Here is a 57,315-nt window from a genome sequence, read left to right as displayed (position 1 = left end):
TGACCGTCATGACTGCTGTGACTGTCATGGCTGTCCGGCTTGGCGTGGCGTCCACGGCGCTCTGCCTTACGCTGCGGATCCGGGGCATCCGTTACGCGCGGGATTTCCTGGGTCTCATCGTGGCTGAGGTCTCCCTGGGCGTTGCGCAGTTCCTGTTCCGGCACCTCCTGCTCGTGGCCGGTCGCATCGGTGACGGGCTTAGCTTCAGACTCACCGAAGAAGGTATTACCCTGGTCAGGGTCCACCACGTCACCGGCATGCTGTCCAAAGCTGAAGCCGATTTCTTGCTCAGTAGCGGTGGGCTCGGCCTGCCCCTTTTCCTGGGCGGCGAGGCGGCGCTCGCGGGCGGCCCGGGAGGCGTCGAGAAGCGTCATGCGCTTCGGCAGCTCCTCACCGCGCTCCTTGGCCAGTTCTACCGGGGTCTTCACCGGCTCGCGGTCGGCTTGGCGTGGGAAGCGGTCGTCCTCATTCGGGAAAACATCGAAGGCCTCGCGCGGCTCGATGCCCTCGAAGATGCCCTCGAGGTCCGGGCGGCGCAGGGTCTCCTTCTCCAGGAGCATCTCCGCCAGGGTGTCGAGGTAATCGCGGTGCTCAGACAAGATGTCATAAGCCTGCTGGTGCGCGCTGTTAAGGAGGTAGGCCATCTGCTCATCAATCTTGGCGGCAATGGCATCGGAGTACTCGATGCTCCCGCCGCCACCCATCTGGCTGAAGGGATCGCCCTGCTCCTTGCCGTACTTGACGGTGCCCAAATCCGGGGAGAAGCCGTACTCGGTAAGCATGGACCGCGCGATCTTGGTGGCATGCTCGATATCGGAGGACGCACCGGTGGTCGGTGCACCGAAGACCAGCTCCTCAGCGGCACGGCCGCCCATGGCAAAGACGAGGCGTGCGAAGAGTTCATCGCGGGTATACATGCCCTTGTCGTCTTCCTGCGCGGTCATGGCGTGGCCGCCGGTACGGCCGCGGGCCAGGATGGTGACCTTGTAGACGCGCTCAATGTCCTTGAGCGCCCACGCGGCCAGCGTGTGGCCGCCCTCGTGGTAGGCGGTGACCTTCTTTTCATGCTCGGAAATGATCTTGCCTTGGCGGCGCGGGCCGCCGACGACGCGGTCAGTGGCCTCTTCCAGTGCGTCATAGGTAATGACGTTGCCGCCGATGCGGGCGGTGAGCAGGGCGGCCTCGTTGAGCACGTTGGCCAGGTCGGCGCCGGACATGCCGGCGGTGCGCTTGGCCAGCTGTGCCACATCCACTTCCTTGGCCAGCGGCTTGTCCTTGGCATGCACGCGCAGAATCTGCTCGCGGCCGGCCAGGTCCGGGTTGGTGACCGGGATTTGACGGTCGAAGCGGCCCGGGCGTAGCAGCGCCGGGTCCAGGATGTCGGGACGGTTGGTCGCGGCGATGAGGATAACGCCCTCGCGGTCACCGAAGCCGTCCATCTCCACGAGGAGCTGGTTGAGGGTCTGCTCGCGCTCATCGTGGCCACCGCCGGTACCGGAGCCGCGCTGGCGGCCCACGGCATCAATCTCATCAACGAAGATGATGCACGGGCTATTTTCCTTGGCCTGCTTGAACAGGTCGCGCACGCGGGAGGCACCAACGCCGACGAACATCTCCACGAAGTCGGAGCCAGAAATGGAGTAGAAGGGCACACCGGCCTCGCCCGCGACCGCGCGGGCCAAAAGAGTCTTACCGGTACCCGGCGGGCCGTAGAGCAGCACGCCGCGCGGAATCTTCGCGCCGAGGGCATGGTAGCGCTCCGGATCATCGAGGAAGTCCTTGATTTCCTGCAGCTCATCCACTGCCTCGTCCGCACCGGCCACATCCGCGAAGGTGTTGGTCGGCATATCCTTGGTCAGCTCCTTGGCCTTGGAGCCGCCAATGCCAAACATGCCGCCAGCACCCTGCTGCATGCGCGACATCATCCAGAACAACAGCGCGAAGAGCAGCAGCATCGGCAGCAGGAAGCTAATCATCGAGCCGATGAAGGAATCCTGCGTGACCTTCGTCTGGTACTTCTCAGCACCAGAGTCCTTAACCGCGTTAAAGACCTGCTCGGAGGCGCGCGCCGGGTACTTGGCAATGACCTCCTCGATGCCCTCCTGCTCTTCCACCGTCACTGGCTTCTTGAGCTTGAGACGCAGTTGCTGCTCACGGTCGTCGATTTGCGCTTCCTCGACGTTCTTGGAGGTCAGCTGCTCCATGGCCACCGAGGTGTCCACCTGCTTGAAGCTGCGGGCATCGTTGGTAAAGAACGTGAATGCGTACAGCAGGATGAGGACCAGGCCCGCGATGGAGCCGTAGCGGATGATGTTCTTGTTTTTCATTAACTACCTTGCACAATTGCGGCTTGAAGCGCCGGACAAGAATAAAGATTAATCGTTGCTGTAGACCGCCGGATGCAGCGTGCCTACGTAGGGCAGGTCACGGTAGCGCTCGGCAAAGTCCAGGCCATAGCCCACAACAAACTCGTTAGGAATATCGAAGCCTACATCGAACAGGTCAAGCTCTGCCTTGACCACCTCTGGCTTGCGCAACAGGGTAACTACCTCGAGGGATCGTGGCTGGCGGCCCTGCAGGTTACGGATAAGCCACGACAGGGTCAGGCCGGAATCAATGATGTCCTCCACGATGACCACATCGCGGCCCTCAATGTCGCGGTCCAAGTCCTTAAGAATGCGCACCACACCCGAGGAGGAAGCGGAGTTTCCATACGAGGACACGGCCATGAACTCCAGCTGGGAAGGAATAGTCAGCTTGCGGGCAAAATCGGTGAGGAAGAACACCGCACCTTTAAGCACGCACACGAGGATGAGGTCGTCTTCTGCGTTGCGGTATTTCTCCGAGACGCGATCCGCCATCTCCTGGATGCGCTCCTGGAGGGCATCTTCGGCGACGAGGACGGCTTGGATGTCTGTGCCGTAAGGGTGGGCGGGGACGTCTGAATCATGATTGTCGTGCACGTGAGCGCTCCTTTGCTGACCGAGGCAATAGTGACAGTGTGCCACCAACCCTCAAGACTTCCAACCTTGTGCCCACCTTTTCGCCCCTCACCGCGACACCTCCTTGACCGTGCCACTGTGTGCACAGCTTATCCACGCCACGAATAGCTTCCCGCGTGACCTCCACTCCCTGCTCGCGCAGCCAGGCGGCTAGGGCGCGGCGGCGCTTCGGTTCCGGGAGCGCGGCTAGCTCGGCGCAGTCGGCGGTGGGTGGGGTGAGGAGGGAGGCGTCGTCAAGCGCGGCGTCGTGGGCTGCCTGGGCCAGGGCCGGGACGGGGTCACCGCCCACGATGTACGCCAGGCGCGGGAGGATGTCGCGACGCAGGGCCACGCGGCGGAAGGTGGTGTCAGCGTTGTGGGGGTCGTGCCAGGCGTCGACGCCCAGCTCCGCGCAGGCGGCTTCAGTCTGGGCGCGGCGCACGTTGAGCAGCGGGCGCACCACGCGGGTGCCCTCCACCTCGGCGTGCTCGAGCATGCCCGAGAGTTTCCCGCGCAGGGCGCCCAGCAGCAGCGTTTCGGCCTGGTCATCGGCAGTATGCGCCACGGCCACCTCACCCCAGGGCGCGAAGGCACGGTAACGCGCGGTGCGGGCTTCGGCCTCCACAGAGCCCTGCTTGCCGACGTCCACCCGAATCACCTCCGCCCCCGCTCCCCACGCCCGAGCCTGGTCGGCTGCCCGGCGCGCCTGATCGGCCGAGCCTTCCTGCAAACCGTGGTCGATGCACAGGGCGGTGACGTCATGTCCTTCGGCGACGAGTGCTGCGGTCAGTGCGAGGGAATCCACGCCGCCGGACAGACCCACGGCGATGGTTCGGGGTTCCTCGCCCACCACGGCGCGGGCGGCCACGCGGCAGGCCAGGAAGTTGGGGCTGTGCCGCGGCCAAAAGGGCTTCTTAGAAGTCATGGAGTGCGGCGGCCAGGGCGTCTTGGGCTTTACGGGCGGACATGACCTCGCCGTCATTGACCAGGAAAGCAAAGGCGTAGACCCGGCCGGACGTTCCCTGCGCGGTGCCGGCGAGGGCGGAGGTTTCGGTCAGGGTTCCGGTCTTGGCGCGGACGAAGCCGCGGGCAGGGGACTCCGGGTAGCGCTGGTAGAGGGTACCTTCGCCGCCGGCGAGCGGGAGGTAGCCCAGAAGCGGGCGGAGATCCTCGCTGGCGACGGCTGTGTCCAAGATGTGGGCAAGTGCCTCGGCGGGGATGCGGTTATCGCGGGATAAGCCAGAACCGTCCTTGAGGGTGACGCCGCTAACGTCGATGCCGTTGTCTGCCAAGACGTCGAGGGTTGCTTCCGCGGCACCTTCGAAGCTGGCCTCGGCATTGTGATGGACGGCGAGCTCGCGGGCGATGGCTTCTGCCATGACGTTGTCGGAGTCCTTCACTGCCTGCTGGGCGCGCAGGGCCAGCGGCTCGGACTCGCTGGTGGCGATGACCTCGGCGCCCTCGGGCGCGGGAGCCATGTCGGCCTTATCCGTGCCCAAGCGCTGTGCGAGGGCGCGGGCAACGTCGAGAGCAGGTTCGTGGGAGCGCGGGACATCGCCCGTCTTCTCCCCCAAGCGGCCGCCGTAAAGCATGGCTGGCTGAATGGGCGCGACGAAGCCGCCGTCAATGTTGTCATCATCCCAGCCGGGGGCTTGGTCGGGGCCTTGCCAGACTGACGTGTCGATGGAGACGCGCGTGACGGTGCCCACGTGCTCCTTAACTTGATCCGCCAGCTCATCGAGGCGCTCGTCGGTCAGCCAGACGTCGCCTGCGGCTTTGATGACTACCTCGCCGTCCTGCTCACCTTTGACCACCTCGGTGGTGAGGCGTTCCTCCTCATCGAGAGCAAACGTGGCTGCGGCGACGGTGAGAACCTTCGTGGCTGAGGCCGGCGTCAGCGGCTTGGCTGGCTCTCGCTCCCACAGCACCTCGTGCGTCGTGGTATCGATGACCTGCGCACCAAATGTTCCGAGCGCCTTGTCTTTGCCCAGTTCATCCAGCCGAGCCTTGAGCGCTGCGGCGTCGATATCGCCGGGCTCAACGGGTTGGACTAAGGCTGCGGGCGCGGCCTGCGTATACGGCTCGCCGTGGTCCAGATGATCGTAGGTGCGCTGGATCTTCACACCCAACGCGGCCGTCGCCGCGACGGCTCCCGCCGTGACGAGGGCCGCAGTACTCCACCAGACATGCTTCGCTTTCATCGCCCTTTAGAGTAGCGCGGTAGACTAAGCGGAGCACATGCCAACCTAGTAACAATGGAGGAATCAGCTGTGAGCGTTGAAGTAACCATCGAGATCCCGAAGGGCTCCCGCAACAAGTACGAGGTGGACCACGAGTCCGGCAAGGTTTACCTGGACCGCTACCTGTTCACCCCGATGGCTTACCCGGCTGACTACGGCTTCATCGACCACACCCTCGGCGAGGACGGCGACCCGCTCGACGCACTCGTCATCCTCCCGGAACCGGTCTTCCCGGGCGTTGTCGTGGAAGCTCGCATCCTCGGCGTATTCAAGATGACCGACGAGGCCGGCGGCGACGACAAGCTGCTCGCCGTCATCGATGACCCGCGCTGGGAGCGCTACCAGGACATCAACGATGTGGAGCAGCACATCAAGGATGAAATCGAGCACTTCTTCGTCCACTACAAGGACCTGGAGCCGAACAAGGAAGTTACCGGCTCCGGCTGGGGCGACAAGGCTGAGGCGGAGAAGATCCTCGAAGAGGCTAAGGCTCGCTTTAAGTAATTCGCGTTTCTGGGGACGTTTCGATCAAATAGGGCCCAAAATCCGGGGGTTTGAGAGGCCTTAGTTGATCGAAACGTCCTTTTTCTTTGTCGCCGCGACAACTCCTCGTTCGTGACGTACGATTCGATCAAATAGGGGGCCGAAAACAGCGGTTTCTGGGGGCTTAATTGTTAGAAACGTACTCATCGGGGGCACATGGAGATTTTCGAGGGACGCGGGGGCACTCGCCGCGCGGCTAAGGGGCAAGCCATCAAGATCTGTCACGGTCTGTATTTATCTGCGGTGCCAACGCCGCGCCAACTCGCTGAAGTCGTCTCGCGGCGTTGGCCAGACTCAGCCTTGGACGGCTACTCCGCCGCCCAGCAGTATCTTGGCCAAGAACTGACTTTTCCGCTTCAGTTCCTGCGCGCAGGAACGATGGCATCGAGCACGTATTTTCGTAGCCGGCGGGCGCGGCCCAAAGCCTTGGGCAGCATGAACGGGGTAAACGTATGCAGTCCGTTGCAGTGCATTGAGTCCATGGCACACGAAGACGCTGTGGCTTTCATCGAGGCTTTCTTCGCCGGGGCACATGGGCCTGCGCGCATCGAGACCGAGCAGTTGGATTTTCGCCGACTTTCCAAGCACACGCGTGAGGTGCTGGAGAAGGCCATCGTGGGAGCGGACAGTAAGCCGGAGCGCGACCTGACGCGCGGTCTTGAGCCGCACGTTAAGGTGCGCAACAACCTAAAGATTGGCCCCTACCGCTGGGACCTAGTGCTGGAGGAGCACAAGGTGGCCATCGAGGTGGACGGTTACGCCTATCACAAAGGCGAGAACCGGCAGCGCTTCGAAATCGACCGCCAGAAGCTTAACGACGCCGTCCAGCGCGGCTACCAGCCCCTTCACTTCACCGCCGCCACGATTGAGCACCATCTCGACGTGGCCGTCCAGCAGGTTCTCGCGGTAATAAAAGGGCGGGGCAGTTTCGTGGCCCCGCCGTGGACATGGCACCACTATTGGCGCTGGGAGCGCGAGCGATGCGGCTAGGAAACCGCAGCGTGCTTAGGAGCCACAGCGGGAAGCGAGCCAAGAGTCGAGCTCGGATTCCGGGGCATCGGGAGCGATGGGGTCTTCGGCGAATTCCTCACCGGTGCGGGCCTTATCCTTGGCGGTGGTGAGCATGAGGGAGCGGCCATCCGGGTAGTCAATGACCATGTTGGCGGAGGCGTAGCCGGCGGTCGGCTCGCCGAAGGTGCGCACGTTGTCGAGGCCACGGAAAGCCAGGAGGGTGGCTTCGGCGGAGGAGGCGGTGTTGTCGTCAGTAAGCACGGCGACGGGAATGTTCAGCTTGCCGCCGGACGTGGTGGTGGGGGTGCCGCCACCGGTGACGGAGTTGCCGTCGATGGTGACGTCGGTAGTGCCCATGCGGCTAACGAAGGAGAGCGCGGTGCCGTCCGGCAGCAGCGGGCTGAGCCCCGCGTACATGGGCCCCATGTCACCGCCGCCGTTGCCGCGCAGGTCCACCACGGCAGCGCACGCCTCCGGGTGGGCAGTCAGGCCTTGGGCCAACGTGTCCGCGTAGGCCTGGCCGTCATTATGGCGGCCAATCGACGGCACGGTGGCGCGTAGGACACCGTCGTCGTAGTTGACGACGGGGGCGGTCTTCTCAATCTCCTTCTCCGACTCCGTACTAAAGACCTTGGAATGCTTGCCGCCTGCGGCGTCAATGGCGGCATCGAGGAGATCCGGGTTCGTGGGGTCCTCCTTAAAGGCCTCACGGGCGCGCTGGAATTCTTCGCTTTCGCCGTAAATGCCGGTGAAAGCTGCGGTGTCCACCATCGCGGTATTGATGCGCTTCTCGCTGGCGTTGAAGAGGAATACGGGTTTGCCCGCAAACACCCCGCCATAGGAGGGGCCGAAGAAGTACACGGCCGCGACCACGGCGATGAGAGCAACGACGAACAGGCCACCGAAGATTTTCAGTACCGTTTTCATTCTTTTCGCCGTCCCGTGCGCAACACGTAACCGCGGAGAGGCTCCACAATCACGATGGCAAGGAGCGTAACCAGCCAGCCCACTGCCAAGAAGCCGAAGGCCATGAGCAGGCGGGCGAGTACATTGACGTCGCTTGACTCGACGCTGGAGAAGAACATCAGCGAGGCAATCCCGCCGCCAAAGAGGAAGCCGAAGAAACTCAATCCCACGACGGGCCCCATGACCGCAAGCGCGCCGGACCGGAACTGGAAGCCACGCGGCACGCCCATGAGATCCAGGGAGCGGATGAGCTCCTTGTCCTCAAAAATGCCGGAGACCTGCCCCAGGATGATGGACATGGTGGTCAGCGTGAAGCCAAAGATGAGGGTCAACACGACACCGGTGGAGATGTCTTTGAACACCACGTTCGTTCCGGGGTCTTCCTTGAGCGACAGAGCCAGGGCATCGGAGCCCAAGGGCGCGGTAACGAGGAATCCCGCCAAGTAACCGAAGAAGCCGATGGCAGCACTCCGCCTCCACGCGGGGCGCGCATTACCCGCCACGCGCTGGCAGGCCACGAAGTGCGCGGTACCCGGGAAGAGGGACAAGATGTGCGCGCCGAGCTGCAGGATGAAGGGAGCGATGAGGTTGATGCTCATCAGCATGCCGAACATAACCACGATGACCATAGCGGTGGGCGGGCCCGCCTTGCCGAAGAGGAAAGCCCCGCCGACCGCCACGATGACAAGGAAGACGATGGCGCGCCACCAGCGGTAAGCCGCGGGCATCTGACGCTTAGCCACGCCCAGCGGGCTCACCCGCACCCGGCGCATGCCGACGAGTGCTGCACCGATGGCCAGCAGAAAGAGCACGCCGGCCACGGCCAGATAACCCCACCAGGGCAGCAGAATCTCAGGCAAAGAAATGGAGCGCATCTGGAAGTCCAGCTGGGTGAAGACCGGCGCGATGAGCTGGCTGATCAGCCCGCCGAGCACGATGCCAATGATGGCTTGCAGGCCCGTCTCCACGATGGCCATGCGCTCCACCTGGCGGGAGCTCAATCCCAACAGGCGCAGGGTGGCCAGGCGCTGCTCCCTGCCTGAGGCGCCGAGGACAGCGGCTTGGGCTGTGAGGTTAAACAGCGCCGGAAGAATGAAGGCGCAGGCCAACAGGGCCAGAGCAAACCACGAATACAGGAAGAACTCAATCTCGTTGCCGAAGGGCTCCTTGAGAGCCGGGGCGGCGTCCTCGACGTGCTGGGCGCGTTCCCAGAACATCCAGGTGCCACCCGCAACCAGGAAGGCGATGGCGGAACCAATGGTCAGGCTCACAATCGCCAGCACCGAGACAATTCCAGTACCGGAGCGCGCGCGTATCGATTCGCGCTGCAGGTCAAAGACCAAGGTTGCGGTGTTCATCGAATCACCCCAAGGCGGCGGTCGTCGTGGATGATGCCATCGCGAATCTCCACGCGGCGCTGCATCCAGTCGGCCACCTTCGGGTCGTGCGTGACCATGACCAGGCTCGCACCCGACTGGCGCACGATGGTGGTGAGCATCTGCATGACCTCATGGCCGGTGGACTGATCCAGCGCACCGGTCGGCTCGTCGGCGAAGACAACGCCCGGGTTCGCCACCAGCGCACGCGCGATGGTCACGCGCTGGGCCTGGCCACCGGAGACCTGCGCCGGGCGGCGGTCCGCCAGGCCGCCCAGGCCCAGCTGGTCCAACAGCTCCAACGCGCGCTTGCGGGCGGCACTCCGCCCCATACCGTTAAGCATGGCGGGCAGTGCCACGTTATCCACGTTGCTCAGCTCCGGCAGGAGCTGACCATCTTGGAAGACGAAGCCGAAGTTGCGAAGGCGGAGGCGGGAGCGGGGGGCGTCGGAAAGCGCGGAGAGCTCCTCGTCCCCGTAGCGCACGCTGCCGTGCGTGGGGGTGAGCACTCCGGACATGCAGTGCAGCAGCGTGGACTTGCCGGAGCCAGATGGCCCCATGACGGCCACGAGCTCGCCCGGTTCAATGTCGAGGGAGATTCCAGCGAGCACCGGGCCGCCGCCGAAATCCTTGGTGATGTCTGTCAGGGAAAGTGTCTTTGCCATGTCTCTCATTCCACCGTGAAGGGCCCGCAGAAAGAACAGCCCTAGCGTTACTCTTTACGGTAGTGCCAGCGCTACCCCTGCCATCGGTGGCGCCCGTTATGCTGTGAACCGTGTTCCGAAGAAAGCCCCAGACCACCCACGAACAGCAGCAAGCGGAGAAGATTGCGCAGCTCACGGCCTCGCGCCGCGCCATCGCAGATGCCTATGAGGTGGAGCGCGCCCGCATCGAGCGCGACTTGCACGACGGCGCGCAGCAATACCTCGTGGCTGCGAGTATGAAGCTGGGCGAGGCGCTTCTCGACGCCCCCTCTGACCTCACCGAGCTCCTCACCGCCGCCAAGCAGGACGTGGACCGCGGCCTGAATTCCCTGCGTACGACGGTGCACGGCATCCATCCACAGGTCCTGCAGGATCACGGTCTCGTTGCCGCGCTTGCCGACGTCTCCTCTTCCCACGGCCCCCACGTCAGCGTCTTCGCCCCGCATCCGCTGCCGGAGCTCTCCGCCTCGGTGCTGGCGTGTGGCTATTTCTTCGGTGCGGAGGCGTTGACCAACGCGGCGAAGTACGCGCCGGGCGCCCCGGTTTCTGTTTTGGTGACCGCGGATGCCTCATTAAAGATTGCGGTGGTGGATGAGGGCCCAGGCGGCGCACAGGTGGTACCCGGCCACGGCCTGTCAGGGATGGCCGAGCGACTTGCTGCCTTTGGCGGGGAGATGACGCTATCCTCGCCCCCGGGCGGCCCGACCAGGGTGGCGTGCTCGATTCCTCTTCTTCTCGATCGCGGACAGTCAGGAGTTTAGAAAAATGAGTTTGAGAATCGTAGTGGCGGATGACTCCGCCATTCTGCGCGAGGGCCTCGCCGGCCTTTTGGAGCGCCGCGGCCATTCAATTGTGGGCCAGGCAGATTCCGCCCCGTCGCTCGAAGCGGTGGTCGACTCTCTGCGCGATGAGCTGCCGGACATCGTCATCACGGACGTACGCATGCCGCCAGGTATGGGCGACGACGGTTTGAAGGCCGCCGTGAACTTAAGAAACGCCTACCCGGGCCTGCCCGTTATGGTGCTCTCCCAGTACGTAGCCCCCGCATACGCGGTCGAGCTCTTCGACTCCCCCGATGCCGGCACCGGCTACCTTTTAAAGGACCGCGTCTCTGAGGTGCGCGACTTCCTCTCCAGCTTGGACGTGGTGGCCCAGGGCGGCACCGTCATCGACCCCACCGTGGCGCAGGCTCTCATGAGCTCCGGGCGCAGCGGCTTGGGCGAGCTCACCCCGCGTGAGCGCGAGGTGCTTGAATTGATGTCCCGCGGCAAGTCCAACAAGGACATCGCCGCCGAGCTCGTCCTTTCTTCCGCCGCGGTGGCCAAGCACGTCTCCAATATCTTCACCAAGCTGCGTTTGGATCCCAGCGAGGATAACCGCCGCGTCAAGGCAATTTTGGAGTACCTCTCCGCGCACCGCTAAAGCCCGCGCCACGTTCTCACGCCGCCCACCCTACGTTCGCGCCACCCTGCCTACGTTCACGGCAAATAAGGCCCAAATTTTCGCAATTTTTCGCCCTTATCTACCGTGAACGACATCAAACTGCCGCAAGACACCTCACACAAAGAACCGGTGCCACATCCACGGCGGGTCCAGATACCGCTTTGTCCCTTGCGCCACCCCGCGCACCTGCTCCACCACCTTGTCGAGATGATGCTCAATTGTGGTCGCGGTGAAGTGGAGCGGCGTGTAACCGCGATGTACGGCGTCATTCAACTTCTGACGGTCAAGCTCGAATTGGCGGCGGTTCTCCCCTCGGTGATAGGCGTAGCCGTCGACTTCGATGGCAATCTTGTACTCCTCTAAAAGGAGATCCCACCGATAGGGCCCAATTTTGGCGTTGTTGCGCACCCTAAAGTAGGGCTCCAAGGCACGGGTAAGTGCCCGCTCAGGCACGCTATCCGCACCGATCACCGCTTTCTCCAACACCCGCCGAGTGTGCTGCGAGAACCGCCGAAAATCCATGGAGAGCAACTTCAGCCGTCCTTCGGCGTCCCTGCCCGCAAGGAACTTTTCGAGGAACATCACCGCATGTCGTTCTTCCATGGCTTCCACCGCCTGCAGCGGATTGCAGACGTTGATCCCGTCATAGGGGAATACCCCCTTGGGGCGGGCGCGGCGACAGACATAAAAGCGGGTGTCTTCCAGGCCTTTTTCGCGTATGAGCTGCAGCGGAAACCCAGGTTTCCGCTCAAGAAGCACCATCGCCGCGGAATATCCGTCCAACGCACTGTCTGGCCAATGCCGGCTGAGCACTTGCGCTAGCTCGTATGCCGTTGGTTCACGTGGCAGATACAGCCCCCGCGTAATTTTGATCGCCTCACCTTTTGCCGCTGCCGCCGAGCCAGCACGGCCGACAATCTCCTCCATATAACCCCCTCCGATTGAAAGCCCCACCCCCATACTGCTCACAGTAAAGTGCCCCCACCAGCCCTGCAACCGCACCCACGTAAGCTGGGGCGCATGCAGAACGTACAACCTACCGAAGTACCCGACAACGCCCAGCTTATCGACGTCCGCGAGGACTTTGAGTGGAACACCGAACACGCTCAAGGCGCAACCCACATCCCCATGGGCGAGCTCGTGGAACGACTCGACGAGATTGACCCGGACCGCGATATCTACGTCATCTGCCATGCGGGCGGGCGCAGCATGCAGGTCTGCCAGTACCTCGAACATGCGAAGGGCTGGGACGTCATCAACGTCGACGGCGGCACGGACGCGTGGAAAGCACAGGACTGCCCGATGGTTTACCCGAATTAGCACTCCCTTTTAGCTTGGTACCATATGCGGTACCATAAACTCGTGGTTTCCAAAACCGACAAAGCTTTAGCAAAGATGCGGACCTCGAGAAACAATGTCCGATTCTCCGAGCTGCAGCTCGTATGCGACTTCTATTTCTAGGAGTAAATCATGAACCTCGCCGACAAATACACCTATCAAACCGCCTGGTCCGAAGAGGATGGAGAATTCGTTGCCACAGTCCTAGAGTTTCCTTCCCTGTCATGGCTGGATACCACTGCAGCCACCGCAGAAGCCGAGTTGCGCAGCGTCGTCGAGGAAGCTCTCGAAGACATGCAACGCAACAACGAACGCATCCCCGAACCATTTGGACAGCGCAGCTTCTCAGGAAAGTTCAATCTTCGCATACCTCAGTCACTTCACCGAGACCTGACCATCGAAGCGGAACGCGAAGGGGTGTCCCTTAACACTCTCATTGTGCAGAAGTTGGCTTCCACATAAAACTAGTGGGACGCGACCCATGATTTAGGAATGCTACGGTAGGCACGCTAGAATCATCGGCATGTCTTCATCAAATTCTGTATCGATTCCCACCGCGCTGCTGGAGTCCCCCTCCTTCCAGCTGGAGCGCCTCCGCCGCCGCACCCGCGAAGGCGTCGAGGCTGCACTGCAGACTCAGCAGACCACCCTGCGCGAGTACTGGGTTCTTACCTGCCTCGTAGAAGAGGCCGCGTCTTCCCAGTCCGCGCTGTCGGAAACCCTGGCTATCGATGCCTCCGATATGGTGCGCCTGCTCGATTCGCTAGAGTCTCGCAATTGGGTCAAGCGCGAGCGCGACGCCAAGGACCGCCGCCGCCAGATCATTGCCTCCACCAAAAAGGGCACGAAGGCCCACAAGGAGCTCGCTGTGCTCGTCGCCCAGGCGGAGGACGCTGCCTTGGACGAATCCACCAACAAGCAGCTCAAGCACCTGCGCAAACTGGCCACGGCCATCATTGCTGCAGATGCGTCCAACGACGCCGAAGGTGGTGATGCTTAAATGACAGACTCTGAAACTAGTCATGGTCGCCACGCACTCAAGACCGAAACCGCGAAGGTCCCCGAACAATATCTCCTGGGCTCCCTAGCCCCGCCTGAGCGCACCTTGTGGGACATCGTGCGCACCACTGCGGAGCAGTACCCGGATGCTGCAGCCCTCGACGATGGTGAGATCCTCACCTACGCCGAGCTGCTTGCCGACGTCTCCGCATGGGCCTCCGAGCTCCACGCTAACGGCGTGCGCCGCGGCGACCGCATCGGTATCCGTATGACCTCCGGCAAGCGCGAGCTCTACCTCGCCATCCTGGCCACCTTGGCCGCCGGTGCTGCTTATGTGCCCGTCGACGCCGACGACCCCGACGAGCGCGCCGAGATGGTCTTCGGCGAGGCCGACATCGACGGTGTCTTCACCGACGAGGGCTTCCGCATGCTGCGGGAGGTTGATGCCTCCCGCAGCGGCAATGAAGATGGTACGCCGTTCGAGGAGCCGCGCCCGGAGGACACCGCGTGGATCATCTTTACCTCCGGCTCGACGGGCAAGCCCAAGGGCGTGGCCGTCAGCCACCGCTCCGCGGCCGCCTTCGTTGATGCTGAGGCTGCCCTCTTCTTGGCCGATAGCCCGCATGGCCCGCTCGGCCCAGACGACCGCGTTCTGGCTGGTTTGTCTGTGGCCTTCGACGCCTCCTGTGAGGAAATGTGGCTGGCCTGGGGCCATGGCGCCTGCCTGGTCCCAGCACCGCGTTCCCTCGTGCGCTCCGGTATGGACTTGGGTCCTTGGCTCATTCGCCGCGACATCACGGTGGTGTCTACCGTGCCGACCTTGGCTGGCCTCTGGCCTGCCGAGGCCCTGGATAATATCCGCCTCCTCATCGTCGGCGGCGAAGCCTGCTCCCAGGAGCTCACAGACCGCCTGGCCACCGAAGACCGCGAGATGTGGAACACCTACGGCCCTACCGAGGCCACCGTCGTGGCCTGCGCACAACACATGCAGCCAGGCAAACCGGTATCGATTGGTTTGCCGCTGAATGGTTGGGACCTGGTGGTCGTCGATAAGCAGGGCGATCCCGTCGCCATCGGTGAGGTGGGCGAACTCGTCATTGGTGGTGTGGGCCTGGCTGCCTACCTGGACCCGGTGAAGGACGCGGAGAAGTACGCGCCGCTGGAATCCATGGGTTGGGAGCGCGCCTACCGCACTGGTGACCACGTGCGCCTGGAAGAGGACGGTCTGTACTTTGTGGGCCGCGTCGATGACCAGGTCAAGATTGGTGGCCGCCGCATCGAACTTGGTGAGGTCGAGGCCAACGTCGCCGCCTTGCCGAACGTATATAACTCTGCCGTGGCCGTGCAGAAGACTCCGGGCGGCGAGTCCGTACTCGTTGGCTATGTTTCCCTGGATGACCCGGACGCTGGTTTCGACCACGAGGCAGCCCATGCCCGCCTGGCAGAATCCATGCCGGCCGCGCTCGTCCCGCGCATTTGTGTCATGGATGAGTTGCCGATTCGTACCTCCGGCAAGGTGGACAAGAAGGCGCTGCCGTGGCCGCTGCCAGGAGTCGGCGTGGAGGCAGACGGCCTCAACCCAACCGAACAGTGGCTGGCGGAGCTGTGGGTGGACACCCTGGGCGTTTCTGTGGACGACGTCAACGCCGACTTCTTCTCCCTGGGTGGCACCTCTTTGGCCGCCGCCACGCTGGTGGGCCGCATCCGCGAGCGCTTCCCCACCGTGGCCGTGCGCGACCTCTACGACCACCCGCGTCTGGGTTCGCTCGCAGAGCAGCTGGCTGGTGCCGAGTCCGTCGAGGACGCCGGGCCTGCCCGCGAAGTCAAGCCCGTGGGCGCGGGCACGCGCATTGCGCAAACACTCATCCAGATCCCCGTCATGACGCTGGCTGCCACGACGTGGCTGGCCTGGCTGCTGTTGGGCTCCAACGTGGCGAACCTGCTCGGCGTGGAGTGGGCCATGACCACGCCATGGTGGCTGGTTGCCGTGCTCCTCGTCGTCTTCGTGACTCCGGTGGGCCGCATCCCCATCGGCGGCTTTGGTGCACGGCTTATCACCGCCGGTATTAAGCCCGGTGAGTACCCGCGTGGTGGCTCAACGCACCTGCGCATTTGGGCGGCGGAGCGATGGGCAAACGCCTCCGGCTCGCGTTCCATTGCGGGCGCGACCTGGGTCAACAACTATGCCCGCGCGCTTGGCGTCAAGATTGGTCGCGGCGTGGACCTGCACTCCCTGCCACCGGTCACGGGCTTGCTTACCTTGGGCAAGCATGCCGCCATCGAGCCGGAGGTAGACCTGTCTGGCTACTGGCTTGACGGCGATATCCTGCGCGTCGGTGCGATTGAGGTCAAGGAAGGCGCTCGTGTGGGCGCACGCTCGACGCTGCTTCCAGGCAGCGTCGTGGGCAAGGACGCACACGTGGAGGCTGGCTCCACTGTGACGGGACGCAAGAAGATCAAGGACGGCCAGCGCTGGTCCGGCTCGCCTGCCAAGAAGGTGGGGCGAACCAAGCACCGCTTCCCGTCCCATGCCCCGAAGCGCCGCCCGTGGTGGGTCGCCATCTATGGCGCCACCTCCATCCTGCTAGCCATTCAGCCCATTGTGGCGCTGGCCGTGGGCGCGGCGGTCGTCGTGAGCCTCATTGCACTTACCGACGGCTCCCCCTTCATCGGTTCCCTCTTCTTCGCACCGCTCGGCGCCCTCGCTGCGTTTGCCACCTACATGCTTCAAACCTGGCTCGGTGTGCGCGTGCTATCACTTGGCCTCAAGCCAGGTGTGGCACCAGTGCGTTCCTTCAAGGGCTGGCGTCTGTGGGCCATCGAGCGTCTCATGGATGAGGCTCGCACGCAGCTCTTCCCCATTTATGCTTCCCAGCTCACCCCGGCCTGGCTGCGCTCCCTGGGTGCCACGATTGGCAAGGATGTGGAGATTTCCACGGCTGTCATGGTCCCTAAGCTCACTGAGGTCAAGGACGGCGCGTTCTTGGCGGATGACACCATGATTGGTGGCTACGAGCTCGGCGGCGGCTGGATGCTCACGGGTGAAACCAAGGTGGGCAAGCGCTCCTTTGTGGGCAACTCTGGTATTACGGGTCCGGGCCGCAAGCTGTCGAAGAATTCGCTGGTTGCGGTGCTCTCCTCGACGCCGAAGAAGACCAAATCTGGTGCCAACTGGTGGGGCTCCCCGCCGGAGCGTATGCGCCGCGTCGAAGCCCACGTGGACGGTGTGGAGGGCGAATCCCTCACCTACAACCCAGGCTTCGGTGTTAAGGCCGCCCGTGGTGCGATTGAGACGATGCGCCTGCTTGCGCCGATGACCTCGGCCATGCTGCTGGCCGGCACGCTGTCTGCTCTCTACGCGCTTGCCGACACCTTCGGAATCGCCGCCGCCTGGGCAGCTAGCGGACTCGTCCTCATGGTGGCCGGTGCCATCGCGATGACGATTACCGTGGCCGTGAAGTGGATCTGCGTGGGCACGCAGACCCCGGGCGATCATCCGTTGTGGTCCGCCTTCGTGTGGCTCAACGAGCTGCAAGACACCTTCGTGGAGGCTGTCGCTGCTCCGTGGTTCTTTGTCCACACCTATGGTGCGGGCGAAATCAACCAGGGCTTGCGCGCCCTAGGCGTCAAGATTGGCCACGGCGCGTGGATTGATTCCTACTGGTTCCCGGAGACCGACCTGTGCTCCGTCGGCACCGGCGCCTCTGTGGGCCCTGGCACCGTGGTGCAGACGCACCTGTTCCAGGACCGCGTCATGAGCCTCGATACCGTGACCATCCGCGACGGCGCAACGTTGGGCTCCCACTCGGTGGCGTTGCCGGCGTCCGTCATTGGCTCCACTGCCACGGTGGGCCCTGGCTCCCTCGTTATGCGCGGCGACCAAGTTCCGCGCAACTCCGAGTGGCAGGGCAACCCGATTGAACCGTGGAAGAAATAAGGATTAGTTAACGAGCAAAGTCAACGACATCAATGATCTCGTTGGCTTTGAAATCCCAGGCCTCCACGCGGACGCGGTCAGAGAACACCTTGACCCGCAGTCCGCTGGAGGCCTCTTCCTTTTCTTTGACAATCTTTTCGTCATGATCGCCATCCGGCAGGTACTCATTGAGGATTGCGCCGGTGTTGACTACAGGGAATCCGGTGCGCCCGGCCTCGCCGGTGCCATCGTAGCGGCGCGTACCCCACCAGTTATTCTGTCGAAGGGAAGAATGGCTGTGGCTACTGAACCACACGATGTTGGTGTACTTGTTGACTACGTTGGACAGGGCTTCAAGGTCCTCAAAGTCATTCTGGTACCACGCCGAATGGGACATCGACACCGTCTCAGGCAACAGCGGGTGGCTAAAGACGAGCGCCGGAGTTCCCTTCTCATCCCAATAGTTCAAACGCTCATCGAGCCAATCCAACTGTTCCTGGCCCAGCCGCTGGAACGGTTCTTTTCCGCCACGGTCAACGTCGGAATAGTATTCCGTGTTGACAGAAATGAGTGGAACGCCATCGACCACAATCTCGTTCCACGGCTTGTCCTGGCCTGCATAGGTAAGGAAGCGCTTCAGATACGTTTCTGAGCCTTCCGGACCGTACATCTCGTGGTTGCCAATAGTCCACAGCTGTGTTCCCGCAGCATGCGGTGCGTCCTTCTGTGCTTGCAAGAAGGTGTCCCATTGCTCTTGGGAACCGTCATCCACTAGGTCACCATTGAGGACCAACGCACCGGCTTTGTCCTCCATAGCGTTAAGCAGCCCAATTGCTTCCTTATAATCTTCGGGGTCGCCTTGAACATCGGATAACACATCGATGATGGCCTGCGGCTTGCCGGTGACCTCAGGCAAGCGCTTGACGACGCCCACGTTATCCACCGCCCACCACCAATCATCGTTACCGTTGGCGTAGGTGAACGTGACCTGCATGGACCGCGCGCCCGCTGGGACCTCAATAGGTAGCGACTCATGCTTGGAGAAGACATCGTGGTCGAATGACGCGATTGTCTGCGGTGCGGCTCCATCGAAGGACACCTGCACCATAGCGTTCTGTCCCTCTTTTCCTTGGCGGTAGTGATGATCAAACTCGAGGTTGATGTCACCTTGGCCCGCCACAGGAATGCTCGGGGACGTCAACTGGGCGGTCATGGCATCGGTGTCATTGAGGCGCTGTTGCTTGCTGTCAATGATGACTAGATTGTCGTGGGCTTGGGTAAACCAATGGCGCATGTCCGTCCCAGCAGCCCACGTCCAGTCCCTCATCGTTGACGCAGTCCATCCCTTCCACCGAGCTTCGCCAGAGTTCACACCGTCGACAGAAGTCGTCCATCCCTCCGGCATGCGGTGCGTAAAGTGGGCGGGATTCTCCAGCTCATCGAAGCTCTCGTGCCAGATGACTCGGTTGTCCGCTGGCGTCAGTGGAGTCTCAGTCTCCTCCGAGTCCCCTGGAGCGACATCCTCCGGCTTCTTGGAGCTGCTCGAGGAATTCCAGTTAAAGAGTGAGGACGAAAAACTAGATGACGAGGACAGGGGGCTAAAGGATGACTGGGCAGACGCGACCGGCGCTACAGCGCACAGGCCTGCGACGGCGAGCGCAGCAGGTGCAAGAAGGTGATATTTCATAATGAAATGAATATCTTGCCTGAGCAACGGCAGGGTAACGCTGACATGAATTTTTTCACCTAATCTCACTGCACGTCATCCCTCTGCCGAGATGCGCAAAGAGGCGGCAGGGATTCCTGCCGCCTCTCTTTCATTCCTAACTCGCGCTACTGAGCGGTCAGTGCACAGTGACTAGTCACCAATCTGGTCGCGACCGCGCTTCACAATCTTGTCATCGACTTGACCCACCAGCTCGTGATCCTTGTTGGTGTACTCGAACTTGGAGAGCACATAACGCATAGCGTTGATGCGGGCACGCTTCTTGTCGTTCGACTTGATGGTGATCCACGGGGACTCATCAGTATCCGTGTAACGGAACTGCTCTTCCTTCGCGCGGGTGTAGTCATCCCACTTGTCTAGGGAGGCAAGGTCCATCGGGGACAGCTTCCACTGACGTACCGGGTCAATCTGACGGATAGCGAAACGAGTGCGCTGCTCCTTCCTGGTCACAGAGAACCACAGCTTGGTCAAGGAGATGCCGGAACCAAGAAGCATGTTTTCCAGCATGGGAACCTCACGGAGGAACTCTGCGTGCTGGGACTCAGTGCAGAAGCCCATGACGCGCTCAACGCCGGAGCGGTTGTACCAGGAGCGGTCGAAGAAGACGATTTCGCCGCCGGACGGGAAGTGCTGAATGTAGCGCTGGAAGTACCACGAGGTGGACTCACGCGGGGAGGGCTTCTCCAGTGCGACGGTGCGGGCACCACGCGGATTAAGGTGCTCGTTGAATCGCTTGATGGTGCCGCCCTTACCGGCAGCGTCGCGACCCTCAAAGATAATGATGTGGCGCTGACCAGTTTCCTTGGTCCAGTTCTGCCACTTCAGCAGCTCGATCTGCAGGGCACGCTTGATGGACTCGTACTCGTCGCGCGTCATGCGCTCCTCGTACGGGTAGTTCTCACGCCAGGTCTCAACAGGCGAGCCATCCGGCATGATCAGCGCAGGATCGTCTTCATCAGAGTCATCAACGACGTAGCCGTCGGTCTGTGCGAGGTCGATCTCGGGGAGTTCGTCGTCTTTAATGTCAGCCATGCTCATAATTCTATCTATGAACCAGACATCTGGCTGAGTAAACCTTTCCCGGCGACCCCATTTACCCCCACTCCCGAAACAACAGCGCCATCAGCTTCGCCTCGCCCGGCGTATCCCACCGCAACAAGTACGTTTCTGACAAATAGTGCCCCGGAAACTCGAATGTGCAGGGCCTTAAATGATCGATCCGTACTCAGCTGCCACCACCACGGTACGTTTTCGCACCGAAGCACTAAATTTTCGCGATACTAGGCCACTATTTACGAAAACGTACCGCGTCGTTCTAGTACCTGGGGCGGTCAAAACATGAGAAACCCCGCTGCCCAAAGTGGGTCAGCGGGGTTAACGCTTAGTTCTGCGTGAACAGCGTGCTGCTTAGAGCAGGCCGATCAGTTTCTTGGCGCCGGAGGCCATGTCGCCCAGGTTGTAGAGAACGGACAGGATGTCACCGAGGATGCCGGTGGAAGAAAACAGTTCCATTGTGAATCTCCTTGAAGTGGAAGTGAGTATGTATCAGTGCGCCCTAGAGCGCGAGAGGCTTACTTGGAAGCGGAGGACAGGGAGTTCAGGCCCATCTGCTTCTCGGTGGAGTCCAGAGTCGGTGCAAACTCGTAAGAGTCACCCTGCTGAACAGCGCCAGCGATGACGTCAAATGCGCCAGCGAAGCCCTTGAACAGGTTCTTGATGCCGGAAGCGAAGTCAGCGAAGTTGCCCAGCTGATCAGCAACGAAAGAAAGATCCATTATGGTCTCCTTTTGTGAAGTCCGGACTCAGAAGTGCCCGGAGGGGGTTTGCGGTTTTGCAGACACCCTCAGCGGGCGTCACAGGAAACTATTTTGGCATAGCTTCCCCACATTGCAAATGGATTGGATCGTTATTTTTCTCACGGAACTGACGCCCCACACTTATAGTCGCCAGCTACTACAAATTAACCCTTTGTTCACTTTACCTGCGCAGACCCTACCAGCTGGGAAAACGCAGCTCCCGAAAGCTCGGAGAAGTAAAAGTTTTCTCAGACACGTAACACGGAGCGCTCAGGGAGCGATTCATAGGTGCCAAAGGGTTCGAAAATGACCGGAAAATTTTTTAGGAGCCAAAGCTAATTTACCCCTAAACGGGGTTAGATTAGGGCACGATACGGTCTCAACGCAGAGAACGCTCCCCACGCAGAAGCGCGGGGAGCGTTCTTTTTGTTATTAACCGAGGCCGCAAAGCGCCTCGACTCGGGGAGCGATAGCTTAGAAGCCCATGCCGCCCATTGCGTCAGCGTCCGGCATGCCAGCGCCTGCACCAGCCGGCTCCGGCTTATCAGCCACAACCGCCTCGGTGGTCAGGAACAGTGCAGCGATGGACGCAGCGTTCTGCAGAGCAGAGCGGGTGACCTTGACCGGGTCATTGATGCCAGCGGCCATAAGGTCCACGTACTCGCCGGTAGCGGCGTTAAGGCCTTGGCCAGCCGGCAGGGACGCAACCTTGTCGGCGACAACGCCCGGCTCTAGGCCAGCGTTCTGAGCAATCTGCTTCAGCGGAGCAGACAGTGCCTCGCGGACAATCTTGACGCCGGTTGCCTCGTCACCGGTGAGGTCGGAGAGGGAATCCAGAACCTCGGCTGCCTGCAGCAGAGCCACGCCACCGCCGGCAACGATGCCCTCCTCCACAGCAGCCTTAGCGTTGCGCACGGCATCCTCGATACGGTGCTTGCGCTCCTTGAGCTCCACCTCGGTAGCGGCGCCAACCTTGAGAACTGCCACGCCGCCGGCCAGCTTGGCCAGGCGCTCCTGCAGCTTCTCACGGTCGTAGTCAGAGTCAGAGTTCTCGATCTCAGCGCGAATCTGCTTGATGCGGCCGTCGATCTGCTCCTGGGAACCAGCGCCCTGAACGATGGTGGTCTCATCCTTGGTCACAACGACCTTGCGGGCCTGACCCAGGTACTCAATCTCAGCAGTCTCGAGGGAGAGGCCGACCTCTTCAGAGATAACCTGTCCGCCGGTGAGGATAGCCATGTCCTGCAGAGTGGCCTTGCGACGGTCACCGAAGCCCGGGGCCTTCACGGCAACGGACTTGAAGGTGCCACGAATCTTGTTGACCACGAGGGTGGACAGAGCCTCACCCTCGACATCCTCGGCGATGATGAGCAGCGGCTTGCCGGTCTGCATGACCTTCTCCAGCAGCGGGACGAGGTCCTTGATGTTGGAGATCTTGGAAGAGACCAGCAGGATGTACGGATCCTCGAGGACTGCCTCCTGGCGCTCCATATCGGTAGCGAAGTAGCCGGAGATGTAGCCCTTGTCGAAGCGCATACCTTCAGTGACCTCAAGGTCAACACCGAAGGTGTTGGACTCCTCAACGGTGATAACGGAATCCTTGTTCACGGAACCGTTGCCCACGGTGTACATGGCCTCAGCGATCTTCTCGCCGATAGCCGGGTCTGCAGCGGAGATGCCAGCGGTGGTAGCGATCTCTTCCTGGGTCTCTACTTCCTTGGCGGAAGCCAGCAGGGAGTCCACAACCTTCTTGGTAGCGGTCTCGATACCGCGCTTGATGCCCATCGGGTTGGAGCCAGCGGCCACGTTGCGCAGGCCCTCGCGGACGAGTGCTTGGGCCAGAACGGTAGCGGTGGTGGTACCGTCACCGGCCACGTCATCAGTCTTCTTGGCTACTTCCTTGACCAGCTCAGCGCCGATCTTCTCGTAGGGGTCCTCGAGCTCGATCTCGCGCGCGATGGAGACACCGTCGTTAGTAATGGTCGGGGCGCCCCAGGACTTCTCCAGGACGACGTTGCGGCCCTTCGGGCCGAGGGTGACCTTGACGGCGTCGGCAAGCGTGTTGAGACCACGCTCGAGGCCGCGACGTGCCTCTTCATCGAAGGCAATGATCTTTGCCATGTGTTTGTGCTCCTTAAGCTTTGTTGAGGACGACACTCACGTCTGATCTATGACGGACGCCCGCGACGGCACGGCTGGCGAGTGTTCTCCAGCCCCAACCACATAGATGACTCGGTTTATTTCTGGCACTTGCGAAGTGGAAGTGCTAGCGACCATTCTGGCACTCTCCCCCATCGACTGCAAGGTTCAACACGAACGCTATAAGCGAACGGGCGGTGCTGTCGCACCGCCCATAACGTTCCGTATCCCCCGTTAGATTAAGAAGCCTTCTTTGCCGTCCACTTATATGCCGCCGTAATAGCACCAATAAAGAGGATGACGCCGATGATCTTGGAGGCCGTGCCGCCGGAGAAGATCTCTAATGGGGACTCGCCGGCCGACGCCGCAATGAGACCCGCGTTGACCACGCCGAACAGGGACTCACCGACGATGAGGCCGGTAGCCAGGAGGGTACCCATGCGCTTGGCAAAGTCCGGGCTGGCCTGGCGCGCTGCCCAGCGGTTGTAGAAGAAGCCCAGGAAAGCACCAATCGGCACCACAATGGTGATGGCGGCCGGCAGGTACATGCCCATACCCACGGCCAGCGGGGATAGCGAGTACTTGTCGGTGAAGTGGCGCAGACACTCATCAATCACGATGACGACCGCACCAATAGCGGCGCCCAACCCGATGAGATTCCACGGCAAGGAGTTATCGAAGATACCGGAAGCCACCGAGGACATGAGCGCTGCCTGCGGTGCAGCCAAGGCATCTTCGCCAGCACCTTCCATGCCTTGGAAACCGAAGCCGGTAAGCATAATCTGCAGAATCGGCGGAATCACCAAAGAACCAAAGAGAACACCGATAATGAGCGCTACCTGCTGCTTCCACGGGGTAGCGCCGACGAGCTGACCGGTCTTGAGGTCCTGGAGGTTGTCATTCGAAATGGTGGCGATACCGAAGACAATGGCCGCCGTGAACAACGTATAGGCCACGAGCGACAGCGGCTGGGCATCCGTTCCGCGGGTCACGGCCGCAATGATGAGGGCGGCGACGATGACCGCAATGATGCCGATGGAGGAAATCGGCGAGTTCGACGCACCGATAAGGCCTGCCATGTAGCCACAGACAGAAGCGATGATGAGGCCCACGAGCAAGGTGAAGAGAACCGAGACCGTAATGAGGACACCCATGTGGTCATGAATATCGGTACCGCGAACGAAGTTCCACAGCAGCAGGCCAATCGGAACCATGAGGATAAGAATGGTGCCAACGACATACGGAGCCGGAATATCCTGCTCCTCCACGGCCACCTGCTGGCCTTCCTTGCGGTTGCGGGAGGAAGCGAAAGACTCAGCCATGCCCTTGGCAATTGGCCCAGCAATCTTAATGAGCGTCCAGATAGCGGCAATGGCCATGGTGCCCACACCAACGAAGCGAATCTTGCCGGAGAAGACCGTGCTGACGGTCTCCATGAGGGCAGCCGGGTCCCCTAGTGCCTCACCACCGGTGAAGATGGGTAGCAGGAAGATATAGGAGATCACCACGCCAACGAGCATGGCGATACCCACGGCAAGGCCCACGAGGTGGCCCACACCAATGAGTGCGAGGGACAGGGAGGAGCCAAACATCGTGGCACCGGAACCCAGCTTGAAGTAAGCAGTCACCTCAGACGCTGCGGCCTTCATTGCGGCAAGGAGCGCCATAACAGCGGAGAGGATGCCACCGAAGACGATGACGTGCAGGCCTTTGGTGTTTTCCTCGTGGGCGGCCTCACCTTCGGCACCGGTACTATCGCCCACCTTGAGGACCTCAGCCGCGGCCACGCCTTCCGGATACGGCAGGTCGGAACCAGTCACCAGCGCGCGGCGCAGCGGAATGGAATACATGACACCGAGGACACCGCCGATGGCACAGACCGCGGCGGTATCGACGAAGGAAAAGCCCTGCCAGTAGCCCACCATGACCAGACCAGGCAGGACGAAGATGATGGCAGAAAGCGTACCGGCCGCCGAGGCGATGGTCTGCACAATGTTGTTCTCTTTGACATTGTGCCCGGCAAAGCGGCGTAGAACCGCCATGGAAATGACGGCGGCAGGAATAGACGTGGCGAACGTCAGACCCACTTTGAGACCGAGGTACACGTTGGCGGCGGTAAAAATCAGAGTGATGAGTCCACCGATAACGATGCCGCGAAGTGTCAGCTCGCGGAGCGTGGACTGGGAACCTTCGGCGGTGGTCGTCGCCATGTCAGGTCCTTTCTAAGGAATAGTTACTAGAACCTGGAATATATTACTCCCTACTTGTCGATAGACCGATTCCGGGATGCGAGTAGGTTGTAGAGCATGACCACTATTTCTGATTTTGTGACCACTGACCGCGACACCATCTTCCGTCAGCTCAGCGAGCTCGTCTCCTTTAATTCCGTCCACAATGAACCAGGCCTGGAGGACCAGACCGCGAAGGCGGCGGAGTGGGTTCACGCCGCGCTTGCCGACGTCGACTTCACCCCCGAAGCCATCACCACTGCTGATGGTTCCACGGCAATCGTCGCCAAGCGCAAGGGCAAGGACGGCGCAAAGACCGTTTTGCTGTACTCGCACTATGACGTCGTGCCTGCCGGCAACCCGGAAGCCTGGGACTCCGATCCTTTCACCCTGACTGAGCACGATGGTCGCTGGTACGGCCGTGGTGCTGCCGACTGCAAGGGCAACGTTGCCATGCATCTGGCAGCCCTGCGCGCTCTGGATGCTGTCGGCGGGACGGACCTCAACCTCACCGTCCTCATCGAGGGCTCAGAGGAGCGCGGCGGCGAGGGCCTGTCTGCACTCATCGAGGAACGCCCGGAGCTTTTTGCTGCCGACGCTATCCTCATCGCTGATGCCGGCAACGCCAAGGTCGGCGTGCCGACGCTGACGACCTCCCTGCGCGGCGGTTCCCAGATCAACGTCAAGGTTTCCACCCTCCACTCGGCTGTGCACTCCGGCCAGTTCGGCGGCGCGGCTCCCGACGCCGTCAAGGCGCTTATGCGCACGCTGGATTCCCTCACGGATGAGTATGGCCGCACGACTATCGACGGCGTCGATTGTGAAGGCACCTGGCCGCTGGCCGAGGGCCAGGACACCGCCTACAGCGAGGAGAACTTCCGCGCTGATGCCCAGATGCTCGACGGTACCGAGGTCATGGGCGCGAAAGACCCAGCCGGCGCCACCGCCATCGCGGACATGATTTGGGCCCGCCCAGCAGTGACCATCACCGGCTTTACCTCAACCCCGGTGGCCGAGGCCGTCAACGCCGTGCCGGCCACCGCAGAGGCCAACATCAACCTGCGCACCCCCGCCACCATGGATCCCCGCGCCACCGCGGAAGCCGTGGCCGAGCACCTGAAGAAACACGTGCCCTGGGGCGCGCACATTGAGGTCACCATTCTCGAGGCCAACCTGGGCTTTGAAACCGACCCGGCCAAGCCCGCCGTCGCGCTGCTCGGCGAGTGCCTCGGCGAGGCCTACGGGGCGGAGACCATCACCCAGGGCATGGGTGGCTCCATCCCGCTAACCGTGGAACTGCAGGACAAGCACCCGAACGCGGAGATTGCTCTCTTTGGCGTCGAGGAGCCGCAGTGCACCATCCACTCCGCCAACGAATCGGTCGACCCGACTGAGATTGAGAAGATTGCCATCGCCGAAGCACTGTTCCTGCAGCGCTTCGCCTAAGGCGCGGTAAGGGGGCCTCTGCCTGCAGGGTGCCCCTATATAACTGTGTGAAAAGAAAAGTGTGAAAATTTAAGCCCCAATCTGTAGGATGAGCACTAGTCAATGCCTGCCATTGCGGTGGGTTTAGCCCCGTCCCAAACCTGGAAAGGACGCCCCCGCAACAACCGTGCTCACTCTCTTCAGCGCCCTGGTTCTCACCACCATCGCCGCTCCTTTTCTCATCTTCTACCTCGGCCGGCGAGCCTTCGGTCTTCTCGCGATTGTGCCCGCCGTCGGGTTCTTTTGGGTGCTACATCAACTCACCGAAGGTACGTTGCGAGACGGCCATCAGCTCGCCTTCGACGCTGAGTGGATGCCCGCCGCGCACCTCGATATCAGCTTCCGCATGGACGCGCTCTCCGCACTGTTCAGCCTTATCGTCCTTGGCGTGGGCGCCTTAGTACTCATCTATTGTTGGGGGTATTTCGACCATTCGCGTCGCCGGCTAGCGCTCTTCGGTGGGCAAATGGTGGGCTTCGCCACGGCCATGTATGGCCTGGTGATTTCCGATAACTTCCTGTTGCTCTACGTCTTCTGGGAAATCACCTCCCTGCTCTCCTTCCTCCTGGTGAGCTACTACGGCGAGCGCGCCTCCTCGCGCCGTGCCGCGCAGCAGGCCCTCATGGTCACCGCCCTCGGCGGCCTCACCATGCTCGTGGGCATTATTCTGCTGGGCCGGCAGACTGGCGCATGGTCCTTCACCGCCATTGCATCCACCGAACAGCTGGCAAACACGCCGTACCTCACCGTGGCCATCGTGCTTATTCTGTGCGGCGCGCTGTCGAAATCCGCTATCGCCCCGGCCCATTTCTGGCTGCCGGGCGCTATGGCCGCCCCGACTCCGGTCTCGGCCTACCTGCACTCCGCTGCCATGGTTAAGGCCGGTATCTACCTTGTGGCACGCTTGGCTCCCTGGGTGCACGACATTTCCACGTGGCACCTCGTGGTGCTGCCCTTGGGTGCTTTCACCATGCTGCTCGGCGGCTGGATGGCGCTCAAGCAGCGCGATCTCAAGCTCATCTTGGCCTACGGTACGGTCTCCCAGCTGGGGTTTATCACCACCATCATTGCCATCGGCTCCCGCGAAGCCATGCAGGCAGGCCTTGCGCTGACCTTTGCGCACTCTCTGTTTAAGGCCGCGCTCTTCATGATTGTTGGTGCGATCGACCATGCGTCGGGAACGAGGGACATCGACAAGCTTGCAGGGCTGGGCAAGAAGAAACCATTCCTGTACATCCTCGCCATCATCCCCGCTATGTCCATGGCGGGTGTCCCACCCCTGTTGGGCTTCGTGTCCAAGGAGGCCACGCTCGAAGCGATTATGGGTGAGGACCTGCTCGTCGGCATGCCACGCAATATGCTCCTCGTGGCCGTCGTCGCGGGTTCCGCACTAACCATGGCCTATGCGCTGCGCTTCCTCTGGGGCGCCTTCGCCGCCAAGGGGCAGGAGGAGCCTTCTGAGGCCGTTGCCGCCATGCACCCGGTGGGTCCTTTCCTGTGGATCCCGCCGGCCGCGCTGACGCTGCTCACCATCTTCTTTGGCCTTTCGCCCACGCCGCTTTCCCACGGCATCACGCAGCACCTCAACAACACCTATGGCGCGGACGAAGCCTCCCACCTCGCACTGTGGCATGGCTGGACCATCCCGTTGCTGCTGTCGGCAGTCATCATTGTCGCCGGTGTGGTGCTGCACTGGCAGCGCCGAGCGCTCGCCAAGGCACAGTTCACCTACCCGGCGCTGGGCTCGGCGGACAAGGCCTACGACACCGTCATCAACTCCCTGCGCCAGCTCTCGCTGCGTACCACTGCCTCGACGCAGCGCGGTTCGCTGCAGTTCAACCTGACGGTCATCTTTGCCACGCTCATGGTGCTGCCCATCATTATGTTGATCCGCGGTGACCTCACCAACGTCCACATGATCGTGGCGGAAAACCCCTGGCAGGCTATCGCCGCGGCCATCATTATCATCGCCGCGGTGGGCGCAACGGTGCTGGATAACCGCCTCTCTGGCGTCATTGTTGTCGGCGTGACCGGCTACGCGCTGTCCTTCATTTTTGCCCTCCATGGTGCACCGGACCTAGCGCTGACGCAGCTGCTGGTGGAGACCATCATCATGGTGCTCTTCATGCTGGTTCTGCGCCGCATGCCCTCCAATACCGAATGGAAGCAGGACCCCAAGATTGGTCGCCTGCGCGCCTGGCTCGCCGTCGGCGTGGGTCTCACGGTGACCGTCGTGGGTATGTTCGCTGTCAACGCGCGCCGCGAGGAACCCATCTCGCAATACATGCCGGAGTTGGCCAAGGAGATTGGCCACGGCGCTAATACCGTCAACGTATTGCTCGTGGACCTGCGTGCGTGGGATACCTTCGGCGAAATCACCGTGCTCATCATCGCCACGACGGGCATTTCCTCGCTCGTCTTCCGCACTCAAAGCTTTGCGCGTGCTTCCCGCCGCCCCACCCTCCGGGTTACGGGCCGCCGCTGGCTGGCCGCGGGCGTGGAATCGGAGAAAGCTCTCAACCGTTCCCTCATGGTGGATGTCAGCACTCGTCTGCTCTTCCCGTCCATGATGGTGCTGTCTCTTTACTTCTTCTTCAGCGGCCACAACGCCCCGGGCGGTGGATTTGCCGGTGGCCTTGTCGCAGCACTTGCGCTGATCCTGCGCTACTTGGCGGGTGGCCGCGCAGAGCTCGAGGAAGCGCTGCCGCTCGACGGCGGCCGCACCATGGCGGTAGGTCTGCTCCTTTCCCTCGGTGCGGTGGTCACCCCGATGTTCTTCGGCTATCCGCCACTGACCACGGCCTATACGAAGTTGCCCATCCCGCTGATTGGGGATGTGTCTCTACCCTCGGCGCTGATTTTCGACGCCGGCGTCTACCTCATCGTCGTGGGCCTCGCGCTCTGCACGTTGACGTCGCTAGGCGCGAAGCTCGATGAGGAAGAGGAGATGCGTAAGCAGCGAGCCCGCGACCGCGCTCGATCCTTGGCCCGCCGCTCAAAGGAGAAAGAGAAAGGACACGCCTAATGGATGCCAATTTGATGCTTCTGCTGGCTGCAGGCGTGCTCTGCGGGGCCGGGGTCTACCTCTTGCTGGACCGCGCGATGACCAAGATGCTGCTCGGCATTTTGTTGCTGGGCAACGGCGCCAACCTCTTCATGCTCATGGCCGGTGGCCAGGCAGGCTCGCCGCCAATCGACGGCCGCACCTCCCGGCCCTACGGCGAACAGATCGCCGACCCACTGGCGCAAGGCATGATCCTCACCGCCATCGTCATTTCCATGGCGCTGACCGGTTTCATCCTGACCTTGGCCTACCGCCAATACCGTTACCGCAGTGCGGACGTTATTGAGGATGACACCGAGGACACCGCTATTGCGGCAATGGCCTCACGCCCAGGCAATGCGTCCGCAGCGCCGGACCATGATGCCTCCAATGACCCGGCCACGGGCCGCGCCACCAAGGAAGGCGACAAGTTTGGTCCGCAGGTCTTTGAGGAACCGGTAAAGGAGGCCAATGATGACTGAGTCCATCGCCTCCGCTGTGCATGCACTGCTGCCCTATGTCAGCTACCTCATTCCGCTGCCGATTATCATTCCGGCGTTCGCGGCCGTCCTCGCCATCTTGTGCTCCCGCAGCGTAAACGCTCAACGCCGCGTTGCGTTCTTCTCCCTGCTCACCTTGGCTGCGGTCAATGCCATGTTGATTTTCATCGCGGATACGGCCGGTATCCAGACCTTGCAGGTGGGCGGCTGGGATGCCCCAGTGGGTATCACGCTGGTGGCAGACCGTTTGTCCACGGTCATGTTGTTCACCTCCTCCGTCGTGCTCTTCTCCGTGATGTGGTACGCCATTTCACAGGGAGTGCGCGATGGCACGAAGGACGAGCCGGTGGCAGTCTTCCTGCCGACGTACATGCTGCTCACCATGGGCGTGAACGTGTCTTTCCTGGCGGGCGACCTGTTCAACCTCTACGTGGGCTTCGAGATTTTCCTCGTGGCCTCCTATGTACTGCTCACGCTGGGCGCAACGGCGGCTCGTGTGCGCGCCGGCGTGGGATACGTCATGGTGTCGATGGCCTCCTCGCTCATCTTCGTGCTGGCCCTGGCCTATGTCTACGCCACGGTGGGAACGATGAACATGGCGCAGATCGGCATCCGCATGGAGGACATCCCCGAGGGAACGCGCACCGCGGTGTTCTCGGTACTGCTCATCGCCTTCGGCATTAAAGCGGCTATCTTCCCGCTGGATGCGTGGCTGCCGGACTCCTACCCCACCGCGCCCTCACTGGTCACCGCGGTGTTTGCGGGCCTGCTCACCAAGGTCGGTGTCTACTCCATCATCCGCGCTCGTACCTCCATCTTTACCAATGGTGGGCTCGATACCCTGCTCATGTGGGTCGCGCTGGCTACCATGCTCGTCGGTATCTTGGGCGCCATTGCCCAATCCGATATCAAGCGTTTGTTGTCCTTTACCTTGGTCAGCCACATCGGCTACATGGTCTTCGGCGTGGCCCTCGGCACCGCACAAGGCTTGTCCGGCGCCATCTTCTACGCCGTGCACCACATTCTGGTGCAAACCACGCTCTTCCTCGTCGTCGGCCTTATCGAGCGCCAGGCCGGAACCTCCTCACTGCGCCGATTGGGATCACTCATCTACAGCGCACCGCTTATCGCCATTTTGTACTTCATTCCGGCGATCAACCTCGGCGGTATTCCGCCGTTCTCCGGCTTCCTGGGCAAGATCATGCTCTTGGAGGCCGGCGCGAACGAGGGCTCTTGGCTGTCCTGGGTGCTTATTGGCGGAGCGATTCTGACGTCGCTGCTGACCCTCTACGTCATGGTGCTGGTCTGGGCCAAGGGCTTCCTGCGTGACCGTGCTGATGCTCCGGAAGGTCACCTGGCGATGGTGCGCCCCTCCCCACTGGGCGAGGTTACCGAGTACGTCGATGTGAAGGAACGCGATGACGTCGGCCGCGTGCCCTTCGGCATGCTGGCCTCCACCAGCCTGCTGGTTATCGCCTCGGTGTCCATGACCTTCCTGGCAGGCCCCATTTCGGGCGTGACTACCCGCGCAGCCACGTCGGCTCAGGATGATTCCATCTACCGCTATGCGGTACTGGGTGATTCCTTTGAGAACCCCACCCGCCACCTCGATCCGAAGGACCGCTACGACAGCGGCGCGGACTCGTTGCAGAACCGCAGCGAGCCCCTGCCGGAGCGAATGCCGGCGGAGCCGACACGGGAGACGTCGGCAAGCGCGACGGCTCCCCTGCCTACCTCCGTAGGCACTGCTGAAGAGGAGGTCGCACGATGAAACTCTCCGGTTTCAAGCACCGCTTCCGGCCCTGGTTCGTGGTGTGGATTGTGGTCATGTGGTGCCTGCTGATGGGTGAGGTAACCGTGGCCAACCTCGTTGGCGGCCTGCTGGTGGGCCTGTTCATCTTCCTGGCGCTACCGCTGCCAGCCATGCCCGTGGAGGGCATTTCGGTGAGCTGGGGCAAGCTCTTTGTCTTTGCCGCCGGCTGGTTCGTCGATCTGCTCGAGGCCTCCATCAAGGTGGGCTGGCTGGCTGTGCGCCCGCAGCCTGTACCCAAGACCGCCATTGTGAAAGTGCCCATGCGCGTGGAGAATGAGTTTGTACTTTCGCTGGCCGTGAGCCTGTACAACCTGCAGCCGGGCGGAACGGTCTCTGATATCGACATTGCCAACCGTATGCTCACCATCCACCTGCTCAACGCCGACTCCGAAGGCCACCTCGAACGCGAAATCGCCGCGGTGCGCAAGTTGGAGGCGGACATGATAGCCATCTTTGAAAGGAGCCACGCCTAATGGATACGGGACTTTATGAAATCCTGCTCACGGTGGCTGCCGGCTTCCTCGTGGTGGCCTTCCTCATCACAACGTGGCGCATCGTCGTCGGCCCCAATTCGCTCGACCGGCTCGTTGCCATGGACGGATTCGTGGCCATGTTCCAATGCGCCATGGCCACCTATATCTGCTGGACACTGGACACGACGGTATCCAACGCCATGCTCGTCGTCGCACTGCTGGGCTTTATCTCCACGGTGTCTGTCACCCGATTTAGGAAGAGGGACTCATAAGTTACGCACTGATTTCCGATATCCTCTCGATCATCCTCATCCTGGTCGGCTCCATCCTTATTCTGGCCGCCGCCATTGGCATCGCGCGGTTTAGTGACACCATGGCGCGCGTACATGCCATTTCCAAGCCACAAACCACCGGGCTCATCTTCACCATTCTGGGCGCGCTCATCAAGGTAACGGGCTCGGAAGATTTCAGCGTGGCGGAGCGCGGAGACTTGGGCGTCCTCATCTTGCTCGTGCTTTTTGCCATGATCACCAGCCCCGTCACCGCGCAGCGAACTACCCGTATTGCCCGCCGCGAGGGCCTCTACGGCACGGCCGAATCGATGACGCGCAATGAGCATCCGGCGACGCGTTCTATGCGCCGAAAATAGTTAACGGTGGTTCGCTCACCTTTAAGGATGCGCTGCTCGTATATTCTCCTAAGGACACATTTCATCATCTGAGGAGAATTTCCGTGAAGAAGCTGCAGGGCATCCCGACGATCTGCGCTGTCCTCGCGCTGGGGATCGCAGTGATGGTCTACCGTATCATCCAGTTCGACGGCCACAAGGCTTTCACATTCATCCTCCCCTTCGACCTGGCCATTTACCGCATGGCGGGCGAGGACCTCAACGCGGGCGGGCTGCTGTACGACGCCCCCTATATCTACGAGTTCCCCTTCACCTACCCGCCGTTTGCGGGCATTCTTTTCCAGGTCCTGCCGTTCTTCAGCAAAGATACTCTCACCATCCTTTGGCCGGCGTTGATGTTCCTGGCGATGCTGGCCATTGTGGTGATGATTTTCCGCGAACGCGGCGTCAAACTCACTCCTGCGGCCATCCTCGTCGCGGTGTTGCTCACTGCGCTGACGCCGGCAAATGAGACGATGCATGGCTCCCTGTACTACGGGCAGGTCAATGTCTTCCTCATGTTCCTCGTGGCTCTAGATTTCTTGCCGATGAAGCGCCGCCTGCCCGGAATTGGCATCGGCCTGGCAGCGGGTATCAAGCTCACGCCGGCCTACATGGGGCTAGCCCTCCTCTTTGAGAAGCGCTGGTGGGCCGCCGTGGGCTCCGTCGTGACCTTCCTGGTCACCGTGGTGCTCGGTTTCATCTTTGTGCCGGATGCCATGACTTTCTGGACCGACGCCATGTTCAATTCCTCCCGCGTCGGTGAACACGCCAACCCCGGGGCAAAGTCGCTACGCTCGCTCATGTTCCGTCTGTGGGGCATCGACGGCGGAATCCTGTGGCTGCTGGCAGTCCTGGTCATCTTCGTGCTCACGTGCCTGGCGCTGCGCACTGCCTACAAGCGCGGCAACCGTACCGCTGCCTTCGCGCTGACGGGTATTAGCACCTGCTTGGTCTCGCCCTTCTCGTGGTACCACCACTTCGTGTGGACCTTGCCCTTTGTGATTATGGTCTTCGTTGCCGTCAACCAGGCGGTGGGCGAGCGCGTTAGCGGTAAGTTTGGCGAGCAGCTCGCCGCCCTGGCCGGGCTGGCCGCCCTCTTCGTGGTGTCCCTGCCCTTCATGTCGGTGCCGGTGTGGTTCTCCATGTCCTCGGCCAACCTCGACTCGATGACGTCCTTCCAGCCGTGGGCGACGTCCCTGTGGACGCTGTCCTGCATCCTCTTCATCGCCGGCTACGCCCTGTGGGGCTTCATCGCCCCGCGCCCGAAGGCCGGCTCGGCGGTTCCGGCGTCGAAGGCTTAGTCCGCAGCGAGCGGCAGCAGCTGCTCCATCTCATCCGAGGTGGCCTTGACCACCTTCTGCCAGCTTCCGGTCTCCTGATGCAGGCGGCGCTGGCGCTCATAACCCGCCCCGCCGTCGATGATGTCTTGCACCAGCTGCAGTTCCTTGGCGCAGCCGAGCTCTTCAGAAAGCGGGCCCAGCTCCACAAGCAGATCCGCTAGCTCGTCCTTGACCCAGCGCTCATCCGTCGCGCGTGAGGTGATGACCAGCGCGTCCATGCCATAGCGCGCGCCACGCCACTTATTCTCGGTCACGTGCCAGGGCTGGAGGGTGGGCAGCTGCTCACCGGCGTCAAGCAGGCGGTCGTAGTAGACGACGAGACAGTGCGTGAGCGCCACGATGGCGGAGAGCTCGCGGAGGTTGGAGGTGGCGTCGGAAATGCGTACCTCCACCGTGCCCCACTTGGAGGCCGGGCGGATATCAAAGTGCATGGAGCCGGTGTGGTTGATGACTCCCGAAATGGCCTGGTCCCGCATGTAGGACTGCCACTGCGCCCAGTCCTCAAACTGATAGGGCATGCCCGCGGTGGGTAGCTGCTGGTACAGCATGGTGCGGTTGGAGGCGTAGCCAGTGTCGAGCCCTTCCCATGCCGGTGAGCAGGCAGAAATCGCCAACAAGTGCGGGTACTTCGTCATCAGGGCGTTGATGATGGGCCACACGCGGTCCTCGTGGCAAATGCCCACGTGCACGTGCGTGCCCCACAGCAGCATCTGCTGCCCCCAATACTGGGTTCGGTTGATGATTTCGGAATAAGCGGGCTTATCGGACACCGGGTTCTTCCGGAAGTCCGTAAAGGGGTGCCCGCCGGAAGCCCAGAGGCGCACGTCCATGGCGTCGGCCGCGTCACGCACTGCGCTAAGCGACGTCTCCAAGTCCCCCATGGCCTCCGGGACCGTTGCGCATACCCCGGTGACGAGCTCCACGGTGTTCTGGAGGAATTCCTTCTCCAGATGCACGTTGGGGTGGGAGGAACGGACGGCATCAATAAGCTCGGCACCACGCGGTACGAGATCCCAGGTCACTGGGTCAACGAGTGCAACCTCCCACTCGACACCGAGCGTGGGCTCAGGGGAGCGGGCGAACTTCTCTTCCGGAATACTCACCTGTCTATCGTATCTGTCAGGTGGATGAATCTAATAAGTTTTTATTCCTTAGGCCTGCGGAACTGCGAGGACCACGACGACAGCGTCGCCCTTGGTGTAGTCGCCGGTCAGCTCGGCCGGGTACGGCGCGATGGCACCGCCCGGAACGTTGCCGCCGTAGTATTGGGCTGCCAGTTCCTTGGCCAAGTTCTCCGCTGCGGCGTCGCCCTCCGGGAAGTAGATGGTGGTCTGCGGTGCGACGAGAACGTCACCGCTCAAGTTGCCCACCTCGGAGACGTTGAACTTCTCGGATTTGAGGCGCTCGGCCTCGTCGGCGGCGTAGTTAGCGCGGCCGGAGTTGTTGTAGACGTTGACCGGGATGTCTGCCTGCTGGCGGTCAGCGGCGGCACCTCCCTCGGAGCGGTCGCCGGCTTCAGCGTCCTTACCTGCGTTGGCATTATCCGCAGCCTTATCTGCGCCTTCGGCGCCATCCGTGCCCTCAGCACCGCCGGCGGTGCTGCCGCCCTCGGCTGCATCCTGCTGGCCACTGGCCGCGCCGCCCTGGTTCTCGCCTTCGGCACCACCGTTAGCGGGGCCGGCAACTGCGGCGTCGTTAGTACCCTCGGAGGCGACATTTTCAGACTTATCGGAGGTCATGGCGTAGAGCCCCCACATGCCGAGCATAACGGCCACGGCGATGAGCACCATGGCGAGGCCGCGCACGGGCAGCTTGGGTGCAGACGCAGCGGTGGAAGCGGGCGCAGCGGAGGCAGGCGCAGCGGAGGAAGCGGGCGAAGCAGAGTTTTCCGGATTCACATTAGTCACACAGGAAACTCTAGTAGCCAAAAGTGGTAGCGCGGCGCATTGCCACGCGCGGCGCGCCTAGTCGCCCGTGGAGCGCGCAGCACGGCGGACGTCCTCGCGGGCGTCGCGAAGCCGGCGCAGGCGAGCAACGAGGAGGGGGTAGGAAGAGTGGGCCGCGGGGACGTCGAGAAGCACGTTAAGGCGCTGGTGATAGCGCACTGGCGAGATGTCCAGCTGCGTGCGGATAGCCTCCTCCTTGGCGCCGATATCACGCGGGGCGTGGGACTCGAACTCCAAAATGGCGGCGTCTAGGTCTGACAGGGACTGCATGCTTAAACTGTATGTCATGACTATTCGTCCCATCGTTATCCACGGCGACCCGGTCCTTCACAATCCGACCGAGCCGGTGACCGAAGCCATCGATTCCCCCGAGCTGCAGGAGCTCATCGCGGACATGCACGAGACCATGGATGCCGCCCACGGCGTAGGCTTGGCCGCCAACCAGGTCGGCGTGAACAAGCGCCTCTTTGTCTACCACTGCCCCGACACCGACGGGCCGAATGGCACCGAGCTGCCTGAGGGCGGCATGCGCCGCGGCTGCGTCATCAACCCGGTGCTGGAAACCTCCGAGATTCCGGAGACCATGCCCGCCGATGACGGCTCCGACGACGAAGGCTGCCTCTCCGTTCCGGGCGAGGGCTTCCCCACCGGCCGCGCTGACTGGGCGCGCGTGACCGGCAAGAACGAAAAAGGCGAGGACATCTCCATCGAGGGCTACGGTTTCTTTGCGCGCATGCTACAGCACGAAACCGGCCACCTCGACGGCTTTGTCTATACCGACGTGCTCACCGGCCGCTACAAGCGCCAGGCCAAGAAGGCCATTAAGCGCAATGGCTGGACCGAAGCCGGCCTCACCTGGTTGCCGGGCGAAGACGAAGATCCCTTCGGACACGACGACTAATGTCTCGCATCTTCCGCTCCGATGACGTCTCCGTGGGCGAGCGCGTCGTGGCCCGGCGCGATTTCGGCGGCGTGCACAGTGACGTGATTGGCCACGTATTAAGCCTTGATCCGCTGGTCATCCGCCCACAAGAAGTGGGCGACTACCCGTCGTCGCTCGACGCCGTGGAGATTCCACCGGAGCAGCTGAAGATTATTAAGCGCCTCTCGCCGCGAACGGTACGCAACTCCGATATCCGCGCCGTTGAGGTCGCCACCGCAGCCGCCTTTCCTGGCAAGGAACATGCGTGGACCTCTGATGGGCAGTGGCTCATGCGCGCAGGTGATGGTGTGACGGGCCGTTCCAACTCGGCTGTGCCTCTCGGCCCGTCTGCAGGTTTCCTCCCCATCCCCATCGAGGAAATCGATGCTTTCTACGACCGCCACGGGCTGCCAACGCGCTTGGCCATCCCGGAGCGCATCGGGAAGTCAGCCGAGAAGCTCGTTGCCGCTGAGCCGGATAGGTGGTCCTTGGAGCCAGAGATTCTCGTCATGGTCCGGAACCTCGAGGATCTGCCGGAGCTTTCCGACGTCCACTTTGTCATCGATGAGCAGCCCGATGATGCCTGGCTCGACCTGTATCATTTCCGCGGCCAGGCGCTCCCGCCGCTAGCGCTGGAGTACCTGCGCAGCCACATTGAGGGCACGATGGGCTTTGGCCGGCTGCTTTCTGATACGGGCGAGACAATTGCGATTACGCGCGGCACGCTCACCGAATCCGGCGATGGCACGGTGTGGCTGGGCTATTCCGCCGTCGAAGTGGCTGAGGGCTGGCGGCGCAAGGGCCTGGGCACTGCCTTGGGCGCACACATGCTCGCGTGGGGCAAAGACAACGGCGCGCAGAAGGCATACTTGCAGGTGATAGCGAACAATACCGCGGGTATCAGACTGTACGAAAAGCTTGGCTTTATTGAGCAGCATCGCCACCGTTACGCCTGCCGCGAGCTTCTAGTACCCTAAATCACATGCGTATCGCTACGTGGAACATCAACTCCGTCCGCACCCGCGCGCACCGCGCGGTGGACCTGCTGGCCAAGCACGACATTGACGTGCTCTGCCTGCAGGAGACCAAGGTGACGGATGAGAAGTTCCCGCGCGAACCTTTCGAAGAAGCCGGCTATCACGTCACATGCCACGGGCTGAACCAATGGAACGGCGTGGCCATTGTGTCTAAGGACGAGCCGGAAGAGGTCCAGACCTTCTTCCCCGGGCAGCCAGGATTTCACAAAGACCCGGCGAAGGAACGCAAACGTGAGGCCCGGGCGGTGTCTGCACGCATCCGCGGAGTGGAAATCTGGTCGCTGTACATCCCGAACGGGCGCGAGATTACGGACCCGCACTACGACTACAAGCTGCAATTCCTCTATGCGCTGGCGCGCTACGTGGAAACTCGCGCGCAATCGAAGCTCCTGCTCACCGGTGACTTCAACATCGCTCCGCGCGATGAAGACGTGTGGGACATCAGCCTCTTCCGCGGCAAGACGCACGTCACCGAACCGGAACGCGCAGCTTTCCAGATGCTCGAGGAAGCTGGCCTGGAGGAAGTCACGCGCCGTTTTACGGCGAAGGAGCGCTGGACGTACTTTGATTACAAGTCGCTGCGTTTCCAGAAGAACGAAGGCATGCGCATCGACTTCCAGCTGGCCAGCGAGCCACTCGCTCGCCTCGTACAAGGCGCCCAGGTGGACCTAGTGGAGCGCGCCGGCGATAAAACCTCAGACCACGTGCCGCTCATCGCAGACTTCGACGTCCCCGATTTCGCTTCAGTGCGCTAGGCGCTCTCAACACTTATGAGCCTCAATATCGATCTCTCCGCCTGGCAGCTGGCACTACTGATCCTTGACTACGGCATCAAGATCATCGCCATCGGCGTCGTGCCTGAAGGGCGCCGCCCATCGAGCTCCACTGCCTGGCTGCTGGCTATTCTCGTGCTGCCCCTCGTGGGCCTGCCGCTCTTCATGCTTATGGGCTCGCCGTACATCAACCGGCGGCGCCACCGCATCCAGCAAGAGGCCAACGAGCTCATCAGTGACGTCACCGCCTCCACCCCCAATCACCCGGAGGGCAGGCTGTCCCCCGAAATCGAATCGCTCATTCAGCTCAACCGCAACCTCACCGGCCACCCGGCGCTCATCGGCCACAACAAGGGGCTCCACGCCTCCTATGATGAGGCCATCATGGCCATGGCCCGGGCCATCGACCGTGCGGAAAAATACGTGCTCATTGAGATTTATATCCAGTCCTGGGATGAGGTCACCGACGTCTTCTTCCAGTCGCTGAAACGTGCCCGCGAGCGCGGCGTGGAGGTCAAACTACTACTGGACCAGATTGGCAGCTACAAGTACAAGGGCTACCGCACGCTGGGCAAACGCCTCACCGCCATTGACGTGGATTGGCGCCTCATGCTGCCGCTACAGCTGCACAAGGGCCGCTTCCGCCGCCCCGATCTGCGCAATCACCGCAAAATCGTGGTCATCGATGGCCATACGGGATTCTTGGGCTCGATGAACATCATTAAGCGCCAGTACAAGACCGAAGACCGCGCGTGGATCGATTACATGGTGGAGCTCACCGGGCCGGTCGTGACCTCGCTGGCCGCAGTGTTTGCGGTGGACTGGTATCTGGAGTCTGAGGAACAGCTCTCCCTCGACATGCAGCCTTATGACGACGCCATGACGGAGGACTCCAACCACCTCCAGCTTGTTCCCTCTGGCCCTGGCTACACGACGGAACCCAACCTGCGCATGTTCAACTCGGTGGTGCACCACGCCAAGGACAAGCTGATTTTGTGCTCGCCGTATTTCATCCCGGATGAATCCCTCCTCGAAGCCGTGACCACCGCCTGCTACCGCGATGTGGAGGTCGACCTCCTCGTCTCAGCGAAGGCCGACCAGTTCATGGTCAACCATGCACAGTCCTCCTACTACCAAGCTCTGTTGGAGGCAGGCGTGCGGATTTTCCAGTTCCCTGAACCTTTCGTGCTGCACTCCAAGTTCATCCTGGCGGATCCCAACCTCCCAGGACGCGATCCGCTGTGTATGTTCGGCTCCTCCAACATGGATATGCGCTCCTTCGGTCTGAACTATGAATCCACCATGCTCGTGGCCAAGGGCGATCTCATCGATGACTTCACCCAGTTGGCCACCAACTACAAGAAGGTCTGCCACGAGCTAACCCTCGAAGAATGGAATAAGCGCGGGCTGTTGCGCCGCTACGTGGATAACGTCATGCGCCTGACCTCGGCGCTGCAGTAGCGTGCGATCACGTGCCCAGTGCTCGCACACTCGCCTTAGGCACTACTGGCGAGCATGGTGTCATACGTCCACACCTCTGCGGTTATTCCGGTAGCGCGCCTGTACAGCTCCCTTTCTGTCAAAATGCAAAGGTCCCCACCACCGACCTGCTGCATCATCAATTCCACCATCGTTTGGCCAGCTCGATGTTGTGAAATTAACTCAGTTATAAATTCCTTGTTCCACTGAAAGTCATGCAGTATCCACGGGGCTTGCCGTTGCGCGGTCAACTCGAGCATCTGCGAAAACTTTTCCGCAATAGCGCGCCTTACCTGACCATCCGAAAGCTGCGCAATATGATTTCCAGTTTCAATGACAGCAGTGATAGGCAAGATAAACCTAGAGTTTTCGGACTGACGCTTCGAAAAGTCGTTTTTCACTTGTTCTCGATCCTGGCTCTTTTTCGGAATCTCAAGCAGATTATCCAGAACCGAAGTGTCAATGAAGTAAACGCGCATCAGCCAATCCCAAAAAGCTTATTCAGGTTGTCAAAGCTAGCCTTCGTATCGGTGTCATCGACCAATTCGCCGGCAGTTACAGCAGCTCCCAGACTATGTTTCGAAATAGAGTCCACGAAATCCGGTAGTTCCACCAATGGTGAAAGTTCACTATTCCCGGTTTTCTCATCTCGGTAACAAACCGCAACCTGACCGTTAGTTTCACCAGAAATCTGATCCAAAATCGCGGGGCTATGAGTTGTTACAAGAACTTGAGAGTCATGCTTGTGTGCTGATTCGTTAAGCATGTGCATAACTCTTTGCGCCTGTGACGGGTGGAGACCGTTCTCCATTTCCTCGACGACGATTTGCGCTACGGCGCTTTCCACATCATCCCCGCGTGAAAGAGGCTGCTCGATATCTAAATCCCTGGGAGCTGTTTTTAAAGCTGTCGCGATCGCCAGGAAACGAAGAAGCCCATCGCTCATTTCACGTGCGGGTGTGCTTTCATGCCTTCCATCCGCAAAGTGCTCGACAAGAGTAAGCATCACTTCGTCCAGCTGAGTGTCAATAAAATCCAAAGTAGAGTCCACTCCGGTAACGTGAGCAGCCAACTGCCCTAAATCGCGGAAGGTTTCAGGCGAATCCTTTCGCAATTGCCAAAGTACCGCCGACAGGTTTTCGCCGCTGCGTTTGAGCTGAGCGTTCTTCTTCGCAACGTAGTTGCGCATAAGACTTGGCACCGGGTCGAGGTGAAACACAGATCGAAGTGCAGTACTCACAATCGATGCGCCCTTCAGCACCGAATTCTCCGCACGGTTTTTCCCTGCAAGAACTGCCTTTACCTGCCCAAGAATTAGACGGGAGTCCCGCATAAGTGTTGCTGGATTTGCGCCACGCTTTCCATTGAAAATCTCCGTATAAATCCCAGCGAGCTTATCTGCCGCAGGTTGCGTCTTAAAAAGTTCTGCTTCTTCAGTTCTGACCCCATTTTTTACGGAGTACCCTGGCCCCACCAGGCTTTCCTTAAGCACTCGCAGTTCCGGAAGCACCTGTATTTCTACGTCATAGCGAAAGATATCTTGTCCAGCTTCGACAGTGCAGCCCAGTTCAAAACTATCTTCGCCGTGTGGTGCACAACCACGGGAGCCTCCTCTGATTGGCCCTGCGTGCGTCATACGTCCATCAAGAGCATCGCCGAGCTCCGAGCCCGACGATAACCGCGACAAAACCTCAAGCCCATCTAAGGCGTTCGACTTGCCGGAGCTGTTTAGACCTGTAAGAAAAGTCACCGGATGTAGTGTGAGTACGGCATCGTGAAACGATTTAAACCTGCGCAGTCGCAGCTCGGCAAGGCGGGGAGTGGACATGCCGCTCATGATACACATTTGCGCTGGCAATCATGGTCCTCAAGGTGACTCTCGTAATGCGGAGCGCGGACACTTTCCGCCACCAAAATCAGTCTCGCCACGCCAGAAGTCAACCAGCTAGACGAGAGGACGCAAGCAGCCCACACAAAGCGACAACGCTGCACACCACCATGCCCAGCGCCATAGTCTGCGCCGGATTAGATCCCAAACCCATAAGGGGGCTGACCACGCTGGCCAGCAGGGATTGGCCAAAGCCCATAATGGCGGACACGCTGCCAGCGCGGGAGCGCATCAGACCGGTAGCCAAAGCAGTGGCGTTGCCCATGATGAAACCCGTCGGCGCGATGCAGGCGAAGAGCACGATGAGGGACAGCCACACCGGCGCACCCACCATTACTGTGAGCAGCAACAGCAGCGCGCACACCACGATGCCGCCGACACCAATGCGCAGCATGAAGGCCGGGGAGACGGAGTCCATAGCGCGCGAATTCACCAGTGTGGCGGCAAAGAGCCCCACGGCATTCACACCGAAAATCAGCGAATACGCCAAGGGCGTAAAGCCCCATTGGTCCTGGAGAACAAAGGCCGAGGCGGAGATGTAGCAGAACATCGAGCAGAAGCCGAAGGCCATGGTGACGAGGTAAGCCCAAACCCGGACGTTGGTGATCACTGCCCAGTAGTTGCCGGCAACCGTACGCGCGAGGCTTGTACGAGCCGCGCCCGAACGACTCTGGCCACGTACAGTCTCAGGGACAATTGCCCAAGCCAGAATCAGCTGCAGCGCATGAAGGCCGGCAAGCACCCAGAAGATGCCGCGCCAGCCCAGCGGCTCCGCCAGCACGCCGCCCAAGACCGGGGCCACTGCCGGGGCAATTCCTTGCAGGGCCATGAGCAGCGAGTAGGCCTTCGCCGCGGCAGCACCGTGGACAAGGTCAGGCACAACAGCACGCGCGAGCACCACGCAGGCACCGCCACCGAGGCCCTGGAGCACGCGAGCGACCACAAGGATGATGGCGCTGGGAGCAAGTGCTGCCAGTACCGAAGCAGCTAGGGCCAACGCTGCACCACTCAGCAACAGCGGTTTGCGCCCGATGGCATCAGACAGTGGCCCCATGAGCAGCTGGCCGATACCCATTCCGATGAAGAAGCCCGAAATGGTCAGCTGCACCATGGAACGAGTCGTGCCGAGGTCAGCCACAATTGCCGGCATAACCGGCAGGTACATGTCCGTCGCAAAAGGCGCTGTTGCGGACAACAGCGCCAAGGTTGCAAGGAGGGAAAAGGGGATCACGCGTCGCGGCGCTCCAACGCCAGAATGCCAAGAAGCCAAAGGGCCAAGGCCCAACCGAAGAAGATGACCGCGCTCATGCCAACGCTATCCCAGGGCGCGGAATCCTCCACCACGTCCATGGTCCAGTTGGTAAACGCAGTAAACGGCATGAAGTGAATCATCTTGTCACCCACTACCGGCAGGAAGCGCACGGTGTTCTCAATGCCCATGTAGAGGATGAGCGAAATCGCCACGGTACCCGCAGTATGGCGCAGCAACCACCCCAACCCTTGAACGAACATGACCGCGCCAAAGCCCGCGACGGGCAAAGCCCACAGCAAGCGCTGAGCGCGTTCATCCGAGAAAGGCTGGAAAGCCTCCGCAGCAGATTCGTTGGTGGTCATATCCGCCAGGACAAAGATGTAGACCGCGCCCAAGAACAAGATGAGGGCAGCAATCACGCCATAAAGCAGCAGCTTCGCCAGCGCCACCGTCCAGCGATTCGGATTGGCCATGAACGTCACGGTTTGGGTCTTGTGACGGTACTCAGTGGTAATCACCATCGCGCCCTGAATCATGAGAATGGGCACGATCAGCACCAGGAGAATCGCCGCCAGAGCATTGGGCTGCAGCGGGCTAATGCCCAGCACAGCCTCGCCCGCATTGAGCGAGTTGAGCAACGTCCAGCCCGTAATAATGAAGAAGATTATTCCCGAAGTCCACCAGAAGGACTTCGTTGTGCGCAGCTTGGTCCACTCCGCATGCAGCGTGTTAAGAAACATTGGTGGTGACCTCCTTCTGGGCCTGATACTGCACCGCATCCGTCGTCATCTTCATAAAGGCTTCCTCAAGGGACGCGCGGTGCAACGTAAGCTCGGTCAGCGGCACTCCAGTGGAGTAGGCCAGCTGGCCCACGAAGTCAGTGGTCTGATTCGGAATAACCAGCGTGGGGCGCTGCTCCTCATCAATAGTCGTGGAGAACGACACCCCTGCCTCCTTCAAGGCGGAGCCGAATTCACGCAGGTGCTCTGAGCGCACGATGACCGAGGCAGACGAGTTTTCCTTGACAAAGTCATAGGTGCGCTGGTTCGCCATCAACCGGCCACGCCCAATGACCACGAGGTGGTCAGCAGTCTGCGCCATCTCCGAAAGAAGGTGGGAAGAAATGAGCACCGTGCGGCCTTCCGCAGCAAGCGCGCGGACGAGGGAGCGCACCCAGCGAATACCTTCCGGGTCCAAGCCGTTGACCGGCTCATCCAGGATCAACACTCCTGGGTCGCCCAACAGCGCCGCAGCCAAGCCCAGGCGCTGGCCCATGCCGAGGGAGAAGCCGCCGGCTTTCTTACCGGCGACATCGGAAAGTCCCACGAGTCCCAGCACCTCTTCAACACGGGAAGTCGGGATACCGTTGGACTGCGCCATCCACTTCAGGTGATTGGCGGCAGAGCGGTTGGCGTGGACCGCTTTAGCGTCGAGAAGCGCGCCCACCTCCCGCAACGGGTGCTTGAGTTCACGGTAGGGCTTGCCGTGCACCAAGGCCGTGCCCGCCGTGGGGCGGTCAAGGCCCAGGATCATCCGCATGGTCGTTGACTTTCCGGCACCGTTTGGCCCCAAGAAGCCGGTTACCTGGCCCGGCTGTACCTGAAAGGTGAGGTCATCCACGGCGCGGACAGACTTATACTGTTTTGTCAGTCCGGCTACTTCAATCATGACCTACAGCGTGCCACAGCTTCCTGCTACATGCTTGAATTAGCTACTCAATTCCCCGTAGCGCGCCACCAACTGTGGTAGTGCCTCCCGGAAGGGTGGAATCAGTTCCAACGCTTCTACCTGGTCAAACGGCACCCAGCGCAGCTCGGCGGATTCTTCATTGGCAGTCGTCGGCAAGCGCTCGCCCGTCACTGTGCGCGCCAGGACCGTGGTGTAGGTCCACCCACCAACAAAGGGCCCGGCGGTGACAATGGATTCGAGGACCTCCACGTCTGCCGCGGCCACGCCGGTTTCCTCTTCGGTCTCACGCAGCGCCGCCTGCTCGGGTGTTTCCGGCTTATCGCGCGCCCCGCCCGGGATTCCCCACGTCCCGCCGTTGTTGGTCCACGTGGCGCGATGCTGCAGCAGCACCTCGTTGCCCGCTACCAGGAAGAGACCCGCCGCCCCGAATTTTCCCCACACGGGAACCCCGCCCGGGCCCTCGGCCCATCCGTCGCCGGAAATTTCTGGGTTTACGTGTGCACACATGCCTCCAATCTATACCCACTTTCGGGACAAGGGCGCTATCCTAAGGGAATGACCGGCCCGGCCACCGAACTGCGCGAGCACTCCCCCGAATCATGGGGCGATCATTGGCTCGATGATGTCACCGAACCTGCCGCGCCCGCGTTTAGCCGCCCCACCCAGCTGGCCATGAGCTCTTTTGCCGGCCCAGCGCGCCTGGTCCGGCGTCTCTACAGCTTCGCTGCCACGACTCCGGGCAAGCTGTTTAGCGTCACGCTCATCCTCACCGTGGCCTTGGCCGCAGCAGGGTTTTCCATGTCTTCCTCCTCGGCCGCGCGCCACGATGACTTGGATGCCCTGCTGACCTCCACGGAGCCGATGTCGAATGCGGCGCACCACCTCTACACCAACCTGTCCCTCGCGGATACGGTGGCCACCACTGGCTTCGTCCAGGCCGGCGTGGAACCAGTAGGCAACCGCGAGCGCTATAACGAGGCCATCGACGCCGCCGCGGTAGCCGCGACTCAATCCGTGGTGGGCTCCTCCTCCGATGATGAACGCGTGCGGGAGCTCGTCACCTTCATCCAGCGTGAGCTGCCCGTCTACACCGCCCTCGTGGAGAAGGCTCGCGTCAACCACCGCGCGGGCAACGCGGTGGCGAATTCCTACATGTCGAATGCCTCGGCGCTCATGCGTACCCGTATTCTGCCCGCCGCAGCGGAGCTGTTCACCCTGACCTCCGAAAAGGTCACCCAACAGCAGCAGCGCCTCACCCGCCCGCAGTGGGTACCGCTCTCCGGCCTCGTGGCCGCGCTCATCTTCTTGGGCTTGGCGCAATGGTGGCTGTGGCGGCTTACCCGCCGCCGCCTGAACCGCGGCTTCGTGCTGGCCACGGCCCTGCTCTTCATCGCCCTCGTGTGGGCTTCCGCGGCCAACTTTGCCACGTGGGCCTCGGGCCACCAGGGATTCGAGACGGTCTCGCGCCCCTGGGATTCCCTCACCGCCTCCCGGATTGAAGCCCAACAGATGCGCACCTCGGAGACCCTCGCGCTGGTCCTGCGTTCGTCCCAGGAAGATATGTCCGTGCACTTTAACTCCACGGTCTATTCCGTCAACCATGCATTGCGGGATTATGAGCAAGCGTTGGGTGAAGATTCCAACCCCGCCCTTATCCCCCAAGCGCAGAGAGCAGTGGAAGACTGGGCCGTCACCCACGAGGCCTTCATGGACAGCCTCTCCACGGGCAACTATGACGCCGCGGTGTACCAGGCCACCGCCATTGACCCGGATGGTGAGCCAACCGCCGCGAGTGCTTTCAACGCCGTGGATAATTCGCTGGCGCAGCTTATCGACGAAGCCCGCGAGTCCATGCGCGAGTACCTCATGCAGGGCCTAAACGCCATGACCTTGGTGTCCACGGGTGTCTCCCTGGCCACGTTCGGCGCCATCATCGCGGTGTGGTTGGGCATTCGTCCACGTCTGCAGGAGTACCTCTAATGAGACGCCTGTGCTTGACGACGATCCCACTGGCCGCCCTTGCCCTCGGCCTGACTGCCTGCGAATCGACCCACACCACAGCCCCCGCACCCGTACTGTCCACGAGCGCAGATACCCATTCCACGCCCGGCCCACCACTGCCGGAAGATGCCATTATCGAGCCTGCCGGCGCGGGCGAAGCCGACACGGAGAGCGAGGCCGAGCCTTATGGCTCCTACCGTCCGGACGATAAAACGCCCAAGGAACGCGTGCCGGAGATCATAAAACGCGGCCGTCTCATCGTGGGCGTGGACCGTTCGAATAACCTGCTGAGCTACCGCGACACCGCCACTAGTGAACTTCGCGGCTTTGAGGTGGACATCGCTCGCGAAATCGCCCGCGACATTTTCGGGGATCCCTCCAAGGTGGATTTCCGCTTCGTGGAAGCCTCCGACCGCGCCAAGGCCCTCAATGACCGCCAGGTGGACATGGTCATTCGCACAATGACGATTAGCCCGCAGCGCCAGCGTGAAGTCGCCTTCTCCATCCCCTATATGAAAACGGATGCCCGCTTGCTCGTGCTCAAGAACTCCGGTATTCATTCCGTGGCGGATACCGCCGGTCTCACTCTGTGCGCGGCGAAGGGCTCGACCATGGTCAATGCCATCCGCAAGCACGCACCGAAGGCCGACATTTTGGAGACCCGCGCCTGGGGCGATTGTCTCATGTCCTTGCAGCTTGGTCAAACCGACGGCATCGTGGTCGATGATGCATTGCTCTCCGGCATGCTGGCCCAAGACTCCTACACAGAAATCGTCGGCGATGCCTTGGAGACCCAGAGCTATGGTGTGGCCGTGCGCAAGCCCGATGCGTCCTATGATTCCCGTCCACTTATCCGGCAGATCAATTCCACTCTGGAGCGCATCCGCTCGGACGGCACGTGGCTGAAGCTCTTCTACTCCTGGTTGGGCGACTACATGGAGCGCCCCACGCTCCCCGAGCCGAAGTACCTCAACGAAACTCCGCCCGCCACCGAGGACGCATCCGCAAAGGAGGCACGCCCATGAGCCACCGTTTCACCGAGGATGAGCTCGACCACCTCACTCCTGAGGACCACGATCCGGACCCTCAGCCCACGGCTGCCCACAACGACATCAATGACGCGACGGAGGCTGTCCCCTTCGATCCCTTCGCCGACGACGAAGACGGAGAAGAGGCCGAAGGGAACGGCTCAGGCTTCACCAGCACCGACGGCGCGCAAAGCCCCCACAGCAACCTCACCGACGCACACGATGCCACCGCCGCCGTGCCCTACGATCCTTTCGCTGACGACGAAGACGAGGACGGCAACCTTGTTTTCCCTTCGTCTTCTCACTCTGGCTCGGGCGACACTCCGACCAGCCAGGTGTCTCGCGGCGTTCAGCCAGGCGACGGCGAAATCGTTGATTCCGATAACATCGCCGCCCTCATCGAGGAACTCGGCCAGCTGCGTGACCGCCGCAAGGCCGAGGATCCCTCGCATGCATCGCGCCGCCGCGCAATTGACACCTTCCGCCAGCGCCGCACCACCAAGCGCACCGACCGCGAGGTAGCCGATGGCATGGCCACGCTGCCCTTCGTGGTACCCGGCAACCCACAGGATGCCCTCATTGACCCCGAAGATTCACCACGCATTGCACCGCCACAGCTGAAGCCCGGGGACATGGTGGCTGAGCAGTACGAAATCCTCGGCGTCCTCGCCCACGGCGGCCTGGGCTGGATTTACTTAGCCAACGACCACTTTGTCTCCGGACGCATCGTCGTGCTCAAGGGCATGCAGGCCGAGAACTCCGCCGAGCAAACCGCCACGGCGGAATCGGAGCGCGAGTTCCTGGCGGATATTACCCACCCGAACATCGTCAAGATTTTTAACTTCATCGATGATGCCCGCGTGCCCGGCGGCTTCATCGTCATGGAATACGTCGGCGGCCCCTCCCTCAAGAACCGCCGCAACCACCAGGAGGATGACGTCTTCCCGGTCGACACGGCGATTGCCTACATCCTGGAAATCCTCCCCGCCCTGGATTATCTGCACGCCCGCGGCGTGGTCTACAACGACCTTAAGCCTTCCAACATCATCGTCACCGAGGACCAGGTCAAACTCATTGACCTGGGCGCTGTCTCCGGCATCGGCGCATTCGGCCACATCTACGGCACGCAAGGTTTCCAGGCCCCGGAGATTGCCACCAAGGGCCCGTCGGTAGCCAGCGATATTTACACCATCGGCCGCACTCTCGCCTGCTTGGTGCTCAAGCTTCCGGTGGAAGATGGCGTGTACAAGCCGGGCCTTCCCTCCCCCACCGAGGAGCCGCTCCTGCGCCGCTACCTTTCCTTCTACCGCCTGTTGCTGCGCGCCACGGACCCGGATCCGGACAAGCGTTTCCGTTCCGTGTCTGAGCTGCGTGATCAGCTCTTCGGCGTGCTGCGCGAGGTCATTGCTCTCCGCGATGGCATCCAGCACCCAGCCCAGCACTCGGTCTTTTCCCCACAACGTACGACTTTCGGCACCAAGCACTTGGTCTTCCGCACGGACCAGCTTATCGACGGCATCGACCGCACCGTCCGCATCACCGCCCCCGAGGTCGTCTCCGCACTTCCTGCCCCGCTCATCATCCGTTCCGACGTCGGTGCCTCCCTGCTCCAGGGTTCTTCCTACACCGAGCCACAGGAAGCCCTAGAAACCCTCCGCCAGGCCATGCAAACTCCTGAGTACGAGGAGTCCGCGGAAATCCCCCTCGGCGTGGTGCGCGCCATGATTGACCTCGGCTACATCGGCCAGGCCCGCGAATGGCTGGCCTCCATCAAGGACCGCCTCGACAACGATTGGCGCTTTCATTGGTACTCCGGCGTGGCGGAGCTGCTGCTGGATAAGTACCGCGATGCCCAGGCTCATTTCGCCTACGTTCTCGACATCCTGCCTGGTGAAGCCGCACCTAAGCTGGCCATTGGCGCAGTCAATGAACTGATTCTCCAACAGTTAGGGTATTCAGAAGCAGCGCTTATCGATGCCTCCGTGGCCCGCGCCTGCGCCAACCTCACCACCTCGTTGGCGGATCTCCCGAATGAGGCTTTTGAGGACCAACCCGGTATCTGGGACCACGTCACCGACGATCCTGCTCATCTGCGATTCAACTCGATGCGTCTCTACGGCATCGTGTGGGCTACCAACCCCACGACGGTCTCCTCCGCCTTCGGCCTGGCCCGCCAGTTGCGCGCCGAGCACCAAGTGGAGCTGGCCGTGGCCACACTGGATAAAGTGCCGAACGCCTCGCGCCACCACCGCATGGCGCGCCTTACCACGATTTTGCAGCTCATCGTCCACGACTTGTCCGAGTCCCGCATCCGCCGCGCCGCCCGCCGCTTGGAGGAGATTCCGCAGAACGAGCCACGCTTCCTACAAATCAAGATCGCCGTCATCTCAGCCGCCCTCACCTTCCTACGTGACGCCGACCTCGATGCCGCAGCTTCCCCCAACGACCTCTTCGAGTTCCCCTTTACCCAACGCGGCCTGCGCTATGGGCTCGCCGATACCCTGCGCGCGCTGGCCCGTCAGGCCCCCTTCTCCCGCCACCGCTACGCGCTGGTGGACCTTGCCAACAAGGTCCGTCCAGTCACTCTCTTCTAGCGGTGTGCCGCGGTAGGTGCTATCCCCCAGAAGGCCTAGTACAGGCCAGCCTCCCGGGCCATCGCCGCAATGCCCGCGGACTTCTGGGCAATCGCCAGCTCCTCGTTCGTCGGAACAACGAAAACCTTGACCTGCGACTCAGCAGTCGAAATCATGCGTGGCTCCTTGGAGCGCACCAAGTTCGCTTCCTTATCGAAGTCAATGCCGTACATGTCGAGGTTGTACAGCGAATCCTGGCGAACCTCGGTGTCATTCTCGCCCACACCGGCGGTGAAGGTGATGGCATCCACGCGGCCGAGCGCAATCATGTACGAACCAATGAAGCGGCGCAGCTGGTGGATGTAGATGTTGTAGGCCAGCCAGGCATCCTGATCCTCGTTGTTGATGCGTTCACGCAGTACGCGGAAGTCATTAACCCCTGCAATGCCCTTCACACCGGACTGCTTGTTGAGCAGGTTGTCAATCTCATCGATGGACATACCCGCCTGGCGCGAAAGGTGGAAAATGATACCCGGGTCGATGTCACCGGAACGAGTGCCCATGGCCAAACCAGCCAGCGGGGTCAGACCCATCGAGGTATCAATTGGGCGGCCGTTGCGGATCGCTGCGGCGGAAGCACCATTGCCCAGGTGGAGCGTGATCTGGTGGGTATGCCCTGGATCGCGGTCAAGCAGCTTCGGTACCTGCTGTGACACGAACTCGTGGGAGGTGCCGTGGAAGCCGTAGCGGCGGATGTCGTACTGCGAGGCCACATCGTTGTTGATGGCGTAGAGCGCTGCAGCCGGCGGCATGCCGTTGAAGAAGGCCGTATCGAAGACCGCCACGTGCGGAATATCCGGCAGCAGCTTGCGGGCCACACGGATGCCGTCCAGGTTTGCTGGGTTGTGCAGCGGGGCGAGCGGGATAAGGTCCTCAATCATGGACTCAATCTGGTCCACGATGAGCTGCGGCTCACTGAACAGGCGGCCGCCGTGGACAACACGGTGGCCAACGGCGATGACCTCTACGTCCGTCGGGCCCACCCCGTGCTCGTGCATGATGCTGAACGCGCGGTCGAGGCCGAAGGAGTGAGTAGGAATCTCCAGTTCTTCCTTGTATTCCTCACCACCGGTCTTAACGGTAACGGCGCCCTGCGGCTCACCAACCTGTTCCACCAAACCGGAGACCAGTGGGGTATCGGTCGCGGTGCTGTCCGGGTCCACCAGCTGGAATTTCACCGAAGAGGAGCCGGAGTTCAAAACGAGTACGTACGCCATTTACTTCACCCCTGCCTGAATAGCGGTGATAGCTACCGTGTTGATGATGTCAGGAACAGTCGCACCACGAGACAGGTCGTTGACCGGCTTGTTAAGGCCCTGCAGAATCGGGCCCACAGCCAGGGCGCCACCGGTGCGCTGTGCGGTCTTGTAGCCAATGTTGCCGGCCTCCAGGTCCGGGAAAACAAAGACCGTAGCCTGACCAGCCACCGGGGACTCCGGTGCCTTCTTAGCAGCCACGCCCGGGTCACAGGCAGCATCAAACTGCAACGGACCGTCTACGGCAACGGAGGAATCAATACCCTTGGCCACCTCGACTGCCTGCACCACCTTTTCCACGTCCGGGCCGGCGCCAGAAGTACCGGTGGAGTAGGACAGCAGCGCCACGCGTGGCTCAAGGCCGAACTGCGCAGCGGTCTGCGCGGAGACGATGGCGATCTCACCGAGCTGCTCCGGCGTCGGGTTCGGATTCACGGCACAGTCGCCGAAGGCCCACAGTCGGCCCGGCATGACCATGAGGAAGATGGAGGAAACTACAGAGGCCTCCGGCTTGGTCTTGATGATCTGAAAGGAGGGCTTGATGGTGTGTGCGGTGGTGTGCGCCGCACCGGAGACCATGCCATCAGCCAGGCCCTTGTGCACCATCATCGTGGCGAAGTAGGACACGTCCTTCATGGTCTCGCGCGCCTGCTCCAGGGTCACGCCCTTCTTCTTACGCAGCTCCGCAAAGTCCGCCGCGAATTCCTCTACCAGCGGGGACTCCAGGTGGTTGATGATGTCCACGCCGGACAGGTCAATCCCGAGTTCCTGGGCGCGCTTCTCGACGTTCCCATCACCCAAAATCGTCAGCTTCGCCACCTTGCCCTTGATGAGCTCACCGGCAGCCTCAAGAATGCGGTCGTCCTCACCTTCCGGCAGGACGATGTGGGCGCCAACCTCACGAGCTTGGTCCAAGAGCTGCTTTTGGAAAAGTTCTGCAGACATGTAGGGCTCGATGTCATCCAGGGAAGAAAGCGCACCAGGAACGGAGGAGACGTCAGTCAGCGCACCCACGACAGTGGCACCGACCGAGCGCGCGTGATCAAGTGCCAGCTCAGCGGTACGGGCAGGGGCATTGGAAATGAGCACAAACGGCAGGCCCAGGGCAGCAGCAGCCTTGGCATCGAAATCCATGACGCCAGTGCCCTGGAGGACTAGGTCACCCTCCGGGGCGTTTTCGAGGACTTGGCTGAGCTCTGTGCCTAAGTCATCGACTTTGGCGAAGGTGGCGCCGAGTTCCTGCGCCACAGACTCAACGCCCAAGTCGTCGAAGCCGCGCCCGATGACGCTAATGAATGCAGATTTACGTGAGGACGTGATGGGCATATGCAACCTTTCTCTACAGGGAAGGCGTGTACCCCCGCTCACACACAGGGCACACAGTGACACTTTCACACTACGGCAACATGACCATCCTCGCCGCAACCCTTCAACACCCCGGATCACGTCTACCCTGCACAACAGCACACCCATTAGCAAAAAGTGCGCTATTCCACAAAGACTTGTCCCCCGTGAGGTCTTCGGAGTAGGCTCCTAAGCAGGATTGTTACTTCGGGCAAGACCTAGGCTCCCCACTCGTAGCCGCGTGGGGATGGTTCGCTATGGACCATTGTGGCCTAGGTCTTTTGTGGTTTTCACAGGCCCTTTACTTGCGAAAGGATTCTCATGTCGACTGACGTTCGCTCGGCAGCCGAGGCCATCCTGGATGGCATCGGCGGAGCGGAGAACATCACCTCTCTTACGCACTGCGCCACGCGCCTGCGCTTTGAGCTGGCTGATGCCTCCAAGGCAGATAAAGAAGCACTCGAAGCCATCCCCAAGGTTATGGGTGCCGTGCCGCAGGGTGGCCGCAATTACCAGGTGGTCATTGGTGGCGACGTAGCCACGGTCTACGACCAGATCAAGGCTCTTCCCCAAATGAAGAACCGTAGCCAGTCCAGCGGCCAGTCCAACGATGACGTCAAGGCCGCCGCACACGCCAAGTCCAAGGGCAAGCTGCCATGGATGGACGCCTTCTTCGAGTACCTCTCGGATTCCTTCCGCCCGATCCTGGGCGTGCTGCTAGGTGCTTCCCTCATCATCGCCTTCGCGTCGGTGCTCGATGCTTTCGAAGTCGTGGATTTCCGTTCCCCGGATAAGCCGGCTTCCTGGTTCTTCGTGGACGCCATGTGGCGCTCCGTCTTCTACTTCCTGCCGGTCATGGTGGCCTACAACGCCGGTAAGAAGCTCCGCATCGACCCGTGGGTCCCGGCCACTGTCATGGCAGCGCTCTTTACCCCGGAGTTCCTCAACCTTTCGGAAAACCCCGCGGTCCAGTGCGTCACTAATGACACCCTCGGCGCTGAGCAGTGCTCCATCCCCATCTTCGGCATGACCATGCAGTTGCAGGACTACGGCGGAAACGTCTTCGTGCCACTCATCATGGCGGCCGTCGCGGCACTGTTCTACAAGGGCTTCCAGAAGATCATCCCGTCCGCGGTCCACATGGTCTTCGTCCCCTTCCTCACCTTGCTCTTTGTCATCCCGCTAACGGCCTTCATCATCGGCCCATTCGGCGTGTGGGCTGGTAACGGCATTGGCGCGGGCCTGTCCTGGATGAACGACCACGTCCCGTTCGTCTTCGCCCTGGCCATCCCGATGCTCTACCCGTTCCTCGTCCCTCTGGGTTTGCACTGGCCTCTCAACGCTCTCATGTTGGTCAACATCCAGACCTTGGGCTACGACTTCATCCAGGGCCCGATGGGCGCGTGGAACTTCGCCTGCTTCGGTGCCACCGCTGGTGTTCTGGCTCTATCTATCCGTGACCACGACACCGTGATGCGCCAGACCTCTGGCTCAGCCCTCCTGGCCGGCCTGCTCGGCGGTGTGTCTGAGCCTTCCCTCTACGGTATCCACCTGCGTTACAAGCGGATTTACCCGCGCATGCTCGTAGGCTGCTTCGCCGGTGGTCTCACCGTGGCTCTGCTGACCCTGGGCACGAACGGCATTACTACCGATGCCTTCGTCTTCACCTCCATCCTGACCATCCCGGTCTTTACCCCGATGGCCAAGTACGCCATCTCCATCGCCGTGGCCTTCATCGTGGCCTTCCTGCTCATCTTCTTCACCGACTACCGCACCCCGGAAGAGCGCGCTGAGGCCAAGGCCGCACGCGAGGCCGCCGAGCGCGGTGAGACCAACGCCAACACCGCTGAGGAGGCCGCGCTTGGCGACGCCTCCCCAAGCACCGATAGCAGCGCACACGCTGCCGGCGCCGGTGCTGGTGCTGGTGCTGCAGGTGCTGCCACCGCAACTGCCACAAAGGCAGACACCCCGGCCGAAGCTGCTGAGCCTGCTGCTGGCACCACGACCGACATTGCTTCCCCGTCCACTGGTGAGGTTGTCCCGATGGCCGAAATCGATGACCCGGTCTTCTCGGCTGGCACCCTTGGCGATGGCGTCGGCATCGTCCCCGAAAACAACGACGTGTACTCCCCTGTGAGCGGCACCGTCATGAGCGCCATGAAGTCCGGCCACGCCTACGGCATTAAGACCGAAGACGGCGTAGAGGTCCTCGTCCACATCGGCATCAACACCGTGAAGATGAAGGGCGACGGTTTCACCCCAGCTGTCAAGAAGGGCGACACCATCCAGAAGGGTGAGCTGTTGGCTACTGTTGACTTCGACAAGATCCGTGAGGCCGGCTACGACACCACCGTTGTCCTCGCCGTAACCAACACCAAGACCCTGTCTGCGGTCACCCCAGCGGGTCTCAAGCACGCCTCTGCGGGCGATACGGTCATCACCACCACCCGCTAAGGCACCCCACGCATACCCACTGACTAAGCTGGCTCGATGTATCACCATCGTGGCCAGCTTTCGTCGTTTTAAAAGTCGTTGTGGCCCCAACTCGATATCGGTGAGGCCTCAACCAGAAAGGTGCCTTGTGCAACTGTTGCGCGTGTTCAACAACAACGTCGTGCTCGCACGTCGCGGCGAGGAGGAGGTCATCGTCACCGGCCGCGGCATTGGCTTCCAAGCCCAGCCCGGCACTCCTGTGGATCCGGACAAGGTGGTCAAGGTCTTTGTTCCGGATTCTGGCCGCGACCCGGACCACCTCGCCGCGATGATTGCCGGTATTCCCGGCGAATACGTGCAACTCGTCATTGACGCTATGCATTCAGTCGACATGCCGGAAGCACTGCGCAGCAAGCTCACACTCGTCGTTGCACTAGCGGATCACATCCACGGCGCAGTCTCCCGTGGTCATACCGTTTCCTACCCCTTAGAGGCAGAAGTCCGCCACCTCTACGCTGAGGACTTCACCCTCGCGCAACAGCTTCTATCCGCCATTAACGATGGCCTCCAGAAGCCACTAGACCACGACGAAGCCGTGGCGATTACTCTCCATCTGGTTAACGCCGGTTTCGCCGTCGGCGACTTGTCGGGAACGTACCGCATGACGGGCCTTATTCAGCAGATCCTGGCTGTCATTGGCTCCCACAACGGCACTGAGCTCAACAGCGAGGACATCTCCGTCGCGCGCTTCATCACGCACCTGCGCTACCTCTTCGTGCGCATGGCCGAGCACAAACAGCTCGATTCCGACGACCGCCAAGTCGCCACCGCCATTTCCGCCCGGTACCCCGATGCCGGCGAGACCGCCCAGGGACCTGACCCCCATGTGGTGGACACCTGATAT

49 protein-coding genes (1 of these 49 only partly in view) are annotated in these 57,315 nt (G+C 61.4%); 25 read left to right on the top strand and 24 right to left on the bottom strand.

What is annotated here, in order from left to right; all coding sequences use genetic code 11:
* The 4 genes in view from ftsH to dacB are tightly spaced (at most 48 nt apart) and all read right to left on the bottom strand, a layout consistent with a single transcriptional unit that may run on beyond the window.
* A protein-coding gene (ftsH, locus tag HMPREF2875_RS04005; RefSeq protein WP_070670527.1) for an ATP-dependent zinc metalloprotease FtsH crosses the window boundary here: on the bottom strand, window positions 1-2,327 show its 5' portion. It extends 88 nt beyond the left edge of the window; only the first 2,327 of its 2,415 coding nucleotides appear in the window; the start codon lies at window positions 2,325-2,327; its stop codon lies off the left edge, out of view.
* A gap of 48 nt (window positions 2,328-2,375) precedes the next feature.
* Complete coding sequence (gene hpt, locus HMPREF2875_RS04000) at window positions 2,376-2,963, bottom strand: hypoxanthine phosphoribosyltransferase (protein WP_039676638.1); 588 nt, start codon at window positions 2,961-2,963, stop codon at window positions 2,376-2,378.
* Window positions 2,947-3,906, bottom strand: coding sequence for a tRNA lysidine(34) synthetase TilS (gene tilS, locus HMPREF2875_RS03995; RefSeq protein ID WP_070670524.1), 960 nt, complete (start codon window positions 3,904-3,906; stop codon window positions 2,947-2,949). The genes hpt and tilS overlap by 17 nt, the downstream gene beginning before the upstream one ends.
* A complete protein-coding gene (gene dacB, locus HMPREF2875_RS03990; protein ID WP_070670522.1) occupies window positions 3,896-5,182 on the bottom strand; it encodes a D-alanyl-D-alanine carboxypeptidase/D-alanyl-D-alanine endopeptidase in 1,287 nt (428 codons plus the stop codon). The genes tilS and dacB overlap by 11 nt, the downstream gene beginning before the upstream one ends.
* Window positions 5,183-5,251: 69 nt before the next feature.
* Here dacB and HMPREF2875_RS03985 point away from each other — a divergent pair, with 69 nt between their 5' ends.
* Both HMPREF2875_RS03985 and HMPREF2875_RS03980 read left to right on the top strand, forming a co-directional pair.
* Complete coding sequence (locus HMPREF2875_RS03985; RefSeq protein WP_039676644.1) at window positions 5,252-5,725, top strand: inorganic diphosphatase; 474 nt, start codon at window positions 5,252-5,254, stop codon at window positions 5,723-5,725.
* Window positions 5,726-6,199: 474 nt separating this feature from the next.
* Window positions 6,200-6,754 carry an endonuclease domain-containing protein gene (locus tag HMPREF2875_RS03980; protein WP_246817024.1) on the top strand — a complete coding sequence of 185 codons (555 nt, stop codon included), beginning with the start codon at window positions 6,200-6,202 and terminating at the stop codon, window positions 6,752-6,754.
* A 15-nt stretch (window positions 6,755-6,769) separates the two neighbouring features.
* Here HMPREF2875_RS03980 and HMPREF2875_RS03975 read toward each other — a convergent pair whose 3' ends face one another.
* From HMPREF2875_RS03975 to HMPREF2875_RS03965, 3 genes are read right to left on the bottom strand one after another with little or no spacing between them, the layout of a single operon-like run.
* Window positions 6,770-7,702 (bottom strand): S41 family peptidase, encoded by a 933-nt coding sequence (locus HMPREF2875_RS03975; RefSeq protein ID WP_070670516.1) that lies wholly within the window; start codon window positions 7,700-7,702, stop codon window positions 6,770-6,772.
* Entirely contained in the window at window positions 7,699-9,099 is a 1,401-nt protein-coding gene (locus HMPREF2875_RS03970; RefSeq protein ID WP_042532379.1) for an FtsX-like permease family protein, read from the bottom strand. Before HMPREF2875_RS03970 ends, HMPREF2875_RS03975 begins: the two co-directional genes overlap by 4 nt.
* Window positions 9,096-9,782 carry an ABC transporter ATP-binding protein gene (locus tag HMPREF2875_RS03965; protein WP_070522705.1) on the bottom strand — a complete coding sequence of 229 codons (687 nt, stop codon included), beginning with the start codon at window positions 9,780-9,782 and terminating at the stop codon, window positions 9,096-9,098. Before HMPREF2875_RS03965 ends, HMPREF2875_RS03970 begins: the two co-directional genes overlap by 4 nt.
* A gap of 110 nt (window positions 9,783-9,892) precedes the next feature.
* On the opposite strand from HMPREF2875_RS03965, the gene HMPREF2875_RS03960 reads away from it, so the two are divergent.
* Window positions 9,893-10,582 (top strand): sensor histidine kinase, encoded by a 690-nt coding sequence (locus HMPREF2875_RS03960; protein WP_070522701.1) that lies wholly within the window; start codon window positions 9,893-9,895, stop codon window positions 10,580-10,582.
* Between the two features lie 4 nt (window positions 10,583-10,586).
* On the top strand, window positions 10,587-11,243 hold the full coding sequence (locus HMPREF2875_RS03955) for a LuxR C-terminal-related transcriptional regulator (protein ID WP_039676654.1): 657 nt from the start codon (window positions 10,587-10,589) through the stop codon (window positions 11,241-11,243).
* A gap of 135 nt (window positions 11,244-11,378) precedes the next feature.
* Here HMPREF2875_RS03955 and HMPREF2875_RS03950 read toward each other — a convergent pair whose 3' ends face one another.
* Complete coding sequence (locus tag HMPREF2875_RS03950; RefSeq protein ID WP_070670513.1) at window positions 11,379-12,191, bottom strand: endonuclease domain-containing protein; 813 nt, start codon at window positions 12,189-12,191, stop codon at window positions 11,379-11,381.
* 93 nt (window positions 12,192-12,284) lie between these two features.
* Here HMPREF2875_RS03950 and HMPREF2875_RS03945 point away from each other — a divergent pair, with 93 nt between their 5' ends.
* From HMPREF2875_RS03945 to HMPREF2875_RS03930, 4 genes are all read left to right on the top strand, one after another.
* Complete coding sequence (locus HMPREF2875_RS03945; RefSeq protein WP_070670510.1) at window positions 12,285-12,584, top strand: rhodanese-like domain-containing protein; 300 nt, start codon at window positions 12,285-12,287, stop codon at window positions 12,582-12,584.
* Between the two features lie 150 nt (window positions 12,585-12,734).
* A complete protein-coding gene (locus tag HMPREF2875_RS03940) occupies window positions 12,735-13,064 on the top strand; it encodes a type II toxin-antitoxin system HicB family antitoxin (protein ID WP_070670507.1) in 330 nt (109 codons plus the stop codon).
* Window positions 13,065-13,125: 61 nt separating this feature from the next.
* Entirely contained in the window at window positions 13,126-13,602 is a 477-nt protein-coding gene (locus HMPREF2875_RS03935; RefSeq protein ID WP_070670503.1) for a MarR family winged helix-turn-helix transcriptional regulator, read from the top strand.
* On the top strand, window positions 13,603-17,538 hold the full coding sequence (locus tag HMPREF2875_RS03930; protein WP_070670500.1) for a Pls/PosA family non-ribosomal peptide synthetase: 3,936 nt from the start codon (window positions 13,603-13,605) through the stop codon (window positions 17,536-17,538).
* A gap of 7 nt (window positions 17,539-17,545) precedes the next feature.
* Here HMPREF2875_RS03930 and HMPREF2875_RS03925 read toward each other — a convergent pair whose 3' ends face one another.
* From HMPREF2875_RS03925 to HMPREF2875_RS03905, 5 genes are all read right to left on the bottom strand, one after another.
* Entirely contained in the window at window positions 17,546-19,204 is a 1,659-nt protein-coding gene (locus HMPREF2875_RS03925; RefSeq protein ID WP_070670496.1) for a metallophosphoesterase family protein, read from the bottom strand.
* A gap of 171 nt (window positions 19,205-19,375) precedes the next feature.
* Complete coding sequence (gene ppk2, locus HMPREF2875_RS03920) at window positions 19,376-20,275, bottom strand: polyphosphate kinase 2 (protein WP_070670493.1); 900 nt, start codon at window positions 20,273-20,275, stop codon at window positions 19,376-19,378.
* A 539-nt stretch (window positions 20,276-20,814) separates the two neighbouring features.
* Window positions 20,815-21,018 carry a PorH family porin gene (locus HMPREF2875_RS03915; protein WP_070670490.1) on the bottom strand — a complete coding sequence of 68 codons (204 nt, stop codon included), beginning with the start codon at window positions 21,016-21,018 and terminating at the stop codon, window positions 20,815-20,817.
* Between the two features lie 495 nt (window positions 21,019-21,513).
* Window positions 21,514-23,160: a chaperonin GroEL gene (gene groL, locus HMPREF2875_RS03910; protein WP_039676846.1), complete on the bottom strand. Its 1,647-nt coding sequence runs from the start codon at window positions 23,158-23,160 to the stop codon at window positions 21,514-21,516.
* Between the two features lie 257 nt (window positions 23,161-23,417).
* Window positions 23,418-25,388 carry an OPT family oligopeptide transporter gene (locus HMPREF2875_RS03905; RefSeq protein WP_070670487.1) on the bottom strand — a complete coding sequence of 657 codons (1,971 nt, stop codon included), beginning with the start codon at window positions 25,386-25,388 and terminating at the stop codon, window positions 23,418-23,420.
* Between the two features lie 96 nt (window positions 25,389-25,484).
* Between HMPREF2875_RS03905 and HMPREF2875_RS03900 the strand changes: the two genes are divergently transcribed.
* From HMPREF2875_RS03900 to HMPREF2875_RS03865, 8 genes are all read left to right on the top strand, one after another.
* Entirely contained in the window at window positions 25,485-26,852 is a 1,368-nt protein-coding gene (locus tag HMPREF2875_RS03900; RefSeq protein ID WP_070670485.1) for a dipeptidase, read from the top strand.
* A gap of 166 nt (window positions 26,853-27,018) precedes the next feature.
* A complete protein-coding gene (locus tag HMPREF2875_RS03895; protein WP_070670482.1) occupies window positions 27,019-29,916 on the top strand; it encodes a Na+/H+ antiporter subunit A in 2,898 nt (965 codons plus the stop codon).
* Entirely contained in the window at window positions 29,916-30,416 is a 501-nt protein-coding gene (locus tag HMPREF2875_RS03890) for a Na(+)/H(+) antiporter subunit C (protein ID WP_070670479.1), read from the top strand. The genes HMPREF2875_RS03895 and HMPREF2875_RS03890 overlap by 1 nt, the downstream gene beginning before the upstream one ends.
* On the top strand, window positions 30,409-32,205 hold the full coding sequence (locus tag HMPREF2875_RS03885; RefSeq protein WP_070670476.1) for a Na+/H+ antiporter subunit D: 1,797 nt from the start codon (window positions 30,409-30,411) through the stop codon (window positions 32,203-32,205). The genes HMPREF2875_RS03890 and HMPREF2875_RS03885 overlap by 8 nt, the downstream gene beginning before the upstream one ends.
* Window positions 32,202-32,720, top strand: coding sequence for a Na+/H+ antiporter subunit E (locus HMPREF2875_RS03880; protein ID WP_070670473.1), 519 nt, complete (start codon window positions 32,202-32,204; stop codon window positions 32,718-32,720). Before HMPREF2875_RS03885 ends, HMPREF2875_RS03880 begins: the two co-directional genes overlap by 4 nt.
* The gene (locus tag HMPREF2875_RS03875) at window positions 32,720-32,992 is read left to right on the top strand and encodes a monovalent cation/H+ antiporter complex subunit F (protein WP_039676832.1); all 273 of its coding nucleotides are present in this window, start codon (window positions 32,720-32,722) and stop codon (window positions 32,990-32,992) included. Before HMPREF2875_RS03880 ends, HMPREF2875_RS03875 begins: the two co-directional genes overlap by 1 nt.
* The gene (locus tag HMPREF2875_RS03870) at window positions 32,989-33,369 is read left to right on the top strand and encodes a monovalent cation/H(+) antiporter subunit G (protein WP_070670469.1); all 381 of its coding nucleotides are present in this window, start codon (window positions 32,989-32,991) and stop codon (window positions 33,367-33,369) included. Before HMPREF2875_RS03875 ends, HMPREF2875_RS03870 begins: the two co-directional genes overlap by 4 nt.
* Before the next feature lie 83 nt (window positions 33,370-33,452).
* Window positions 33,453-34,691 carry a glycosyltransferase 87 family protein gene (locus tag HMPREF2875_RS03865; protein ID WP_070670466.1) on the top strand — a complete coding sequence of 413 codons (1,239 nt, stop codon included), beginning with the start codon at window positions 33,453-33,455 and terminating at the stop codon, window positions 34,689-34,691.
* Here the strand turns inward: HMPREF2875_RS03865 and HMPREF2875_RS03860 are convergent.
* From HMPREF2875_RS03860 to HMPREF2875_RS03850, 3 genes are read right to left on the bottom strand one after another with little or no spacing between them, the layout of a single operon-like run.
* Window positions 34,688-35,833 (bottom strand): glutamate--cysteine ligase, encoded by a 1,146-nt coding sequence (locus tag HMPREF2875_RS03860; protein ID WP_070670463.1) that lies wholly within the window; start codon window positions 35,831-35,833, stop codon window positions 34,688-34,690. The two genes, HMPREF2875_RS03865 and HMPREF2875_RS03860, sit on opposite strands and share 4 nt — an antisense overlap.
* 48 nt (window positions 35,834-35,881) lie before the next feature.
* Entirely contained in the window at window positions 35,882-36,637 is a 756-nt protein-coding gene (locus HMPREF2875_RS03855) for a LytR C-terminal domain-containing protein (RefSeq protein WP_141754566.1), read from the bottom strand.
* Between the two features lie 57 nt (window positions 36,638-36,694).
* Entirely contained in the window at window positions 36,695-36,946 is a 252-nt protein-coding gene (locus HMPREF2875_RS03850; protein WP_070670460.1) for a DUF3263 domain-containing protein, read from the bottom strand.
* A gap of 16 nt (window positions 36,947-36,962) precedes the next feature.
* Here HMPREF2875_RS03850 and HMPREF2875_RS03845 point away from each other — a divergent pair, with 16 nt between their 5' ends.
* Genes HMPREF2875_RS03845 through HMPREF2875_RS03830 form a run of 4 tightly spaced genes read left to right on the top strand, consistent with a single transcriptional unit; the run spans window position 36,963 to window position 40,869 of the window.
* The gene (locus tag HMPREF2875_RS03845; protein ID WP_070670615.1) at window positions 36,963-37,577 is read left to right on the top strand and encodes a peptide deformylase; all 615 of its coding nucleotides are present in this window, start codon (window positions 36,963-36,965) and stop codon (window positions 37,575-37,577) included.
* Complete coding sequence (locus tag HMPREF2875_RS03840; protein ID WP_070670457.1) at window positions 37,577-38,575, top strand: N-acetylglutamate synthase, CG3035 family; 999 nt, start codon at window positions 37,577-37,579, stop codon at window positions 38,573-38,575. The genes HMPREF2875_RS03845 and HMPREF2875_RS03840 overlap by 1 nt, the downstream gene beginning before the upstream one ends.
* A gap of 5 nt (window positions 38,576-38,580) precedes the next feature.
* Window positions 38,581-39,390 carry an exodeoxyribonuclease III gene (locus tag HMPREF2875_RS03835; RefSeq protein ID WP_070670454.1) on the top strand — a complete coding sequence of 270 codons (810 nt, stop codon included), beginning with the start codon at window positions 38,581-38,583 and terminating at the stop codon, window positions 39,388-39,390.
* A gap of 15 nt (window positions 39,391-39,405) precedes the next feature.
* Window positions 39,406-40,869, top strand: coding sequence for a phospholipase D-like domain-containing protein (locus HMPREF2875_RS03830; RefSeq protein WP_070670451.1), 1,464 nt, complete (start codon window positions 39,406-39,408; stop codon window positions 40,867-40,869).
* A gap of 35 nt (window positions 40,870-40,904) precedes the next feature.
* Here the strand turns inward: HMPREF2875_RS03830 and HMPREF2875_RS03825 are convergent, their stop codons facing one another.
* From HMPREF2875_RS03825 to HMPREF2875_RS03800, 6 genes are all read right to left on the bottom strand, one after another.
* Window positions 40,905-41,366, bottom strand: coding sequence for a hypothetical protein (locus HMPREF2875_RS03825; protein WP_070670450.1), 462 nt, complete (start codon window positions 41,364-41,366; stop codon window positions 40,905-40,907).
* Complete coding sequence (locus tag HMPREF2875_RS03820; protein ID WP_070670613.1) at window positions 41,366-42,715, bottom strand: AAA family ATPase; 1,350 nt, start codon at window positions 42,713-42,715, stop codon at window positions 41,366-41,368. The genes HMPREF2875_RS03825 and HMPREF2875_RS03820 overlap by 1 nt, the downstream gene beginning before the upstream one ends.
* 109 nt (window positions 42,716-42,824) lie before the next feature.
* On the bottom strand, window positions 42,825-44,006 hold the full coding sequence (locus tag HMPREF2875_RS03815; protein WP_083311843.1) for a multidrug effflux MFS transporter: 1,182 nt from the start codon (window positions 44,004-44,006) through the stop codon (window positions 42,825-42,827).
* The gene (locus HMPREF2875_RS03810; protein WP_070670444.1) at window positions 44,003-44,767 is read right to left on the bottom strand and encodes an ABC transporter permease; all 765 of its coding nucleotides are present in this window, start codon (window positions 44,765-44,767) and stop codon (window positions 44,003-44,005) included. The genes HMPREF2875_RS03815 and HMPREF2875_RS03810 overlap by 4 nt, the downstream gene beginning before the upstream one ends.
* Entirely contained in the window at window positions 44,757-45,695 is a 939-nt protein-coding gene (locus HMPREF2875_RS03805; protein ID WP_070670442.1) for an ABC transporter ATP-binding protein, read from the bottom strand. Before HMPREF2875_RS03805 ends, HMPREF2875_RS03810 begins: the two co-directional genes overlap by 11 nt.
* 39 nt (window positions 45,696-45,734) lie before the next feature.
* Complete coding sequence (locus HMPREF2875_RS03800; protein ID WP_070670440.1) at window positions 45,735-46,223, bottom strand: NUDIX domain-containing protein; 489 nt, start codon at window positions 46,221-46,223, stop codon at window positions 45,735-45,737.
* A 48-nt stretch (window positions 46,224-46,271) separates the two neighbouring features.
* Here HMPREF2875_RS03800 and HMPREF2875_RS03795 point away from each other — a divergent pair, with 48 nt between their 5' ends.
* From HMPREF2875_RS03795 to HMPREF2875_RS03785, 3 genes are read left to right on the top strand one after another with little or no spacing between them, the layout of a single operon-like run.
* Window positions 46,272-47,696, top strand: a complete 1,425-nt coding sequence (locus HMPREF2875_RS03795; protein ID WP_070670437.1) for a hypothetical protein — start codon at window positions 46,272-46,274, stop codon at window positions 47,694-47,696.
* Window positions 47,696-48,742: a glutamate ABC transporter substrate-binding protein gene (locus HMPREF2875_RS03790; protein ID WP_070670434.1), complete on the top strand. Its 1,047-nt coding sequence runs from the start codon at window positions 47,696-47,698 to the stop codon at window positions 48,740-48,742. Before HMPREF2875_RS03795 ends, HMPREF2875_RS03790 begins: the two co-directional genes overlap by 1 nt.
* Complete coding sequence (locus HMPREF2875_RS03785) at window positions 48,739-51,339, top strand: serine/threonine protein kinase (protein ID WP_070670431.1); 2,601 nt, start codon at window positions 48,739-48,741, stop codon at window positions 51,337-51,339. The genes HMPREF2875_RS03790 and HMPREF2875_RS03785 overlap by 4 nt, the downstream gene beginning before the upstream one ends.
* A gap of 35 nt (window positions 51,340-51,374) precedes the next feature.
* On the opposite strand, the gene HMPREF2875_RS03780 is transcribed toward HMPREF2875_RS03785, so the two are convergent.
* Both HMPREF2875_RS03780 and pta read right to left on the bottom strand, forming a co-directional pair.
* Window positions 51,375-52,595 (bottom strand): acetate kinase, encoded by a 1,221-nt coding sequence (locus HMPREF2875_RS03780; protein WP_070670427.1) that lies wholly within the window; start codon window positions 52,593-52,595, stop codon window positions 51,375-51,377.
* Window positions 52,596-53,960: a phosphate acetyltransferase gene (gene pta, locus HMPREF2875_RS03775; protein WP_070670424.1), complete on the bottom strand. Its 1,365-nt coding sequence runs from the start codon at window positions 53,958-53,960 to the stop codon at window positions 52,596-52,598.
* Between the two features lie 339 nt (window positions 53,961-54,299).
* Here pta and HMPREF2875_RS03770 point away from each other — a divergent pair, with 339 nt between their 5' ends.
* Both HMPREF2875_RS03770 and HMPREF2875_RS03765 read left to right on the top strand, forming a co-directional pair.
* Window positions 54,300-56,432, top strand: coding sequence for a glucose PTS transporter subunit IIA (locus HMPREF2875_RS03770; RefSeq protein ID WP_070670421.1), 2,133 nt, complete (start codon window positions 54,300-54,302; stop codon window positions 56,430-56,432).
* A 127-nt stretch (window positions 56,433-56,559) separates the two neighbouring features.
* Window positions 56,560-57,312: a CAT RNA binding domain-containing protein gene (locus HMPREF2875_RS03765; protein WP_083311842.1), complete on the top strand. Its 753-nt coding sequence runs from the start codon at window positions 56,560-56,562 to the stop codon at window positions 57,310-57,312.
* The last annotated feature ends 3 nt before the right edge of the window (window positions 57,313-57,315 follow it).

It is taken from the genome of Corynebacterium sp. HMSC078H07, from assembly GCF_001812805.1.
In the GTDB taxonomy this organism is placed as follows: Bacteria; Actinomycetota; Actinomycetes; order Mycobacteriales; family Mycobacteriaceae; genus Corynebacterium.
This window is presented reverse-complemented; position numbering and strand designations above follow the sequence as displayed.

What these genes read in the sequence shown, in the direction of transcription:
- tilS (WP_070670524.1), bottom strand. Translation starts at nt 3,906, where the DNA reads ATGACTTCTAAGAAGCCCTTTTGGCCGCGGCACAGCCCCAACTTCCTG.
- dacB (WP_070670522.1), bottom strand. Translation starts at nt 5,182, where the DNA reads ATGAAAGCGAAGCATGTCTGGTGGAGTACTGCGGCCCTCGTCACGGCG.
- HMPREF2875_RS03980 (WP_246817024.1), top strand. Translation starts at nt 6,200, where the DNA reads ATGAACGGGGTAAACGTATGCAGTCCGTTGCAGTGCATTGAGTCCATG.
- HMPREF2875_RS03975 (WP_070670516.1), bottom strand. Translation starts at nt 7,702, where the DNA reads ATGAAAACGGTACTGAAAATCTTCGGTGGCCTGTTCGTCGTTGCTCTC.
- HMPREF2875_RS03970 (WP_042532379.1), bottom strand. Translation starts at nt 9,099, where the DNA reads ATGAACACCGCAACCTTGGTCTTTGACCTGCAGCGCGAATCGATACGC.
- HMPREF2875_RS03965 (WP_070522705.1), bottom strand. Translation starts at nt 9,782, where the DNA reads ATGGCAAAGACACTTTCCCTGACAGACATCACCAAGGATTTCGGCGGC.
- HMPREF2875_RS03955 (WP_039676654.1), top strand. Translation starts at nt 10,587, where the DNA reads ATGAGTTTGAGAATCGTAGTGGCGGATGACTCCGCCATTCTGCGCGAG.
- HMPREF2875_RS03950 (WP_070670513.1), bottom strand. Translation starts at nt 12,191, where the DNA reads ATGGAGGAGATTGTCGGCCGTGCTGGCTCGGCGGCAGCGGCAAAAGGT.
- HMPREF2875_RS03945 (WP_070670510.1), top strand. Translation starts at nt 12,285, where the DNA reads ATGCAGAACGTACAACCTACCGAAGTACCCGACAACGCCCAGCTTATC.
- HMPREF2875_RS03940 (WP_070670507.1), top strand. Translation starts at nt 12,735, where the DNA reads ATGAACCTCGCCGACAAATACACCTATCAAACCGCCTGGTCCGAAGAG.
- HMPREF2875_RS03935 (WP_070670503.1), top strand. Translation starts at nt 13,126, where the DNA reads ATGTCTTCATCAAATTCTGTATCGATTCCCACCGCGCTGCTGGAGTCC.
- HMPREF2875_RS03930 (WP_070670500.1), top strand. Translation starts at nt 13,603, where the DNA reads ATGACAGACTCTGAAACTAGTCATGGTCGCCACGCACTCAAGACCGAA.
- HMPREF2875_RS03925 (WP_070670496.1), bottom strand. Translation starts at nt 19,204, where the DNA reads ATGAAATATCACCTTCTTGCACCTGCTGCGCTCGCCGTCGCAGGCCTG.
- ppk2 (WP_070670493.1), bottom strand. Translation starts at nt 20,275, where the DNA reads ATGGCTGACATTAAAGACGACGAACTCCCCGAGATCGACCTCGCACAG.
- HMPREF2875_RS03915 (WP_070670490.1), bottom strand. Translation starts at nt 21,018, where the DNA reads ATGGATCTTTCTTTCGTTGCTGATCAGCTGGGCAACTTCGCTGACTTC.
- groL (WP_039676846.1), bottom strand. Translation starts at nt 23,160, where the DNA reads ATGGCAAAGATCATTGCCTTCGATGAAGAGGCACGTCGCGGCCTCGAG.
- HMPREF2875_RS03905 (WP_070670487.1), bottom strand. Translation starts at nt 25,388, where the DNA reads ATGGCGACGACCACCGCCGAAGGTTCCCAGTCCACGCTCCGCGAGCTG.
- HMPREF2875_RS03900 (WP_070670485.1), top strand. Translation starts at nt 25,485, where the DNA reads ATGACCACTATTTCTGATTTTGTGACCACTGACCGCGACACCATCTTC.
- HMPREF2875_RS03890 (WP_070670479.1), top strand. Translation starts at nt 29,916, where the DNA reads ATGGATGCCAATTTGATGCTTCTGCTGGCTGCAGGCGTGCTCTGCGGG.
- HMPREF2875_RS03885 (WP_070670476.1), top strand. Translation starts at nt 30,409, where the DNA reads ATGACTGAGTCCATCGCCTCCGCTGTGCATGCACTGCTGCCCTATGTC.
- HMPREF2875_RS03880 (WP_070670473.1), top strand. Translation starts at nt 32,202, where the DNA reads ATGAAACTCTCCGGTTTCAAGCACCGCTTCCGGCCCTGGTTCGTGGTG.
- HMPREF2875_RS03875 (WP_039676832.1), top strand. Translation starts at nt 32,720, where the DNA reads ATGGATACGGGACTTTATGAAATCCTGCTCACGGTGGCTGCCGGCTTC.
- HMPREF2875_RS03850 (WP_070670460.1), bottom strand. Translation starts at nt 36,946, where the DNA reads ATGCAGTCCCTGTCAGACCTAGACGCCGCCATTTTGGAGTTCGAGTCC.
- HMPREF2875_RS03845 (WP_070670615.1), top strand. Translation starts at nt 36,963, where the DNA reads ATGACTATTCGTCCCATCGTTATCCACGGCGACCCGGTCCTTCACAAT.
- HMPREF2875_RS03840 (WP_070670457.1), top strand. Translation starts at nt 37,577, where the DNA reads ATGTCTCGCATCTTCCGCTCCGATGACGTCTCCGTGGGCGAGCGCGTC.
- HMPREF2875_RS03835 (WP_070670454.1), top strand. Translation starts at nt 38,581, where the DNA reads ATGCGTATCGCTACGTGGAACATCAACTCCGTCCGCACCCGCGCGCAC.
- HMPREF2875_RS03830 (WP_070670451.1), top strand. Translation starts at nt 39,406, where the DNA reads ATGAGCCTCAATATCGATCTCTCCGCCTGGCAGCTGGCACTACTGATC.
- HMPREF2875_RS03825 (WP_070670450.1), bottom strand. Translation starts at nt 41,366, where the DNA reads ATGCGCGTTTACTTCATTGACACTTCGGTTCTGGATAATCTGCTTGAG.
- HMPREF2875_RS03820 (WP_070670613.1), bottom strand. Translation starts at nt 42,715, where the DNA reads ATGTCCACTCCCCGCCTTGCCGAGCTGCGACTGCGCAGGTTTAAATCG.
- HMPREF2875_RS03810 (WP_070670444.1), bottom strand. Translation starts at nt 44,767, where the DNA reads ATGTTTCTTAACACGCTGCATGCGGAGTGGACCAAGCTGCGCACAACG.
- HMPREF2875_RS03805 (WP_070670442.1), bottom strand. Translation starts at nt 45,695, where the DNA reads ATGATTGAAGTAGCCGGACTGACAAAACAGTATAAGTCTGTCCGCGCC.
- HMPREF2875_RS03800 (WP_070670440.1), bottom strand. Translation starts at nt 46,223, where the DNA reads ATGTGTGCACACGTAAACCCAGAAATTTCCGGCGACGGATGGGCCGAG.
- HMPREF2875_RS03795 (WP_070670437.1), top strand. Translation starts at nt 46,272, where the DNA reads ATGACCGGCCCGGCCACCGAACTGCGCGAGCACTCCCCCGAATCATGG.
- HMPREF2875_RS03790 (WP_070670434.1), top strand. Translation starts at nt 47,696, where the DNA reads ATGAGACGCCTGTGCTTGACGACGATCCCACTGGCCGCCCTTGCCCTC.
- HMPREF2875_RS03785 (WP_070670431.1), top strand. Translation starts at nt 48,739, where the DNA reads ATGAGCCACCGTTTCACCGAGGATGAGCTCGACCACCTCACTCCTGAG.
- HMPREF2875_RS03780 (WP_070670427.1), bottom strand. Translation starts at nt 52,595, where the DNA reads ATGGCGTACGTACTCGTTTTGAACTCCGGCTCCTCTTCGGTGAAATTC.
- pta (WP_070670424.1), bottom strand. Translation starts at nt 53,960, where the DNA reads ATGCCCATCACGTCCTCACGTAAATCTGCATTCATTAGCGTCATCGGG.
- HMPREF2875_RS03770 (WP_070670421.1), top strand. Translation starts at nt 54,300, where the DNA reads ATGTCGACTGACGTTCGCTCGGCAGCCGAGGCCATCCTGGATGGCATC.